The sequence below is a fragment of the Rhodoferax ferrireducens genome (assembly GCF_003347515.1).
Taxonomy (GTDB): Bacteria; Pseudomonadota; Gammaproteobacteria; order Burkholderiales; family Burkholderiaceae_C; genus Rhodoferax.
This window is the reverse complement of record NZ_QEII01000304.1, coordinates 56,480-113,526: the sequence shown is the minus strand read 5'-3', so window position 1 is coordinate 113,526 and position 57,047 is coordinate 56,480. Positions and strand designations below refer to the sequence as shown.

Sequence of the window (57,047 nt, the reverse complement as noted above, 5' to 3'; positions counted from 1 at the left end):
GTGACCTGGGAGCAGGTGGTCGAGCACACCGCCGTGGTGCTGGCGTTTGGCGGTATGGCGCTGAAGAACTCGCGAGTCGCCAGCGGCGGCATCAGCCGGCACGTCGAGCGTGAATCGATGCGGCTGGCGGCGGCACGCGGCTGCCGCTTCATCTCGGTAAGCCCGCTGCGCACCGATCTACCGTCTGAAGCCGAGGCCGAATGGCTCGCAGCCATTCCGGGGAGCGACACGGCGCTGATGCTCGGCCTGCTGCACGTGCTGGTCACGCATGGCCTGCACGACCGCGATTTCCTCGCCCACTACTGCGAGGGCTGGCCGGAGTTCGAAGACTACCTGATGGGCCGCAGTGACGGCATGCCCAAGACGGCGGACTGGGCTGCGGGCATCACCGGACTGCCAGAGCGCGTTATCTCGGAACTCGCCCGCGCGCTACCCGGCAAACGCGTGCTGGTGGTGGTGGCCCACTCGCTGCAACGCGCCGAGCACGGCGAGCAGCCGGTGTGGATGGCCGCGGTGCTCGCGGCAGCCTTGGGTCAGCTCGGCCTGCCCGGCGGCGGCTATAACTATGCTTTGGGCACGCTGGCGCACTACGGCAAGCGCGTCAATGCCGTTCCGTCCGCCGCGTTACCGCAGGGCGTCAACGGGGTGAAAGCGTTCATCCCGGTCGCGCGCATCGCCGACATGCTGCTGCACCCCGGCGAGCCCTTTGACTACAACGGCCAACGCCAGGCCTATCCGCACATCCGGCTGGCTTATTGGGCCGGTGGCAACCCCTTTCACCACCACCAGGACCTGAGCCGCCTGACCGAAGCCATTTGCCGGCTGGACACCTTTGTCGTGCACGAGAGCGCCTGGACCGCCACCGCGCGCCATGCCGACATCGTGCTGCCCTGCACGATGACGCTGGAGCGCGAGGACATTGGTGCCGCGCCGACCGACCCGCTGATGGTGGCCATGCACCGCATCGTCGAGCCGCATGGTCTGGCGCGCGACGATTACGACATCTTTGCCGAACTGGCCGGCCGGATGGGTACGCGCAAGGCCTTCACGGAGGGGCGCAGTAGCGGCGAATGGCTGCGCCATCTGTATGAGAAGACGCGAGCCGGCCTTGAAGCCAAAGGGCTGGAAGCGCCGGACTTCGAGACCTTCTGGGCCCGGGGCGAGATCGTGCTGCCACAGCAGACGGACGACGGTGGCATCCTGCGGGCCTTCCGCGACGACCCCGTCGGGTACCCGCTGCCCACGCCCAGCGGCAAGGTGCAAATCACGTCAACGGCGATTGCCGGCTTCGGCTACGCCGACTGTCCCGGCCACCCGGCCTGGTTGGAACCTACCGATGGCCCCACCGCTGCCCATCCGCTGTTCCTGGTTGCCAACCAGCCGGCAACCCGCTTGCACAGTCAGCTGGACTTCGGCGGTCACAGCGCCAGCCAGAAACGCCGGGGCCGCGAAGTGTGCCGCCTGCATCCCGCCGATGCCGCGGCGCGCGGCATCATCGAGGGCGACATCGTGCGTGTATACAACGCCCGCGGCGCCTGCCTGGCCAGCGTCGCGCTGACGCAAGACGTGATGCCGGGCGTGGTGCAACTGCCGACCGGTGCCTGGTACGACCCTGGCACGGACGCGCGAGGACGTCCGCTTTGCGTACATGGCAATCCCAACGTGCTGACGCGGGATCAGGGTACCTCGATGCTGTCACAGGGTTGCGCCGGTCAACTGACCGCAGTCGAGGTGGAGCGCTTTGATGAAGCATTGCCGCCCATTCGTGCTTTTGAACCACCCCTGGTCAACGTTGAATGCGATGACCACGCCTGATCCGAGACCTGTCGCAGGTGCCCCGCACGCACATGGAAGAACTTGTGGAATTGGACTAAGCGGCCCGTGGCTATCACTTGCGTTGGTAATATGATAGTCGTCGCCTGTAACCTACAAAATCACACCATGCAAAAACTGCAATCATTCAAAGCCCGTACCGGTGAACCGCTGGGCGCGCCCCTGATGGCCTGTACACCTGAACAAGTCGACGCCGCCGCTGAAGCCGCCGCGCAAGCTTTTGTCAGCTGGTCCGCCAGCAATGGCGCCACGCGCGCGGCCCTGCTGCGCGGCCTGGCTGCTGCGCTCGAATCAGACCGGGAAGACCTGGTCGCCCTCGCCGATGAAGAAACCGCCCTCGGCCCGGTGCGCCTGAATGGAGAACTCGACCGCACCGCCTTCCAGTTGCGCCGCTTCGCCGACATTGCCGAGCGCGGTGTACCTTTCGCCTTCACCGACGACCCGGCCGTGCCCGGCGCGCCGCCGGTGGGCCACCCGGCCATGGTGCGCCAACGCGTGCCGCTGGGTCCGGTCGCCATGTTCTCGGCCAGCAACTTTCCGTTTGCCTTCTCGGTGCTGGGCGGTGACACCGCCTCGGCGCTGGCTGCCGGCTGTCCGGTAGTCGTCAAGGCCCATTCAGGGCATTTGGTGCTGTCCAACCGCGTGGCAGGTCTGATTCCTCGGGTGCTCAAAAGCCAGGGCCTGCCGGCCGGTCTGATCAGCATGATTCAGGGCAGCGGCACCGATGTCGGCGTACGCCTGATCCGCCACCCGGCCATTGCGGCCGGCGCCTTCACCGGATCCACACGCGGTGGCGCGGCGCTGCAGGCCGAGGCCAATGGCCGACCACGTCCGATCCCGTTCTATGGCGAACTCGGCTCGACCAACCCGGTCGTGGCCCTGCCCGCCATTCTTGCGACCAAAGGCGCTGAGCTCGCCGCCACGCTGGCCGGCTCGATCGCGCAGGGCTGTGGCCAGTTCTGCACCAGCCCCGGCGTGATTGTGCTGATCGACAGCCCGCAAGACAAGGCCACCAACGACGCCTTCGTGCAGCAACTGACCACAGCACTGAGCGCGCAAAACCCGCACGCCATGCTGACCCCCGGCATGCGCCAGGCGTTTGACGCCGGTGTGGTTCATATGACGGCGGCGGGTGCCCACCCGCTGGTGAAAGAAGCCGGCAACGCCGAAGCACCCCGCCCCTTCCTGGCGCAGGTGAACGCGGTGAGCTTCATCGCCAAGAGCGCACTGCGCGAAGAGCTGTTCGGCCCGTCCAGCCTGATCGTGCGTGCCGAGTCGGTGGCGGAGGCGCTTGACGTGCTCCAGGCCGTCGGCGGCAGCCTGACCGTGACGCTATGGGGCGCAGAGACTGAAAGCAATGACACCCGCGCGTTGGCGCGCGGTGCCATGAACATTGCCGGGCGTGTGCTGTTTGCCGGCGTGCCCACCGGCGTCGCCGTCACGGCGGCGCAGCAGCACGGCGGACCGTGGCCATCGTCCACCCAGCCCATGACCACCTCGGTGGGCGACGCCGCGCTGGACCGCTTCTTGCGCCCGGTTTGCCTGCAGGACGCACCGGCCTGGCTGCTGGCACGTCAAGGACAACCGTGCTGACCCTGGCCTTGGCCCCGTAGAGGGGCCTGCTCTCAGATCGATAAATCCAGACTGCGGCGGACCGGTTAGCACGACGTAACTTGCGAAAGCGCAACTTCATGAACTGAGTGACTTGGCCTAATGCCAAGCTCTAGCAGCTAACACCGCGCAGTCTCCCAAAGTGCAAGTGATCAGAGGTGATCACCGACGCCAAAGTCGGCGCGGACCAGCCAGGCTGAAACCTCGTTCTTGCGCTTGACGGAGGATTTATTGATGGGTACAGGGCTAAATTCGGCAGCCGCGGTCACCGCGCCCAAGAGCATTCCGATCGCGGCGCCAATGAGCCTGCCAGATGCCGGCCGGCTGTTGTGGTTGTGTCTTCAACTGGGACTGGTATTGCTGGTAATCTACCAGTTTCAGCTTGAAAGCCGCACATTTTTCAACGTCATGGCGCTGGGATTCGCCGGCTTTGTTGTTCACGCGCTGCTGCCGCTACCCCATCGCCTGCCTTTTTTTGCCGGCCTGTCGCTGGCTGCGATCGTGCTGGCTTTCGGACCGCTCGACGGGGGCTGGCTGATATTGCTGGGCCTGGTGCTGATTGGCATCTGCCACCTGCCTTGGCGGCTGAGCCTGCGCATAGGGCTGCTAGCGCTGACTGCGGGCCTGTTTGCGCTGTGGCGGCTGCAGATATTGCCGGGACCCTGGTCGGTGGCCATCTGGCCCATCCTCGGCTCGATGTTCATGTTTCGGCTGGCGGTGTATCTGTACGCACTGAAGCACGACGAGACACGGCCGACACCGGCACGCACGCTGGCTTATTTTTTCATGCTGCCCAACGTCTGCTTTCCTCTGTTTCCGGTGGTCGATTACTCGACAATGCGCCGCACTTATTACGATCGCGAAGCGCAAGCCATTTACGAAACGGGTCTGAAGTGGATCGTGCGCGGCCTGGTGCAATTGATCCTGTACCGCATCGTCTATGTCCACCTGGCTGGCGACGCCATGGAACTAAACAGCCTGGGCGACCTGGTGCAGTTTCTGTTGGCGACCTTTCTGCTCTACCTGCGCGTGTCGGGACAGTTCCATCTGATCACAGGCGTGTTGCATCTGTTCGGTTTTCGCCTGCCTGAAACGCATCACCTGTATTTTCTGGCGGCGAGTTTCACCGACTTCTGGCGCCGCATCAATATCTATTGGAAAGACTTCATGATGAAGCTCGTGTATTACCCGAGCTTCTTTAGATTGAAGCGCTACGGCCCGAATGTGGCGCTGATCGGCGCCACCGTGATCGTCTTCCTGGGCACCTGGTTGCTGCACTCCTACCAGTGGTTCTGGTTGCGCGGCGGCTTTCCGCTGGCGCCGCAGGACGGCTTGTTCTGGGGGGTGCTCGGCGCGCTTGTCGTGATGGGCGCCCTGGGCGAAATGAAACGCGCGCGGCCGCGCAAGCTTGCCCGCGACACGCGCTGGAGCGCTTCGCTCGCGCTGCGCACCGCCGGCACCTTCACGGCGATCTGTGTGCTGTGGTCGCTCTGGAGCGCCGAGTCGATCAGCGCCTGGTTATTGATGTGGAGCGCCGCGGCCCACACCTCGGTGCATGAACTGGCCGTACTCGGCGCCCTGTTGCTGATCGGTCTGGGCATTGCCGGCAAGCCGTGGCCGGCGGCCGAGAACCAGGCCGCCGCAGCACCCCAACGTATCGTGAACCTGGCGCCAACGCTGCTCCTGGTCGTCATCCTCGCCCTCGGCTGGAAGGCCTGGTATGCACCACAAGCACCGGCTCTGGCCTCGGCGGTTGCGTCAGTCCAGCGCAGCACCCTCAATGCGCGCGACGCCGCACTGCAACACAAGGGCTACTACGAAAATCTCGACAACAGCAGCCGCCTGAGCGCGCAGTTGTGGGATCTCAGCACGCAGAAGCCCGCGCACTGGCTGCACCTGGGCGGCACCCCGGCCTTCCATGTGCGCAGCGATTTCCTGGGTGGCGAGCTGCAGCCGAACACCAGCATCGTTTTCATGGACCAGCCCTTCAGCACCAACGCCCTGGGCATGCGCGACCGGCCGCGCTCGCTGGCCAAGCCGGCCGGCGTCTACCGCATCGCCGTGCTCGGCCCCTCGCATGTGATGGGTTCGGGCGTGGCCGACGCCGACACCTTCACGCGCCTGCTTGAAGAGCGGCTGAACCGGGCCGCCGACCGCAGTCGCGATGGCGCACGGCGCTACGAGGTGTTGAACTTCGGCGTTGCCGCGTACGCGCTGACGCAGCAGCTCGCACAACTCGAAGACCGTGTCCTGAAGTTCGCCCCCGACGCGGTTTTTTTCGTCGACAGCCCCCGGCTGGCAGCCCCTACGGTGCAGCACCTGCTGCAAAGCGTCGCCCACAGGCGTGAAATCCCTTCGCCACGACTGCAGCGTCTGATGCAGGACACGGGTGTAGCGGCGCTCGGACGCGACGGCATACCCGTCTTGTTCGATACCGGCCGGGTCGTGATGGAAGAGCTGGGACTGAAGACCCGCATGCCGTGGACCGAGGCCGATTGGCGGCTGCGTCGTTCGGCCAATCGCGCGGTCCGGGCCAGCTTCGAGCAGATGGCCGATCGGGTTCGCAGCCAGGGTGCGGTACCGGTCTTCGTTGGTCTGGACAACGTGGCCGAGCCGCCACCGCAGCCGGTGGTGGCGCTCGGTGACGCGGCCGCGGCCGGACTGCTGGTGTTCGACCTGTTCGACCTCTGGCAGGGGCGCGACGCCACAGCGCTGCGCATCGCCTCGTGGGACAACCACCCGAACCGAGCCGGCAACCAGTTGGTGGCGGAGCGACTTCAGCAGCTGATCGAGCAGCACGCCAGTGCGTTGCGGCTCACGCCCGCAGCTACCCCGTCAAACCCGGCGGTGCCGGCCGCGCAGCGCTGAGGCCGAAGCGCGTACGGGAATCCGAATCACCCACTTTCATCACAACCAAAGGCCCATGCATGAGCGCAGACATCAAAGCCACCATCAAAGAATTCATCCTGAAGGAGTTCCTGCCCGGTGAAGACCCGAACGAACTGAGGGACGACACGCCGCTAATCACCGGCGGCGTGCTCGACTCGATCGCCACCTTGCGGCTCGTGTTGTTCCTCGAAGAACGGTTCGGCGTCACCTTGCAGGCGCACGAGACCGACCCGGAATATCTCGACACCCTCAGCGCCATCGCCGCCTTGGTGGCGTCGAAGCAGGCATGAAAGGCGCCATCACCATGGAGACGCAACAAGCTTTGCACCAGGGCTTTGTAGCAGCGGCCCAGCGCTACCCCGGGCACACCGCGGTGATCGAGCCGGGGTTCGGCCAGCTCAGCTATGCCGAGCTGGCAGAGCTGTCCGACCGCGTGCGCGACCGACTGCATGCCAGCGGCGTACGCTCCGGTGACCGCGTCGGCCTGTACATGCGCAAGTCCATCGACGCGGTGGCCACGCTGTACGGCATTCTCAAGGCCGGTGCGGCCTATGTGCCGGTGGATCCGGCGGCACCGGTGGCGCGCTGTGCCTACATCCTGCACAACTGCGGCGTCAAGCTGGCGCTGGTAGAGCAGCGTTTCGAGACCCGTTTGACGGCCGAGAGCGAGGCTTTGGGCGGCGTGCCCGCGTTGCTGCTGCTGGAGTCGGTCGGCGGTGGCGTCGGCCTGCGCCAGGCGCTGGACCAGGCCGATGCACGCCAGCCAGCCCCGGTGGTCGCCAGCGTTGAGAGTGCCGCGCAGGACCTGGCCTACATCCTCTACACCTCGGGCTCCACCGGCAAGCCCAAGGGTGTGATGCTGACGCACGAAAACGCCGTCAGCTTCGTCGACTGGTGCGCGGAGGTGTTCGAGCCCCTGACGAGCGATCGATTCTCGTCGCACGCACCGCTGCACTTCGACCTGTCCATCCTCGATATTCACCTGCCGCTCAAGCACGGCGCCGCGCTGGTGCTGATCGCCGAGGAGGCGGGCAAAGACCCGCTGCGACTGGCGCCGCTGATCGCCGAGCAGCGCATCACCTGCTGGTATTCGGCGCCGTCGATCCTGAGCCTGTTGGCGCAATACGGCAACCTGGCCCAGCAAGACCTGTCAGCCTTGCGCATGGTGCTGTTCGCCGGCGAGGTGTTCCCGGTGCGCCATCTGCGCACCCTGACCGAGTTGCTGCCGATGCCACGCTACTTCAACCTGTACGGCCCAACCGAGACCAATGTCTGCACCTGGTACGAGTTGGCGCTACCGGTGCCACCGGAGCGCAGCGTGCCGTTCCCGATCGGCAAGGTCTGCTCGCACCTGCGTGCCAAGGTCGTCGACGAGCATGGCCACGAGGTGGCGCCCGGCGGCGAGGGTGAACTCTGCATCAGCGGGTCCGGCGTGATGCAGGGCTACTGGGCGCTGCCGGAACAAAGCAAATCCGCCTTTTTGACGCGCGACTACAACGGTGACCAGGGTGTGCGCTGGTACCGCACCGGCGACATCGTGGTTGAGGCCGAGGACGGCAACTACACCTATCTCGGCCGGCGCGACCGCATGGTCAAGCGCCGCGGTTACCGCGTCGAACTGGGCGAGATCGAGGCCGGCCTATACCGCCATGGCGCGATCAAGGAAGCTGCGGTGGTGGCACTGGCCGACGAAGAAGGCGTGCGTATCAAGGCCGTGCTCAGCTGCCGCGAGGCCAAGCGGCCGTCGATGATCGAGATGAAGCGCTTCTGCGCCGAGAACTTGCCTTTGTACATGGTGCCGGACCAGTTCATCTGGTGCGATTCGCTGCCCAAGACCTCGACCGACAAGGTCGACTACCAGCGGCTGAAGGAGATGAACTGATGGACTTCGCCTACACCGACGAGCAGAAGATGCTGCGCGACAGCATCGTCAAGTTTGCCCAGCGCGAGTTGAACGAGGGCGTGGACAACCGCGACCGCGACCAGGTGTTCTCGCGCGAGCTGTGGCGAAAATGCGCCGCCATCGGCATCCAGGGGCTGCCGGTGCCCGAGGCCTATGGCGGCAGCGGCGTCGACCCGCTGTCATGCGCGATTGCGCTGGAAGCCCTGGGCTACGGCTGCCGCGACGGCGGGCTGGTGTTCTCGCTGTCGGCGCATCTGCTGGCCTGCGTCGTGCCGGTCTGGCTGCACGCCAACGAAGCGCAGAAACAGCGCTACCTGCCGGGGCTGGTCGACGGCAGCCTGGTCGGCATGCACGCGATCACCGAACCGGGCTCGGGCTCTGACAGCTTTTCACTGCGCACCCGCGCCGAGCGCGACGGCGACGGCTGGTGCCTCAACGGCACCAAGACCTTCATCTCCAATGGCCCGGTCGGCGACGTGGCGATCGTGTTTGCGCTCACCGACGCCAAAAAGGGCTTCCACGGCGGCGTGACCGCTTTCCTGGTCGACAAGGCCACGCCGGGTTTTTCGGCCGGGCGCAAGTTCGAGAAGATGGGTCTGCGCACCTCGCCGGTCGGTGAACTGGTGTTTGACAACATGCGCGTGCCGGACGACGCGGTGCTCGGCAGTGTCGGCGGCGGCTCGGCCGTGTTCGCCACGGCGATGGACTGGGAGCGCATCCTGCTCGTCGCCGGCCATGTCGGCGCGATCGAGCGGCTGTTGGAAACCTCGATCACCTATGCGCGCACGCGCAGCCAGTTCGGCCAGCTGATCGGCAAGTTCCAGGCGGTGGCGCACAAGATCGCCGACATGAAGGTGCAATTGGAAGCGGCGCGCCTGCTCACCTACCGCTCGGCCTGGCGCCTGGGCCACCTCAGAAACGCATCGCTCGATGCCTCGATCACCAAGCTGTTTGTCAGCGAATCGCTGGTCAAGGTGGCGCTCGACACCGTGCAAATCCACGGCGGCTACGGCTATATGGTCGAATACGAAGTGGAACGGGCGCTGCGCGACGCCGTCGGCAGCACCATCTATTCGGGCACCTCGGAGATGCAGCGCAGCATCATCGCGCGCTGGCTTGGGCTGTAGGCCACACCAAGCCCGCCAGCCGGTCTGTGGATACCCGGCAAAAGCATTTGGATACGTTAAATCTCGTTTAGCAAGGCATCCAGTATCTTCTTTGTGATACCTTTTCGGCATGACTGAATCCATCCATCTGCGACACATTCACCATTTCCTGACGGTTAGCGAAGAACTCACATGATCATGCAGTCCAGGCGCTTGCCCAGCACCAGAACCTTGCAGTGCTTTCTCGCCGTTGCCCAGGAACTGAACTTCCGCAGCGCAGCAGAACTTCTGAACATGTCGCAGCCGCCCTTGTCACGCCAGATCCAGGGCCTTGAGGACTTGTTGAGGGTGCAGCTCTTCCAACGCGACACCAGCCAAGTGAGCTTGACGCCGGCGGGTGAAGCGTTCAAGAACGAGACGCACAAGTTCCTGATGGCGCTCGATGTTGCAGTCATGGGCGTTAAAGAGAACTTCCACGACAAGCACGAAAGCGCGAACATCGTGCGCATGGGTTTAACGAGCGTTATCGACTATTCATTGATCCCCAAACTCAATGACCTCATCAACGACCCTGACTTCGCCGGGGGACGCCCCGTGGTACGGGACTTGTCCAAAAACCTGGTCGAGCGCGTTCGCCGAGGCGAGTTGGATATCGCCATCGTGGGCGACATTGTCACGACGTCGGATGACATGGCGGTCGAGTCGGTCGGATGTGAGCCGATGATTGCCATCTTGCCTGAAAGCCACCCAGCCGCACGCAAGAAGGTGGTGGCATTCAGCGAACTTGGCGATTTGCCGCTGTTCTGGTTCGCGCGCATCGATAACCCCGCTTTCTACGACAAATGTGAGCGCACCTTCAAGGCCTATGGCTATGCGGCACCTCGGCGTCTGGAACCCAAAGATTTCACCACGCTGTTGGCTTGCGTCGCGGCAGGCGAAGGGGTGGCTCTCTGCCCGCAGTCGATGCAGGCCACCTCTCGCATTGGCGTTGCCTACCGGGCCCTTCCGGCGCAGCTGGCGAAGTTGTTGGCCATCGACGTGCAAATTATCTCGCGCGTCCAGGAAACGCGGCGCGCGGTCCTGGACAAGGTGGACACCATCCGCGCGGCGCTCGCAAGCGCAGGCGTGTAGCGGCGCCGACTTTCCACGGTCCGCTTCAGGCATTGATACCTTTCATGCCCTCGGCGGCGTAACGTGCGCCACGCACTTGCTCGGGAGCCATGGCTTGATCGAGCAGTTTCAAGTCCGCAGCCGTTAGCGCCAAGTCAAGCGCCCCCAGATTCTCCTGCAAGTAGGCCGATCGACGCGTGCCTGGGATCGGCACGATGTGTTGGCCCTGGGCCAGCAACCAGGCAAGCGCAACCTGCCCCGGTGTTGCCGCATGGGTTGCGGCAACAGCGCGCACCGTCTCCAACAAACCAAGATTGTGTGCCATGTTCTCCTCCTGAAACCTTGGGTTGGTGCGCCTGAAATCTCCCTCGGCCAAACTGGCTGTATCCGTCAGGCGGCCACTGAGAAAACCGCGCCCCAACGGCGAGTAGGCGACAAAACCGATGCCGAGCGCTTTGGTTGCCGGCAAGATATCTCGCTCAACGTCTCGGCTCCACAGCGAATACTCAGTCTGCAAGGCTGCCACCGGGTGTACCCGGTGCGCCCGCTCCAGCGTATTTGCGGACACTTCGCACAAACCTACATGCTCGATCTTGCCTTCCTTCACCAACTCGGCCAGGCATCCCATGGTGTCTTCGATGTCGACCGTCGGATCGACCCGGTGGATGTAATAAAGATCGATACGATCGACCCCGAGTCGCGTCAACGAAGCTTCGCAGCAGCGGCGGATGTATTCCGGCGTGTTGTTGATGCGCCGAAGCGAGGGCGTTTCGGCGGACCGTTCGATACCGCATTTGGTGGCGATCTTCAATTGCCCTGCCATGCGCGCGGCGCGCCGTGAGCGCACCAAGTCGCCGATCAGTAACTCGTTATGACCCTGGCCGTAGATATCGGCCGTATCGATGAAGGTAACCCCACGATCGGTAACTTCCTGCAGCAATGCCTTCGAGGCGGCGTCATCCGAGGGTCCATAAAACTCGCTCATTCCCATGGCCCCATACCCCATGGCGGACACGGCCAGGTTGTCGCCCAGCAGACGTACGGGCAAAGCTGGTCGAGTCGGTGCCTGTGTGTTGGTTTCAGTTTTCATGCTATTTCTCTCTTTTAAGGAAGCCGTGCTCTGGGCTGGGCACGCGCTTGAATCAAGGATGCGGAAAGATGGACATCAATCGCGCTTCGTAAATTGCGGGCCATTGACAGCGGTGATCGCCGCGCGATACGCCGTCAGTCCGTTCATGCAGGCTGGCACGCCGGCATAGACCGCCATTTGAATGACAATTTCCAGCAACTCCTGCCGGCTCACTCCGACATTCATGGCGCCACGCATGTGGAACTCCAGTTGCGATGGCGCGTTCCCCATGGCCGTAAGCGCGGCCACGGTCAACATCTCACGCGTTTTGAGGTCCAGCCCAGGGCGGCCAATCACGTCGGCGAAAGCATAGTCAGTGATCAGGCGTGGCAGGTCCGGGTCAAGTTCGGACAGTTTGGCCGTGACGCGCTCGGCCGTGTTGGGTTCAAGTGCGTCCATCAAGCTGCGACCCAGGCGGGTCTTATCGCTCATGAGCGAATCTTGCGTTTTCATTGCGACAGCCCTGGCTGCAAGGCCCGCACTGGCCGGCCGATACTCGCCACCACCAAAATCGACACGACACCACCCAGGCCAGCGACGACCATCACTGTGGAGAAGCCGCTGCTGCTCAATATCCATGCACCGACCATGGCGCCGGTGCCGATTGCGGCGTTGAAAATGGCGGCGTGGATAGCCGATGCCGGCATCGCAGCCGTGCCGGCCGTACGCAGGATCCACGTTTGAAAGCCGACAAAGATCGCCGAGATGGCAGCGCCCCACATCACCAACATGGCGGCAATCCCTGCCACGCCGAGGGTATCGCGCCAATACCCCAAGACAATCAGCGCAAGGCTCAGCATGCACAGCGCCAGCATCAGGAAGGAGCGCAGATAGCGATCAATAAAAACACCCGTGACGAAGTTGGCGGCCAGGCCGGCAGCGCCGAAACCAAACAGCAGGGCGATCACCAGCGACGACTGAACGCCGGGCGCTTCACGCAGGAAGGGCTCGATGAAAGTGAATGCCGCAAAATGGCTGGTGACAGCAAACGCCGTGGCCAAGTAAATGCCCCACAGTTCAGCCCTGCGCAACACCCCGGCGAGCGCTGCGCGACCGCCCCGCGCTTCTTCTTGTTTGAGACCGGGCAGGACTGGCACCATCACGAGCGCGACGACCAAGCTCAGCACACCGATTGCGCCAAAGGCCACACGCCAGCTGCTCTCTTGTCCGATGAACGTGGCCAGTGGAACGCCAAGCACGCTGGCCGCTGAGACCCCACCAAAGACAATCGATGTCGCCAGCCCGACATGACGCGGCGGCGCAATCTGTGCCGCCGAGGCGGCAATGACGGCCCAGAACAAACCGTGCGCGATGGCGCCGCATGCGCGCGCAGACAACAGCAAGCCGAAGCTGTCTGCCAGCATGGCAGCGCCGTTGGACAAGGCCAGGCACAACATCAATCCGATCAGCAGCGGCTTGCGCGGCAGCCGGCTCAGCGCGAACGCCGACAGCAGCGCGCTGAAGGCACCGATCCACGCATACAGGGTGACGGTGAGGCCGACAGTCGCTTCGCTACGCCCCATGTCTCGCGCGATGGACGACAACAGCCCGATCGGCGCCAACTCAGTGGTGACAATCGTGAAGGCGCCGATGCCCAGAAATACGATGGCCAGCCAGCCCCGCCAAAGGGGAAGGTCTGGTGCAGTGGCTGAAAGTGATGTGTGTTGAGTCATGTATATCTCTGCATTTATTCGTAAGTGAGTAGCGTTGTCACACGCGCAAATGGCCCCAGCCACGAGCCCCAGCCAGCATCGTCAGAAGTGCATCCAAAGACGAGCTGAGTTTGGAAGCAAAGCCGATTTTTTTGAATTGCTATTAGCGCAATACCTTTTAGGTATGAGTCGATCCGCTGTTGCGATCTATGTCGCATTAGCAAGGTCGTCAAGGCGTTGGGGTAGACGACCACTTTTGAGAAGCAGGGCAAGACTGCTGCCAAGCATCCCAATATCACGCCAAGTGCTTGTCAAAAAAGACAAACTAGTTAGTTGGCCAGGGGACCTTCAGATTGAACGTATCTGCGGCTACACATGCACGGTGTGGTAGCGATACATAGGATTACGGCAAAAATGGATTCAGAACAGCAGGGGGAACTGCAGTCCTTCCCCCTCGGCAAGCAGCCGAAGCGCATCCACTGTCCCCTGCGCCAACGGAACACCGGCTTCCATCGCCTCGCGCTGGCGCACCAGCGCCTGCTCACCCGGCAAACGCACGCGCGGCCCGCCCGGCAGTGGCGGGTTGGCGTGGCAGGCGTCCGCCAGCCAGCCGGTCTGGCGCGTGAAGGCGTCCAGCCCGGCAAAGGCATTGGGGTCGATCACCTGCAAAAAGATGCCGATGGTGGTGCCCACCGGCGCATCGGCGCGGCCATGGCCGGGCAAGCCCTGCGTGAGGGCTTCGGCCAGCAGCGCCATGCCGTAGCCCTTGTGGCCGTGGTCGAAACCACCGACCGGCAGCAAGGTGCCGCCGCCGCTGATGACCACCGCCGGGTCGTCGCTGGGTCGACCTTGCGCGTCCATCGCCCAGTTAGCCGGAAAGCGTTCTCCCCGCGCGGCCAGCTGGCGTGCACTGTTGAGCGTGGTGATGGAGGAACTGATGTCGAGCAGGATCGGCGCGCCAGTTGTGGGGATGCCGGCAGCGATCGGGTTCGGCGTGAACAGCGCCTGGGTGCCACCAAATGGTGCCACGCCGGCGGCGGCCGGGCCGGAATTGACCAATTGCACCAGCAAACCACGTTCGGTCAGGCGCGGCAGATAGGTGGCCAGGGCGCCGGTGTGGTGGCTGTTGGCGATGACCACCATCACCACGCCGTATTGCTCGATGCGTTCCAGCGCGGCGTCGATGGCCTGGTGAATCAGCCAGGCGCCGGGCAGGCGGTTGCCGTTCCAGGTGACGCAGGCACCGCGGTCATTCACCACAATTTTGTCGCCGGTGACGCTCATGACGCCGCTGCGCGCCGCTTCCAGGTACCAGGGTGCGAGCGCCAGGCCGTGGGTGCTGTGGCCCATGCTGTCGGCGGTGAGCAAGGCGTCGGTGACGCAGCGCGCTTTCTCCAGATCCATGCCGACGGCGACAAACAGCGCCTGCGTGACGCGCGCCAGTTCGGCCAGGGAAAAGCGCTGTGGCGAGGGCGATTGGGAGCTTGTCATGGGATTTAATTTACTATTAATTCAGTAGCTGCTTGCGCTTATTGGACGGGGTCTAGAGGCCAAAAAAGCTTAAACTTTTTATAAAAATCAGACCGGCAGCAATTTGCCTGGATTCATCAGCCCCTGCGGGTCCAGCGCCTGCTTGACGCGGCGCATCACCTCAATCTCCAGCGGCGTCTTGTACAGCGCCATTTCGTGCTTCTTGAGCTGGCCCAGGCCATGCTCGGCGCTGAACGAGCCCTGCAAACGGGCCACCACATCGAGCACGATGGCGTTCACGCGGTCCGACTCCCCCTGCCAGTCCGGTGTGCTCCAGCCTGGCGGGCGCGACACGTTGAAGTGCAGATTGCCGTCGCCCAGATGGCCGTAAACAACCGGGCGCACGCCCGTGTAGGCGGCGTGCAGCAAGGGCTGCACCTCCTCGATGAAGGCCGCCACGCTGGACACCGGCACGGCGATATCGTGCTTAATGTTGTGGCCGTCATGCTGCTGGGCTTCGCTGATGTTCTCGCGCACAGCCCAAAGTTCCTCGGCCTGCGCCACCGAGGTCGCCACCACCACGTCGTCGATCACGCCGGTTTCCAGCGCCTGCTCCAGCGCGGCCTGAAAGCTGGTATCCAGTGCCACCTGCGCACCGTCATCGGCGCCGGGGTCGGTGGCCTGCATCAGCACATGCCAGGGATGGGTCTCGGCAAACAAGGCGGGCGTGGCCGGAAAATACTGGCGCACCAGGCCTAAGCTGGCGTCGCTCATGAGTTCGAACGCGGTGAAGCGGTCGCCCAAGGCGCCGCGCATCAGCCCCAGCAACTGCAGCGCCTGCTGCGGTGTCTGGAACGCCGCAAACGCCACGGCGCTGGCGTGCGGTGCCGGAAACAGCTTGAGCACCGCCGCCGTGACGATGCCCAGCGTGCCTTCCGAGCCGATGAACAGGTGTTTGAGGTCGTAACCGGTGTTGTCCTTGCGCAGCGCGCGCAGCAAGTTCAGCACCTGGCCATCGGCCAGCACCACTTCCAGCCCCAGCACCAGGTCGCGCGTGTTGCCGTAGCGCAGCACCTGCACGCCACCGGCATTGGTAGCGATGTTGCCGCCGATCTGGCACGAGCCTTCGGCGCCTAGTGACAGGGGGAACAGACGGTCGTGTTCGGTCGCCAGTTCCTGCAGGGTCTGCAGCACGCAGCCGGCCTCCACCGTCATGGTGTTGTTCAGCGGGTCGATGTTGCGCACGCGGTTCAGCCGGCTCAGGCTCAGCACCACCTGCTGGCCGCTGCCGTCGGGCGTGGCGCCGCCGCACATGCCGGTGTTACCGCCTTGCGGCACGATGGCCACGCCGTGGATGGCGCAGAGTTTGACGGTCGCCGCCACCTGCGCCGTGTCGGCGGGTCGCAGCACCGCCAGCGGCACGCCGGTGAACTTGCCGCGCCAGTCGGTGGCGTAGGCGGCAAGGTCAACGGTCAGGACATTCGCCTCACCGAGCAGTGCGCGGGCCTCGGGGAGGAAGTCACTCATCACCCCGACGGCCTATTCGACCTTGATGCCAGCGGTCTTGATGACCTTGGTCCAGCGATCCAGTTCGCTCTTGACGAAGGCGGTGTAGTGCTTGGCGCCCGGTGTCGGGACCACAAAGCCCTGCGACTCCAGGCGTTGTTTGACGGCGGGCGATTTCAGCACCTGGACCATGGCTGCGTCGAGCTTGTCGATGATGGGCTGGGGCGTGCCCTTGAGCGCCGAGATGCCAGACCAGGACAAGGCCTCAAATCCCGGGTAGCCGGATTCAGCCACGGTCGGCACATCGGGATACAGGGAATTTCGCTGGGCGCTGGAGACCGCCAGGGCGCGCAGCTTGCCGGCCTTGACGTGCTGCAAGGCCACGTCCTGGTTGATGAACATCATGGGGATGGTGCCGCCCAGAATGTCTGTCATCATCGGGCCGCCGCCGCGGTAGGGGATGCCCAGCATGAAGATGCCGGCGGTCTGCTTGAACTGCTCCATCGCCATGTGGCCCGAGGCTGCGGGGGTGAAGCCGTAGTTGAGTTTGCCGGGGTTGACCTTGGCGTAGGCCACCAGATCCTTGAGCGTTTTGAACGGCGCATCCGGATGCACCACCAGCACATTCGGGCCGGAGTGGACCTGCGATATGTGGATGAAGTCCGTGATGGAGTTGTACTTGAGGTTGGGGTCCAGCCCGTGCGCCACGGCGTTCTGGCCGACACCGGTCTGGATCAAGGTATAGCCATCGGGCGCGGCCTTGGTGGCCCGTTCCGTGCCAATCACGCCACCCGCGCCGCCGATGTTTTCGACGATGAAAGGTTGCTTGAGGATCTTGCCCAGTTCCTCGGCCAACAAGCGACCCATCACGTCGCTGGTGCCGCCGGCCGGAAACGGCACGATGATCTTGACCGGTTTGTTGGGGTAATCGGCCTGGGCCGTAGCCACCAAAGGCAGCGCGGTGCCCAGGGCCGCGATGGCCGCCAAGGTGATGAGGTTTCTGCGAAGTTTCATGGTTTGTCTCCTGTTAAATAATTTGAATGAAAGGGGAAGTCAAAACGAAAGACAGGTCCCATCCCCTGCAACCCTCAGGTCACCGGTGCCGGATTGAACAGCACCAGCGCGTTGTGCAGTTTCCAGTGCTCGGCCCAGGTTTTTTTGCCACTGGCCACATCCAGCATCAGCTTGAAAAGTTCCCAGCCCACGTCTTCAATGCTGGCCTCGCCACTGGCGATGCGCCCGGCATTCACGTCCATCAGGTCGTGCCAGCGGCGCGCCAGATCGTTGCGCGTCGCGACCTTGATCACAGGGCATTCGGCCAGCCCATAAGGCGTGCCGCGGCCGGTGGTGAAGATGTGCAGATTCATGCCGGCCGCCAGCTGCAGCGTGCCGCAAATGAAATCGCTGGCCGGGGTGGCGGCGTAAACCAGGCCCGTCAGACCTTTTTGCTGGACCTTCTCGCCCGGCGACAGCACGCCGGAAATGGGCGCCGTGCCGGACTTGACGATGGAGCCCATCGCCTTCTCGACGATGTTCGACAAGCCACCCTTCTTGTTGCCCGGTGTGGTGTTGGCACTGCGGTCCACCATGCCTTTTTGCAGGTAGTTGTCGTACCAGGCCATCTCGCGGATCATGGCCGCGGCCACTTCGGGGGTGCTGGCGCGGGCCGTCAGCTGGTCGATGCCGTCGCGCACCTCGGTCACCTCGGAGAACATCACGGTAGCGCCGGCACGCACCAGCAAATCGGTGGCAAAGCCGACCGCCGGATTGGCCGTGACACCGGAGAAGGCATCGCTGCCGCCGCACTGCACGCCCACCACCAGCTCGGACGCGGGACAGGTCTCGCGCCGGCGCTGGTTCAGGCGTTCGAGGTGTGGTTGGGCCTGGCGCATGACCGAGTCGATCATGGACATGAAGCCGACATGGGCGTCGTCCTGCAGGCACACCACGTCCAGCTTTTCCTCCACGCCGCGCTGGTCGCTGATCGGAATCACGCCGGGCGGCAGCAGGCGCTCGGGTTGCAGTTTCTCGCAGCCCAGACTGACCACCATCACCTCGCCGCCAAAATTCGGGTTCAGGCTGATGTTGCGCAAGGTGCGAATCGGGATGATGGCGTCGGGCGCGTCAATCGCTACGCCGCAGCCGTAGGTGTGCTCCAGGCTCACCACATCATCGACATTCGGGTAGCGCGGCAGCAGTTCGGCCTTGATGCGTTGCACTGCAAAGTCCACCACCCCTGCCACGCACTGCACGGTGGTGGTGATGGCCAGAATGTTGCGACTGCCGACCGAGCCATCGGCATTGCGGTAGCCCTCAAAGGTGTAACCCTCCAACGGCGCCATGGCGGGCGGCTTCACGGTGGCCATCGGCAAACCGGTGAGCTCGCGCGCGTCCGGCATTTGCAGCAGGCGCTCATGCACCCAGGCCCCTGCCGGGATGGCGCGCAAGGTATGGCCTATCACCACGTTGTAGCGCCGCACAGGTGCACCGGCGGCCAGATCAAGCAGCGCGACTTTGTGGCCTTGCGGCACGGGCTCGACCAGCCTCAGGCCCGAGGCAAACATCGCCCCGGCGGGCAGGCCGCCGTCATTGACGACGATGGCCACGTTGTCCGCCTCGTGCATGCGGATGAAAAGAGGCTCAAGCACCGCGGCTTCTGACATGGTTTTTTCTCCTGGCAGTCAATGGCGATTTCAGGACAGCGTGTAGGCCGTTTTCACAATCGTGAAGAACTCCTGCGCATAGCGGCCCTGCTCGCGCGAACCATAGCTGGAACCTTTGCGCCCGCCAAAAGGCACGTGGTAGTCCACACCGGCGGTAGGCAGATTCACCATCACCATGCCCGCCTGGCTGTGGCGCTTGAAGTGGGTGGCGTACTTCAGCGAGGTGGTGGCGATACCGCTTGAGAGGCCAAACGGCGTGTTGTTGGACTCAGCCAGCGCCTCTTCATAGCCCTTGACGCGGATGATGCTGGCCACCGGGCCGAACACTTCTTCACGGTTGATGCGCATGCCCGCCGTGGTGTCGGTCAGCAGCGCCGGCGCCATGTAAAAGCCCTCGGTGCCACACGTCACGCGTTGACCGCCGGCGACCAGCACCGCACCTTCGGCCTGTCCGATGTCCACATAACTCAAGTCCTGCTCCAGCTGCGACAACGAGGACACCGGGCCGATGTCGATGCCGGCCTGCAGCGCATCACCGACCTTGAGGCCGGCCATGCGCGCCTTGACGGCTTCGACAAATTTGGTGTAGATGCCATCGGTCACGATCAGACGGCTCGATGCCGTGCAGCGCTGGCCGGTGGAGAAAAAGGCGCTTTGCACGCAGAGTTCAACTGCTTGCGCCAGGTCCGCATCGTCCAGAATGACTTGCGGGTTCTTGCCGCCCATCTCCAGCTGAACCTTCTTCAAATTGGCCGCACATTGCTGGGCAATGCGCCCACCCACGCCTTGCGAGCCGGTGAAGCTGATGCCATCCACGCCCGGGTGATTCACCAGCGGATCGCCAATCACGCTGCCGCGTCCCATGACCAGGTTGAACACGCCGGCGGGAATGCCCGAGCGGCTGATGATCTCGGCCAGCGCCCAGGCGCAACCCGGCACCAGGTCGGCCGGCTTGAACACCACACAGTTGCCGTAGGCCAGGGCCGGGGCAATCTTCCAGGCCGGAATGGCAATCGGGAAATTCCACGGCGTGATCAGGCCGATCACACCCAGCGGTTCACGCGTCACTTCCACACTAATGCCGGGGCGCACCGAGGGCACGATTTCACCGGCCAGGCGCAGGCATTCACCGGCGAAGAACTTGAAGATATTGCCGGCTCGCGTGGCCTCGCCAATGCCTTCGGGCTTGGTCTTGCCTTCTTCGCGCGCCAACAAGATACCCAGCTCTTCACGGCGGGCCAGGATCTCGCTGCCGATCTTGTCGAGCGCATCGGCCCGGGCCTGAATGCCGGAAGTGGACCAGGCCGGGAAAGCGGCGCGTGCGGCTTGCACGGCTTGGTCCAGCTGGGCAGCGCTGGCTTGCGTGTAGTCGCCAATCACGTCAGCCAGGTTGGACGGGTTGATGTTGGGCGTATAGGCGCCGCCGGCGACCCATTCGCCACCGATCAGGTTGTCGTACTTTTGTGTCATGTGCTGTCCTTGCGAGTGCGTTGGTTTATTGCGGACCGAGCGACTTGATCAGCGCGGCCAGTGCTTCCATCTCGGCGGGTTTCAGATCGGTCAGCGGCGCGCGCACCGGACCGGCATCGTGGCCAACCAGCTTGGCACCGGCCTTGATGATGCTGACGCCATAGCCCGGCACGCGGTTGCGGATGTCGAGGTAGGGCATGAAGAAGTCCTTGAGCAGGCGGTGCTGTGTCGCCATGTCGTCGGTGCGCACGGCTTCGTAGAACTCGATGGCCGTCTTGGGGATGAAGTTGAACACCGCCGAGGAATACACCGGTGTGCCCAGCGCCTTGTAGGCCGCGGCATAGACCTCGGCCGTGGGCAGGCCACCCAGGTAGGAGAAGCGCTCGCCCATCTTCATGTAGATGGAGGACATGGTCTCAATATCGCCCACGCCGTCCTTGAAGCCAATCAGATTGGGGCAACGGTCCGCCAGGATGGCGAGCGAGTCCGCCGTGAGCCGGCACACATTGCGGTTGTAGACAATCACGCCGAATTTCACGCTCTTGCACACCTGCTCGACATGGGCAATCAAGCCTTCCTGGCCGGCTTCGGTCAGGTAATGCGGCAGTAGCAAAATGCCGTGCGCGCCCTGGCGTTCGGCCTCTTGCGCGCAGGCAATGGCAAAACGCGTGGGGCCGCCGGCGCCGGCGATGATCGGCACCTTGCCGCGGCAGGTTTCCACCGCAGTCTTGATGATGGACGGGTATTCGTCGCCGGTGAGCGAGAAGAACTCGCCAGTGCCGCCGGCCGCAAACAAGGCGCTGGCGCCATACGGGGCCAGCCACTCCAGGCGCGCGGCATAGCTCTTGGCGTTGAAGTCGCCTTGCGCATCGAAGTCGGTCACGGGGAAGGACAGGAGGCCAGAGCTGACGATGGTTTTGAGGTCTTGGGGATTCATGATGAGGTCCTTATGGAGAGGGATTAATTCAAAAGGGTTCGATAGGAAAAAAAGTTCAGTCCAGACGGACGTCGGCCTGCTTGACCACAACGGCCCAGCGGCTGCGTTCGCGTTCAAAAAACTGGTTCTGCTCGGTCGGGCTCATGGTCACCACTTCGGCGCCCTGCCCCGTCAAACGGCTGCGAATCGCCGGGCTGCGAATGACCTTGATCAACTCGGCATTGAGTCGAGCCAGTATGGCGGGCGGCGTGCCGGCGGGCACCAGCACGCCCTGCCAGGTGCCGGACTCGAAGCCCGGCAGACCCTGCTCGGCGATAGTCGGCATCTGCCCGACCAACGGCATGCGCGCGCCCTTGGAGATGCCCAGCACCTTGAGCTTGCCGCTTTGCACATGCGGCAGCGTGGCCAGCATGCCATTCATGACCACCTGGGTCTGTCCGGCCATGGTGTCGGTCACGGCCTGCACGCCGCCTTTGTAGGGGATGTAGGTCCAGCGCGCGCCACTGGCCAGTGCAACGGCCACACCGGCCAGATGCGGGGCGCTGCCCATGGCGGTGACGGCAAAGTTCAGCTCGGTTTTTTTGGACAAGGCCACCAGTTCCTGCAGGTTGTTGGCCGGCACCGAGGGGTGCACCACCAGCATGTGCGGCGAGTAGGCCAGCATGGTGACGCCACTCAAATCCTTCGACGGATTGAACGGCAGCTTGGTGTAGACCGAGGGGCTGATGGCCAGCGCGCCGGTATCGCACAGCAACAGGGTGTGGCCGTCTGGCGCGGACTTGGCCACCGCGTCGGCACCCAGGTTGCCATTGGCACCGGGCCGGTTCTCGATGATCACCGGCTGCTTCAAGGCGTCGGACAAGGGCTGGCTGATGGCACGGGCGATGATGTCCGACGAGCCGCCGGGTGGGTACGGCACGACGATGCGCACAGGCTTGGTCGGCCAGGCTGGGGCCTGGGCCAGCACGGGTGTGCTGATGGCCGCTGCGGTAAGCAGACCGAGGGTGGAAAGCACCAGTTGGCGACGTTGTGTGGATGGCATGAATACTCCTGAATTAATAGCTGCCTGCGCTTTATGGACGCTGGCTAGAGGCTGTTTTCGTATAAATTTGAGTGGTAAGCACTCAAAAGCGGGGTTTGACCTGCGTCCAGTCCGGGCGGAAGCAGCGCATCTGCGCCACGTCGTTGCGGGTGCGGATGCGGCAGTGTTGGTAGGCCTCGTGCAACTCGGCCAGCTTGTCGCGGTCCAGCTCCACGCCGAGGCCGGGCTTGTCGGTCAGGTGCACGCAACCGCCGGTGATCGGCACCTTGCCGCCCAGCAGGATTTCATCGCTCTGCCACGGGTAATGCGTGTCGCAGGCGTAGCTCAGGTGCTGCACCGACGCAGCCAGGTGCGTCATCGCCATCAGGCTGATGCCCAGATGCGAGTTGGAATGCATGGACAGGCCCAGGCCGAACGCCTGGCAGGTACGCGCCAGCGCCTGTGTGGCGCGTAGGCCGCCCCAGTAGTGGTGGTCGGAGAGCAGTATCTGCACCGAGTTGAGCTCAATGCTGCGCTTGAGCTCAGCCCAGTTCGTCACCACCATATTGGTCGCCAGCGGCAGGCCGGTGGCCTTGTGCAGCTCGGCCATGCCTTCGAGCGTGGGCGTCGGGTCTTCGTAATATTCCAGGCAGCCGGCCAGCTTCTCGGCCACGCGCAGACTGGTCGCCATGGTCCAGTTGCTGTTCGGATCGATGCGCAGCTGGTGCTTGGGAAAAGCGGCCTTGAGCGCGAGAATCGCATCCGCCTCTTCTTCGGGATCAAACACGCCGGCCTTGAGCTTGATGCTCTCGAAGCCGTACTGGTCGATCATCTGTTTAGCCTGGGCCACGATTTGCTGCGGATTCACCGCCTCGCCATAGGGATCAGGCGCATATTCGGGGTCCACCGAGGCATCCCACTTGTAGAACAGGTAGGCCGAATAAGCCACCTTGTCGCGCACGGCGCCGCCGAGCAATTCCACCAGTGGAATGCCCAGCGTACGCGCCTGCAGGTCCAGAAACGCGACCTCGAATGCCGAGAAGGCGCTGTTGACGAGGTTGCTGCCGAGTGAGCCGGGTGCCAGTTCCATTTCGACGTGGCCGGTGTTGGTTTGCGGCGCAGCGCTAAGCACCCGCGCCCACAGGCCGTTGAGGTCGAAGGCGGAGAGGCCGACCAGGCTGTCGCGGGTGCGGTTCAGCAGGTCCAGCACCGGCGCATCGCCGTAGGTTTCGCCCAGGCCAACCTGGCCATTGGCGCCCACGACTTCGATGATGGAGCGCAGGCCAAAGGGCTCGTGCACACCGGCGGCATTGAGCAAGGCCGGGTCCTTGATGGCAATGGGTGTCACGCGGACAGCAACAATTTTCATGCGATATTTCCGTTTATTTCACGAGCGAAGGCAGCCACAGCGAGAACGCGGGTACGTAAGTCACGAGCAGCAGGCAGATGCCGAGCGCACCGTAAAACGGGGCAATCGAACGCATGACCTGGCCGACCGATATCCCCCCAATCGCACAGCCGACGAACTGCACCGAGCCGACCGGCGGCGTGTTCAGGCCGAGCGCGCAGTTGATCAGCATCACGATGCCGAACTGAATCGGGTCCATACCGAACTGCATCGCGATCGGCATGAAGATCGGCGTACAGATCAGGATCGTGGCCGCCATGTCGAGGAAGGTGCCGAGGATGAACAGCAGCACATTGATCATCAGGAAGATGACCCAGGGCTGGCTGCTCACCGACTTCATCAGCTCGCCGGTCAGTTGCGGCACCTCATACAGCGCCATGAAGTAGCCGAAGGCGTTCGAGATACCGATCAGCAGCAGCACCACGCCGGTGGTCTTGCAAGCCTTGGCGCAAGCCGTCATGAAGTTTTTCCAGGACATCGTGCGGTAAACAAACACCGTGATAGCCAGCGCCCAAGCCACGGCGATGGACGCCGACTCGGTGGCCGTGAAGGCGCCCGACAGAATGCCGACCAGGATGATCACCACCACCAGCAGGCCCGGCAACGCTGCGCCAAAAGCACGCGTCACCTCGCCCCAACCGGGGAAGGCGCCGCGTGTCGGGTAGCCGCGTTTGACGGCGACGTAGTAGGCTGCGCCCAGGTTGCACAAGGTCAGGATGATCGCGGGCACCAGGCCCGCGAGGATCAGGCTCAGCACGCTAACCGAGGCGATGCCCGAGGTGGCCAGTGTGAAGATGATCATGTTGTGCGAGGTTGGCATGATGGCGCCAACCAGCGCGGCGTGGGTGGTGACGTTGACGGCGTAGTCGGCGTCGTAGCCTTCCTTCTTCATCAGCGGAATCATCACCGAGCCCATGGCCGAGACGTCGGCCAGCGGCGAACCCGCGACACCGCCAAACAGCGTGCACCCAATCACGTTGCTCATGCCCAGGCCGCCGCGTACGTGGCCGACCAGGCTGTTGGCGAAGCGCACGATGCGCTCGGCGATGCCGCCATAGAGCATCAGTTCGCCAGCGAAAACAAAGAACGGAATGGCCAGGAAGGAGAACACCTGCATGCCGCCAACCATCTTCTGGAACACCACCGCGATCGGCAGACCGGCGGCAATGATGGTGGCCACCGACGACAGGCCAATCGCAAACGCGACTGGTACGCCAATGACCAGAAAGAGCGTGAAGCTCAGGGCGAGTACGGTCAGTTCCATGCGGGCACCACTTCCTCACCGCGCAGCAGCGCGATGACATGTTCAATCGAGAACAGCACAATCAGCACGCCGGCAATCACCATCGGCAAATAGTCGATTCCGTCGGGGACGGGCAGCATGGGTTTTTTCTCGCTCCATTTGGCGCTCATCCACAGCCAGCCGCCATGCACCATCAGCGCACCGAAGAGGCCGACAAGAAAATGGATCAGGATTTCAATGCGGTGCTGCCATTTTTCGGGCAACAACACAACCAGGGACTCCAGGCCGATGTGGCCGGCGTCGCGCACGCCGACCGCCAGGCCGAATGCGGTGACGAACAGCACCAGCAGCAGGGCCAGCGCTTCGGCCCAGGTCGGTGTGTCGTTAAATACGTAACGCCCGATCACCTGCCATTGCACGCATAGGACGACCGCAATCAGCCCCGTCACGGCCAGGATCAGGCAGAGCTTGGACAGCGCCGCACAGAATTTTGTATACATAGTGTTCTCGTCAGCTCCGCCCCTTGTCGCGCCCTTCCCGATTAAGAAAAGGAGCGCCCGCCCTCCCCCATGCGGGAGAGGGTTGGAGGGTCAAGAAATTTCAGGGTGGTGTTGCTTACTTGGTGTCCTGAATGGTCTTGACCAAACGCTTCAGATCAGGGGTGACCATGAACTTTTCATAGACCGGACCCATCACGCCCTGGAACGAGGCCTTGTCCACTTCGACGATCTGGGCACCGCCGGCTTTGACCGCGGCCAGTGAGATGCCTTCCTGCTCGTCCCATTTCTTGCGCTCCACGGCCACGGATTCCTTGGCAGCACTGCGGATCATGTCCTGGTCGGCCTTGGGCAGCTTGTCCCACACCAGCTTGGACATCAGCAGTATTTCGGGCGCCATGGAGTGCTCGGTCTTGGAATAAAACTTCACCGCTTCGTAGTGTTTGGCGGTGTCGAACGAGGGGATGTTGTTCTCGGCGGCATCGATCAGACCCGTCTTCAAGCCGGTGTAGACCTCGCCGTAGGGCATGGGTGTGGCGTTGCCGCCCATCGCGCCCACCAGCGCGACCCACAGGTCGGACTGCTGGACGCGAATCTTCATGCCCTTCACGTCGGCCACGGTCTTGATGGGTTTTTTGGCGTAGATCGAGCGCGCGCCGCTGTCATAAAAAGCCAGGCCGATGAAGCCCGCCGCTTCGCAGTCCTTGAGAATCTCCTCGCCGGCCGGGCCGTCGAGCGACTTGCGCATGTGCTCGACCGAGTGGAACAGGAAGGGCATCGTCGGCACTTGGGTCTTTTGGCAGATCGCATTCATCGGGCTGATGTTCACGCGCGTGAAATCTAGCGCGCCGATCTTGACCTGGTCGATCGTTTCCTTCTCGGTGCCGAGTGCGCCCTTGTTGAAGACCTTGATCTTGTACTTGCCGCCGCTCTTCTTCTCCATCACTTCGCTCATGTATTTCACGGCGACCACGGTCGGATAGGTATCGGAATTGTGGATATCGGCCGAGCGGAACTCGACAGCGAAACCGGCCAATGGCGCCATGGCCAATGTGGCGGCGACTGCCAACAGTGTTTTTTGAATCTTCATGTCATCCTCTATGTAGTTAATGGTGGCGAAAACTTTTTTATTGATGCAGACACGCAGCTTCGGGCAGTCCGCGCACGCCGGGGCGCAACGCAAACAAACCGCCGGCCAGTGGCTGGTCAGATAGATCGACTCCGTCAGGGCGAATCGATGTCACGAACAGGGTGTCCAGCCCGGCGCCGCCAAAGGCGCACATGGCCGGTTTTTTGACCGGTACCGCCAGCGAGCGATCCAGCTTGCCATCCGGTGTAAATCGGTGAATGAGGCCCGCATCGTTACCGCAGATCCAGTAGCAACCGTCTTCATCCACCGCCGCGCCGTCGGGCCGGCCGGGCAGCGTCTTCATGTCCACAAAAACCCGGCGCTTCGAGGGCGTGCCGGTCGCGGTGTCGTAATCAAACGCCCAGATCACTTGCATCGAAGGATGCGAGTCGGACAGGTACATGGTGCGGCCATCGGGGCTGAAGCCGAGTCCGTTGGGCGTGATGAAACCCTCCAGCATTTTTTGCAGCCCGCTTATCTGCTCATAGCGGTACAGGGCGCCGGAGGTTGAAGCCAGACCCATGTTCATCACCATGGTGCCGGCCCAGAAGCGGCCCTGCCGGTCACAACGGCCATCGTTGAAACGCATGCCCGCGCTAGCATGTGTCACTTTTTCCAGCAACTGGCTGCGCAACTGGCCACCGGCCTGGGTCTGGGTCTGCAATTCAAAGACACCGCTTTCCATGCCGGCAACCCAAGTGCCTGCGCTTGCACCTTGCGCGATACAAGCCAGCATTTCGGATGCCAGCCAAGTCGTGACCTGCGCGCTAGCGGCCTGCCAGCGACAGAGCTTGCGCGCCGGAATATCGACCCAGTAGAGGGCCTGCTCGGCAACGTGCCAGACCGGGCTCTCGCCAGTCGCATTGCGGCAGTCCAGCAGGAGTTCAGCGTTAGCAGTCATAGCATCAATCGGCAAACGGGCCAGCTTTGACAAAGCCACCACCCTGAAACTGCACGGCCGGGTCGCTCAGATCAGGCGCCGGCGTGCGGGCATAGACGGCATCCCGAAACACGTCCGAGCTGTCCTGCGGCACATAGCCGACATGGCGGGCGCCGCTGTTGTCCCACCAGGTGACGGCATTATCCGACATGCCAAAAATGATGGTGTGACCCAACACCGGCGTGATCAGGCAGGCGGTGATCAAGCGGTGCAGATCATCAAAACTCAACCAGGTCGCCAGCATGCGGCGGTCGCGCGGCTCGGGAAACGAGGAGCCAATGCGCACGCAGGCGGTCTCGATGCCGTAGCGGTCAAAGTAGAAACGCGACAGGTCTTCGCCAAAGGCCTTGCTCACGCCGTAGAGGCCGTCCGGTCGCGCGGGCTCTTTCGCCGTGATGGTCTCGCTCTGGCGGTAGAAGCCGGTGACGTGGTTGGAGCTGGCAAACACCACACGCTTGACGCCGTGCTGGCGTGCCGCTTCGTACAGGTTGTACACGCCCAGAATATTGGCCTGCAGGATGGGCTGAAACGGGCCTTCGACCGAAACGCCACCCAAATGAACGATGGCGTTCACGCCTTGCACCATCGCACTCACCGCATCGGCATCGGCCAAATCGGCCAGCACGACCTCCTCCTGCGCACCAGCCTCGCCCAAGCCCGCCCGGTCGGACAGGCGCAAGACATCACAATTCGCCTTGAGCCGTTCGCGCAGAGCCTGGCCCAAACCACCAGCAGCGCCGGTCAACAGAAGTTTTTGATGAACTTTGGAGGTCATTTTCTTTAACTCATTTCAAGTTTTCGGTGCAGGCACTGGACTTTTCCTGTCTGCAGCCTTACATTCAATTAACCGGACAACTTATCAGTCGTATGTTGTCTGATGAGTGGAAATTATGGATAATCAATTCAAACGAGTCAAGAGCTTTTTAAATGGAATCATGGAAAACCCCTAGTCCCCCTGTCGTCCGCCCCCGCCGTCCGCGCGGACTGGTCCAGGAAATTGTGGAAGGTCTGGCCGGCAACATCCGCGACGGGCAGATCAAGCCCGGCGACAAGCTGCCCACCGAATCCGAAATCATGGCCCGCTTTGACGTCAGCCGCACCGTGGTGCGCGAGGCGCTCTCCAAATTGCAGGCCTCCAAACTGGTGGAAACCCGGCACGGCATTGGCACGTTTGCCCTATCGCCCCAGGACACGGGCAACTTCAAGATTGCAAAAGAAGACTTCTCCACCGTGGCGGATGTGATCGCCGTGCTGGAGTTGCGCATCAGCCTGGAAACCGAGGCGGCCAGCCTGGCCGCCCAGAGGAGAACGGACGCCAACCTGGTGTCTATGGAAGCCGCCTTGAAAGCATTTCAGGACTCCATCAACCAGGACTCGGATGCCGTTCCTCCCGACTTCCAGTTTCACATGGAGGTGGCTCGCGCTACCAACAACCAGCACTTTGCCGACTTGATGACTTACCTGGGCGCCATGATCATTCCACGCACCCGCGTCAACACGCCCAGCAGTGCACCAGAAGGTCGATTGAAGTACCTGCAGCGAGTCCATGGCGAGCACGAAAGCATCTTTAACGCGATTCGCAACCAGGACTTGGAAGCGGCCCGCGCCGCTATGCGCACCCACCTGGCCAACAGTCTCGAGCGTTTGCGCAAGGGCCAGATCGGTCAAGCCTGATCGCCCCCGGACGGTTGCCTTCTCAGGGTTAACCCTATAAAAGAAATTCACCGTTAAGTTGTAGGATGTCTGCTAACTAAATTTACTTGGTCCATTTCATGCCTGTGCCTTCCAACACCCCCACTGTCGTTCGCATGCAAGTCATCCCCGTGGCCGGCCACGACAGCATGTTGCTCAATCTGAGCGGCGCCCATGGCGCGTTCTTCACCCGCAATCTGGTCGTTCTGACCGACAGTTCCGGCAACACCGGCGTGGGCGAGGTGCCGGGTGGTGAAAAAATCCGCTCGACGCTCGAAAGCGCTCAAAACCTGGTGGTGGGCCAGTCCCTGGGCAACTGGAACAAAGTGCTGAACACGCTGCGCACCCAGTTTGCGGATCGGGACAGCGCCGGCCGTGGGCTACAGACTTTCGATTTGCGCGTGACCATTCACGCCGTCACGGCGGTTGAAAGCGCGATGCTCGACCTCCTGGGACAATTTCTGAATGTGCCGGTGGCTGCCTTGTTGGGCGAAGGCCAGCAACGCGACACGGTGGCCGTGCTGGGCTACCTGTTCTATGTCGGCGACCGCACGCTGACCGACCTGCCCTACCCATCCGAGCCGGATGCAGCCGATGACTGGCAACGCCTGCGACACGAAAAGGCGCTGGATGCCGCCGCCGTGGTGCGGCTGGCGGAGGCCGCCTACGCACGTTATGGCTTCAAGGATTTCAAGCTCAAGGGCGGCGTGTTGCGGGGCGAGGAAGAGATGGAAGCGGTTGTCGCCCTGCACGAGCGTTTTCCTGACGCGCGCATCACACTCGACCCCAACGGCGGCTGGCTGCTGAAAGACGCGGTGCGGCTGTGCCGTGATCACCGCAAGGAACTGGCTTATGCCGAAGACCCGTGTGGCGCCGAGGGCGTGTTCTCGGGTCGCGAGGTGATGGCCGAGTTTCGTCGTGCCACCGGCCTGCCGACGGCCACCAATATGGTGGCCACGGACTGGCGCGAGATGGCGCACACCATCCAGCTGCAGTCCGTGGATATCCCCCTGGCTGATCCGCACTTCTGGACAATGCAAGGCTCGGTGCGCGTCGCCCAGTTATGCCAAATGTACGGCCTGACTTGGGGTTCGCATTCCAACAATCACTTTGACGTGTCGCTGGCGATGTTCACCCACGTCGCCGCCGCGGCGCCCGGCAAAGTCACGGCCATTGATACCCACTGGATCTGGCAAGACGGCCAGCGCCTGACCAAGGAGCCGCTGCAAATTGTGGACGGCAGCATCACCGTGCCGGCAAAGCCCGGTTTGGGCATCGAGCTGGACATGGTTGAAGTGGAAAAAGCCCATCAGCTGTACCTGACCCACGGCCTGGGTGCCCGCGACGATGCCACCGCCATGCAGTTCCTGGTGCCCAACTGGAAGTTCAATCCCAAGCGGCCTTGCCTGGTGCGCTGATCAGGCGCGGACCCGTCGCGCAAACGCCTCGAACTCGGCAATGGGCAGGGGGCGGCTGAACAAATAGCCCTGGTACGCATGGCAACCCTGGCACGTCAGGAAATCCCGCTGGCCTTGAAGTTCCACGCCTTCGGCAATCACGGTCAGACCCAGGCTGGCCGCCAGAACAATGATCATCTTCGCAATGGCCGCATCGTTGGGGTCGATCAGCACGTCCCTGACAAAACCCTGGTCGATTTTCAGCTGGTCCAGCGGCAGGCGCTTGAGGTAAGTGAGTGAGGAATAACCGGTGCCAAAGTCATCCAGCGAGAAGCCCACGCCCGTCAATTTGAGCGCCGTCATTTTGGCGATGGTATTTTCGACATCGGACACCAGCAGGCTCTCGGTAAGTTCCAGTTTGAGAAGATGCGGGTTGGCGCCTGTCTGGCGCAGAATGGTCACGACCCCGTCGACAAAGTCGGCCTGATGAATTTGCTTGGCGGAGACATTGACCGCAATCGACAGATGCGCGGTGGTCGGCTCTGTGGCCCATGCCACCAACTGCAGGCAGGCGGTCTTGAGGACCCATTGACCCAGAGGAAGAATCAGGCCCGTCTCCTCCGTCAAGGGGATGAATTCCGCCGGCGACACCATGCCACGTTGCGGATGCTGCCAACGCAGCAGCGCCTCGGCCCCGGTCAGCCGTCCCTCGCCAATCACCTGCGGCTGGTAGTACAAAACGAACTGTTGCAGGCGCAGGGCCTCGCGCAGATCGGCTTCCAGCGCGGCACGTTCACTGACGATGGATTGCATCGCGGCATCGAAAAACCGCACGGTGTTGCGCCCGGCGGCCTTGGACTGGTACATGGCCAGGTCCGCCTGTTTCAGCAGCTCATCGATCGAGTTCAGCTGGCCGTCAAACAGCGTCGTCCCGATACTCGGCGTGCTGTGGACTTCATGCCCCGCGATCAGATAGGGCCGGTTGAGCGTGGCCAGAATCTTTTCTCCGACCGCCTCGCTATAGGTCGCCACGTCGTCCGCGTTTTCGCTCAGCCCCTCGATCATCACCACGAATTCGTCGCCCCCCAGGCGCGCCACGGTATCGCCCCCGCGCACGCAGGTCATCAGGCGCCGGGCAACCTCCTGGAGCAGTAAATCGCCCTTGTCATGGCCCAGTGTGTCATTAAGGGTCTTGAAATGGTCCAGGTCAATGTAGAGCAAGGCGCCCACCCGGGCGTTACGGTGGTTCAACACCAGCGCATGTTTCAGACGATCCAGCAGAAGCCGCCGATTGGGCAACAGCGTCAAGGGGTCGTAAAAGGCCAGTTTATTGATCTCATCTTCGGCCGCCTTGCGTTCGGAAATATCTTCAATGACCCAAATGCTGCCGGCCTCGGGGTGCGCGGGATCGAGATCGCAGCCGCGCAACTGCGCCCAGAAAACGCTGTCGTTCGCCCGTTTGAGAAACAGTTCTTCCTCGTATTGGCCCTCGAGTCCTGCGAAGGTCACGTAGGCGCGCTCGTTGACCGCGGTAAATTGTTCACCCGACTGAAACAGGGTTCGCGAGAGTTGCCCTGCCAGCGTGCCCTGGGCGTATCCGAATATTTTTTCGGCGTGCCGGTTCGCCAGCTGAATCGTCGGCCCGCGAACAAAAATCACCCCCACCTGCACATTGCTCAGAATCACCCGCTGCTCGGCAAACGAAGTTTTCAGGTCCCCGCGCATCTGGTCCATTTGCTGTGCCAGGCGGCCAATCTCGTCGGCGCGATACACGCCTACCGGCTGATCAAAGTCGCCGCTGGCCAACTGGTTGGAAAACTGCGTGAGTCCGGCCAGTGGTTTCAATACGCGCAAATGCAGCAGCAGCAAAATAAAGCCGAGCGACAGCACGAACTGGGCCAGGAAAATAGCCAGGTAGGCACGCCGGTCTTTTTCGAACTCCTGCTGCTTCAACCCATCATCGACTTCCACCTCCACATAGCCCGCCAACTCCGCGGCGCCCGAGACCTCGCCACTGAGCACCAGCGGTTGCGAGGCCACTCTCGACTTGCCAATTCTGCGCTCGGGCCGCTCCACGTTCAGAATGGGCACGCGCGCAGGGTCACTCACAGTGACGCGAACCACATGGGGATCGATCAGCGACGCCTCCACCAGCTTGGCAATACCCTCGGTGTTGAAGTTCCACACCGGCGCCACCAGGCTATGCGACAGGAGCGCCACCTTTTCGGCCAGGTTGGTTTCCAGTTCCCGGTTGATTTGCGCCTCGCGCAGATGCGTCAAAGTCATCACGCCGACCAGCACCGGTGCCAGCAGGCCCACCGCCATGGCAATCGCCATGCCGACGCTCAGACTGTCAAGACGGCCCTGTGGTGACAATGAAGTACGGGCCACGAGGGTTTCAGCAACGGCTGCAGATGAGTTTTTGAATGGCCGGCTGTTTGACATTCTCGCGGGTTACCACGATCGCCTCGGTGAAGATGGTGCGGTCCTTGATGGGCGCTTGGTGGATGGCCGCCACAGCGGCCTTGATGCCCTGGTATCCCATCTGGTAAGGATTCTGGACCACCAGCCCATGGATCTCCCCGCTTTCCAGTCCCTGAATCAACAAGTCGGTCGAATCGAATCCCACAAATTTTATTTTGCCAGCCAGACCCTGCTCGCGCAATGCCCGCAGCATGCCATCGGTGGAAGATTCGTTGACGGCAAACACGCCATCAACCGCAGGATGTTTCTTCAGCATCGCGGCGGCGCTACGACGCAACTTGCCGGTTGAGCCGCCGCCATACACGTCGTCCACCAGCGTGATATGGGGTGCATATTCCTTCAGGTAGGTGATGAAGCCCTGAGCCCGGTCATCCGTGGACGCGCTGCCGGCCAAGGTTCTGAGCATCATGACACGACCACGTTTGCCCAACAGATCGGCCATGCGCTTCGCGGCCAATTTGCCGCCATTGATGTTGTCGGTCGCGACCTGGTTGGTGTGGTAGTTTCCGTCCAGCGCGGAGTCCACCACAATCACCTTGATGCCCAGCGCCACGGCCTTGCGGACAGGCTCAAGCAGGCGCGCCCGGTCCGTTGGCGCGATGAGGATCGCGTCCACGCCAGGCTGGGTATAGACCTGCAGAATCCGGATTTGCGAGTCGGTGTCGGCGTTGTGCACGGGGCCTCGCCAGGTCAGCTTGATGTTGCCGTCTTCAGTGACGGCTTTTTCCACGCCGTTGCGCATCAGATCCCAAAACACCTGGTCGCTGGATTTGGGAATGAACACGATGTTGAGAACCTTGTCGGCCGCATGCGCCAGCACCGGCAGCAGCAAAAGCCAAGCAATCAAAACGAAGAAGATTTTTTTCATTCAATGAGCACTTTGGCATTGAGGCAGTCCAGCCGACGATAACCTGATCACACCATAACAAGCCAAGGGAAAACCCGGTACTCCGAGCCTGAGAGCCCGAGACAGCTCAGAACGTTTCGGTATCGACTTCGCTGTTGCCCTGTGCGTTGTAGCGCGAGCCAACCACGGTGTTCTGGTTGATGAGGCTGTCGAGCCTGGCCAGGATGGCCGGGCTCAAGGGCACGTCCGCCGCGTCCAGGTCTTCCGCCAGATGGGCTGTACTCGTGGTGCCAGGGATGGGAATGATGTGCTCGCCCTGGTGCAGCAGCCAGGCCAGCGCCAACTGGGCCGGCGTGCAACCCACCTCCTTGGCCACGGCCTTGTAGGCTGGCATCAGCTTGAGGTTGGCGGCGTAGTTGTCGGGCGCAAAGCGCGGCATGCTGCGGCGGATGTCTTTGGCATCCAGCGTGTTCACATCCTGCAAGGTGCCGCACAGAAAACCGCGCGCCACCGGGCTGAAGGCGACAAAGGCGACACCCAGCTCCTTGCAGGCCTGCAGCACGGCAATTTCCGGGTTGCGCGTCCACAGTGAATACTCGGTCTGCACTGCCGCGATGGGGTGCACCGCGTGGGCCTTGCGCAAGGTGGCGGCCGAGACTTCGCTCAGGCCAATACTGCGGATGTAGCCTTTGCGCACCAGGTCGCTCAGGGCGCCCACGCTGTCTTCGATCGGCACCTTTTTGTCCCAGCGGTGCAAGTAGTAGAGATCGATCACGTCGGTCTGCAAGCGACGCAGACTGTCCTCGCAAGTCTTTCTGAGGGTCTCGGGGCGGCCGTCAATCACGCGCACCAGTTTGCCGTCGCCATTCAAGTCCACGCCCTGCATGCCGCACTTGCTGGCCAGGGTAAATTTTTGCCGGTGCGGGCTCAATACCTTGCCGACCAGGGTTTCATTCGCGCCGAAACCGTAGAGCGTGGCGGTGTCAAACAGCGTGACACCGGCGTCCAGCGCGGACAGCAGCACGCGCTCGCCCTGCTCGGCCGAAACCGGTGCGCCGTAGGCATGGCTCAGGTTCATACAGCCCAGGCCAATGACGGAGACGGTGAATGGGCCAAGTTTGCGTTGTTGCATGTGTAGTTTCCTCATGAGACGTGAAATGGATCGCCACGGCCTTTGGCCTCGCGATGACGAAGATGCGCCGTCATTGCGAGCGTAGCGCGGCAATCCATGGTTTGCCAGCGGCTCAAGCCCGATGCGTCTGCCTCACCCATTCGGGCAGCGGCGGCGACCGGTGCAAAACGTCTTCACTGAGCCACAGCGTGCTGCGCCGGGCGCGTTGCGCCACGACGTTCAAAGGCAGTTGCTGGTAGTCGTCGTTGAAGACTTCATAACTGTAGTCGCCCTGGTAGCCAATTTTATCCAGCCGCAGCACCAGGTCCGCCAACTGCTCGCTGTGCACGCCCTCGCCCGGAAATACCCGAAAGGTGCGCGCCGTGGTCATGCGTTCTTCAAAGCTGGGCGTGTCATGCCACATGAAGTCAGAAAGTTGAACCAGATAGATGCGCGCCGGGTCCAGGTCCTCAATGCTGTCCAGCGAGGTCTTGGCCGCAAAGATGTGAAACGAGTCCAAGCCAATGCCGAGATTGGGACAGTCGGCGCGGCAGACCACATCCCAAGAGGTGGTGAACTCGTTGACGGTGTGGCCCCAGGACAAGCCTTCATAAGCCACTTTGATGCCCAGCGGCACGGCCAGCATGGCCAGCTTGCGCAAATCGCTGGCAATCGCGTCCAGGTCCTGGCTGGCGTGTCTTGACGTAGACGAACAGGCCAACAACACCTTGCTGCCCAGCGCGGCGCACATCTCCAGCATCGACCGGGCGATGTCAACCTTGTAGCCGTGCAGGTGGCCGGACAGTCCTTCGAAATCACGCAGCACCTGAAAGCCGGTGGGCCGCAGCCCGCTGGCGCGCACCGCCGCCACCGCCGCCGGCACGCCACCGGGGTGACCCACGATGTCACGCGCGCTGAGCATCACCTGGGAAAAACCAGCGTCGGCCATGGCGGCCAGCTTGGCCTCCAGCGGCCCGGCCAGGGTGATGGTGTCCATGCCAAATCCATCCAGCAAATTCATGGTGTCACCTCAAACAACTTGATGAACCAGCTCGAACGAGACCGCGCCCAGCACGGTGCGGGTCAAGGCGCCCCGGTCTTCCGGGTGCAACTGGGCCGACTCCACAAACTCAACGCCGCGCGATTTGAGCAGGCTCACGGCCGCGTTCACGTCGGGCACGCCAATGCCCAGGCGTTGCAGGCATTCGGGTGCCTCATCGTCGTCCATCATGGGATCGGGTTCGATCAGTTGCCACAAGAACCGCCCGCAGGGACTTCGCATGAGCGTGCCCTTGGGCAGGATGCCGAAGCGCTGCTCATCGGGGATCAAGCTGAAGTCGAACATGCGCTCGTAATAGGCGATCCAGTCGGCGCTGCGAGCGGCGCCGATGTATTGCACCAGACCAAAATAGCTCATGCCGGCCAGCGCCGGCGGTTTCAAGTCCACCGTAGGTATGGGCACGAAGTCAATGTCATAAATCGAAAACTCCTGCCAGCGGTCCACAAAGTAGAAGCGGCTGCCGCCGGGGCCGCGGATGCCCGGAATATGCAGCTCCATGGCCTGTACGTGGCTGGGTACATCCCAGGCGCCCAGGGCCATGCAGCGGGTGTGGGCCTTGAGCGCGTCCTGCACCCGAAAAGCCACCGCCGAGATCATGGGATGACCGCCCACGGTCGCACTCACGCGCGCGTCGTCCGGATGGGCGTTGACCACCAGGTTCATGCCGCCCTGGCGGTACAGAATAATCTCGCGCGAACGGTGGCGTGCCACGGGCCTGAAACCCATGCTCTCCAGCACCTGCCCCAGCGCTTGCGGGCGGCTGGTGGCGTATTCGATGAACTCGATGCCGTCAATGCCAAGCCGGTTGGCCATCTCGGGCACCGCTTCGCGGTCGGGGGTTTGCTGGCTCATGGATCTGCTCCTCAATAACTGATTTGGGCCACGGCGCGCAAGGCGTCGGGGGTGGTGCTGGGAAATCCAAAAAACTCCAGGTAGACCGGGATTTGCTCGAACAGCATGTCCGAACCGACCTGTATCCGGCAGCCACGCGCCTGGGCGGCGGCAAGAAAAGCGGTCATCTCGGTTTTCATCACCACCTCGCCGACAAAGGTGCTGGCGGCTATGCGTGACACATCCATGGGCATCGCATCGCCCGCGTTCATGCCCATGGGCGTGGCGTTGACCACCAGGTCAAACCCGGCTGGATCATTGTTGCCGGTGCTGACCTGCAGCGCCGGGTAATGTTGGCGCAGGCGTTCGCCCAAACCCGTCGCGGAGGCGGCATGGACATCAAACACGCTGATGGCGCCGACACCCGCCGCCGCCAGCGAGGCCGCGATGGCACGACCGACTCCGCCGCTGCCCACCACCAGTGCGCGTGCGCCCTTGAGGACCAAGCCCTTGCGCAACACACCGCGCACAAAGCCCTCGCCATCAAACATGTCGCCTTGCAGGCGGCCATCCGGCAAACGACGAACCGCATTGCACGCGCCGGCAATCGCGGCCGTAGGCAACACCTCATCCAGCAGTCCGACCGTCGCGACCTTGTGCGGCATGGTGATGAGCGCGCCACGGATGTTGGCGAGTTTGAATATCGCGCGCAGAAAGTCCGGGTAGTCCTGCACCTGGCAGCCCATGGGCACCACGATGGCATTGACGCCCGCCTGCTCGAACCACGGGTTGTAGATCATCGGCGCCTTGAAGGCGTGCGTCGGAAAGCCGATGTGGGCAATGAGTTCCGTATTGCCGTTGATCATTTTCAACCTGCCTTTGCAGCCGAGATGCTGGACACGGCGGCGCGCAGTGCCAGCAGGTAGCTGTCCACGCCAAAACCGCAAATCTGGCCTTTGACGATCTCGGCAAACACCGACACATGGCGGAAGGCCTCGCGGGCGTGGATGTTGGACATGTGCAGCTCGACGATCGGACAGGTCAGGATGGCCAGTGCATCACGGATGCCGTAGGAGTAGTGGGTCCAGGCACCGGCGTTGATCAGGACGGCGTCCACGCCGTCGGCGTAACCCTGGTGAATGCGCTCGCACATGACGCTTTCGCTGTTGGTCTGGAAATACTCAAGGTCCGCACCCAGCTCTGTGCCCAAAGCGCCCAGGCTGGCGTTGATCTCATCGAGCGTGATGGTGCCGTATTGCTTGGGGTCACGTTTGCCGAACATATTGTGGTTGATGCCGTGAAGCATGAGAATTTTCATGATGAGTCCTTGCTTGGGGGATGAGATCAGGGGTTTGATAAATGGACGACCTGGCCGGTCCTGGCCGCTTCGGCAATGGCTTCGGTGATGCGCAGGTTCTGCAGGCCGTCGCGCGCGCTGACCAGCGGCTGGGCCTCGCCGCGAACCACGGCGCCGAAGTGTTCGATCTGGTGTTTCAGCGGGTCGTCGCGCACCATGCCGACCACGCCGACTTCGAATTCTTTCCACCAGGAACGGTCTTCGGGACGTGGATAAGTCTTCAGGCGCATCGTCGGCACCGACAGGCTGCCATTCGTGCCGGTGATGACATAGCAGTCCTCGTCTTCATAGCTCGGGTAAGCCTTGTTTTCCTGCGAGGTCTGCTCCCAGCTGCGCGGGCAGGCCGCAGTGTCAGACAGCATGAAGCTGCCCAAAGCGCCACTGGCAAAACGCAGGTTGATGGCGACCGTGTCTTCCACCGGGAAGCCGCGCGTGGCATGGCTGGCGAACGCCTGCACCGCGACGATGTCGCCGCACAGCATGCGCAGGTTGTGGACCTCGTGAATCATGTTCAAGAGGATCGGGCCGGCGCCGATTTCGCGCCGCCAGGGCGCCGCGGCATAGTAGGGGTCGGGTTTGAAGAAGGTGGCACTGCCCATGACGGCCACCAGTTTGCCGAGCTTGCCGGAATCCACCACTTCTTTGGCTTTGGCCATGATCGGGCTGTGCGCCCGGTGGTGGCCAATCAGCACTTTGGCGCCCGTTTCATCCACGACTTTAAGCAGCTGTTCGCCCTCGGCCACGGTGGTGGCGATCGGTTTTTCCAGCAGGATGGGCAGACCGGCGGCGATGCACTGCAAGGCCTGCGGCACATGCAGCTGGTTGGGGGTGGCCAGGACCAGGCCGTCGGGCCGATCCTTGGCCAGCAGTTCGTCGAGCGAGGCGTACAGCGGCACGCCCGCTCTGGCGGCCAGCTCTATTGCAGCAGGCGACGGATCGACGATGGCGGACAGTGCACAGCGCGGGCTGTTCTGCGTCACGCCCATATGGGCCTGGCCGATGTAGCCGGCGCCGGCAACAGCGATACGTGTTTTGTTCATGTCAGGAGGGGGCTAGCCCCGCGTGCATTGCGAGTGCTTGGGTGTTGATGAGCGGGTCACCCGCACGGTTCAGCCGCAGCAGGTGACCCGTAGCCGGTTTTTTTACTTGCGGACTTTGGCCAACTCGCCTTGCATGGCCTTCACGGTGTCCTGGCCCACGGCCACAGCGTACTTGGCGATCACGGGGCGCATCTTGTCGCGCAGCTTGTCCATCTCAGCCGCAGGCAACTCGGTCACTTGCATGCCGGCTTTCTTGAGCTGGTCCAGTGTGCCGCCAGCGGCATCACGCGCCGCCTGGCGCTGGTACTTGGCGGCTTCCAGCGCCGCATCAGAGAACAGTTTTTTCTCAGCCGGCGACAAGGTATCCCACAGCTTCTTGCTGAAAATGACGGACTGCGGGTTGTAAACGTGATTCGTTAGCGCGAGGTGCTTTTGCACTTCGGGAAATTTGTTGGCCAGAATCACGTTGAGTGGGTTCTCCTGACCGTCCAGCGCCTTGGATTCCAGCGCGGCATAGACCTCGGGAAAAGCCATGGGCGTGGGGTTGGCGTCCAGCGCCTTGACCCAGTCCAGGTTGATCGGATTGGGGATCACGCGGATCTTCAGGCCGGCAATATCCGCCACCGTGTTGATCGGGCGTTTGCTGTTGGTCATGTTGCGAAAGCCCAGTTCCCAATAGGCCAGGCCAACCATGCCTTTGTCCTGCAGCTTGTCGTGCATCATCTTGCCAAAGGGACCGTCCACCACAAAGTCGGCTTCCTTGGCATTGGCAAACTGGAAGGGGAAGTCATAAATGGCGAATTCCTTGACCTGGCTGGCCAGGATGCCGGAGTTCATCACCACCATTTCCAGCGTGCCGCCTTGGAGGGCCGACACATTGGGTGCATCGCCACCAAGCACGCCGCCGGGGAACATGTTGACCTTGATCTTGCCGCCCGACTTGGTCTTGACGATCTCGGCAAATTTTTCCATGCCCATCACGATCGGGTGGCCCTTGGGATTTTGCGTGGCGAACTTGATCGTGCGCTCTTTGATGTCCTGCGCGCTGGCCATGCCCACAACAGCCAGAGCAGCAGCGGCCACCAAAGTTTTAATCAACATGCGTTTCATGGTTGTCTCCTGAATAAATTAGCCAGTACGCGAATCTTTAAGGTGCAAGACATGGCGTACCAGACACGCCTTGCACCGAGGAAATCAAAAAACGATCAGCCGTAGAACCAGCGCGCAGGCACCATGACCAATTGTGGAAACAGCACCATCAGGAACATGATGGTGAACTGCGCAATCATGAAAGGCCACACGCCCTTGGTCACCTCGTCCATGCTGACCTTGCCAACGCCGGCCACGGTATTGAGCACCGTGCCGACCGGTGGCGTGATCAGGCCAATCGCGTTGTTGATGATGAAGAGCACGCCAAAGTAAACCGGGTCAATGCCGGCCGCCTTGACGATGGGCATGAGCACCGGTGTCAGGATCAGGATGGTCGGCGTCATGTCCATGGCCGCACCCACCAGCATCACCAGCACCATGATGGCCATCATCAGCAATTTCGGGCTGTCCAGCAGCGGCTGCAGCAGGGTGACAACCTCGTCCGGCAGCTGCGCCACGGTGATCAGCCAGGCCGAGACCATGGCCGCCGCCACCAGGAACATGATCACCGCCGTGGTCTTGGACGCCGCCAAAAGCAAACCGTACATCTGTTTGAGCTTGAGCTCTTTGTAGACCAGGGTGGAGATCAACATGGCGTAGACCGCCGCCACCACAGCGGCTTCCGTCGGCGTGAACACGCCGAACTTCAAGCCCACCACGACGATCACCGGCAGCACCAGCGCAAAGGTCGCGTCCTTGAAGGCAGCGAATACGTCGGCCTTGGACTTGCGCGGCGGCACCGCCACGGTTTCCTTGCGCGCCACATACCACCAGGTCACCACCAACGACAGGGCCAGCATGATGCCGGGGAAGATGCCGGCCATGAATAGCTTGGAAATCGACACGTTGGCCGCCACCCCGAAGATCACAAAACCGATGCTGGGCGGGATGATGGGGGCAATGATGCTGGCCGAAGCCAGCAAGCCAGCGGAGCGCGCCTTGTCATGACCCGCCGCCACCATCATGGGCAGCAGCAAGGCCGACAGCGCAGCGGCATCCGCCACGGCCGAGCCGGACAAGGCCGCCAGCATCACGGCCGCCACGATGGCCACATAACCCAGGCCACCCTTGATGTGACCCACCAGCGTCATGGCAAAGTTGACGATGCGGCGCGACAGACCGCCCGCGTTCATCACCTCACCGGCCAGCATGAAGAAAGGCACTGCCAGCAGCGGAAAACTGTCCGCCCCGTTGATCACGTTTTGCGCCAGGATTTGGGCGTCAAACATGTCCATGTGCCACATCAAGGCAGCGCCGCACAGCAACAAAGAGAAAGAAATCGGGATACCAAGTGCCATGGCACCCAACAGCGACCCCAGGAAAATTGCGATAGTCATGTGAAGTTCTCCGGGTTCAAGGGTGGGGGTCGCCGTGCGGCATGTCGTCGGATTCGCGGATGCCGACCAGCTCTTCATCAGCGAGTTGTCCGCTCAGCAAGCGCCAGAAGTCGTTCAGCAGGATCACGGCGCCGGAGACGGCGAACACCAGACCACAACCGTAAAAAATGGCCATGGATACTTCCATCGCCGCGCTGGTGGAATCCCAATTGATCTTGACCTGGTCCAGCGTGCCCTTGAAGAGCAACCAGCAGATGAACAGCATCAGCACATGGCCCAGCCCGAGGCAGACTTTTTTCCCCCTGGCGTTCAGGCGCGACACCAGCATGTCGGTGCCCAGATGCGCGCGCTCATTGAGCGCGACGATGGCACCCAGGAAGGTGAGCCAGACGAACAGCCAGCGCGACAGTTCCTCGCTCACCGTAATGCCGGAGTTGAGCGCGTAGCGCAACACGACATTGGTGAACACCAGCACCACCATCAGCGCCAGGCTGGCGACCATCAGCCAGGACAGTACCTGGCAGTACTTGTTTATCACTTTTTGGATCACGTTTTGTCTCCTGTACGAATCATGCTCATTAATGTACGAACTAGTTAGTTTTCACAAATCAGTAGTTACCCTAGGCCGAAGAGCAGCTTCGGCCATAGCTGATATAGCAAAAGTTGCTAGATGCGCACGAAACGCACAATCATCTCGGTGATGCTGTTGCGGCGGGCGGTCACCGCTTGCTGCGACTGCGCATCGTTTTTGAAGATCAGGCTGAAGGTGTACTGGTTCGAGACGTTGAAGAACGTCAGCGCGGAGATGGAAGCGTGAATGTCGATCGGCTCCAGGCCGGGCCGGAAAACGCCCTGCGCCACGCCCCGCTCGTACAGCATGCGAATGGACTGGATGGCCGGCACATTGAGTTCCTGGATGCTCTGGCTCTGCGCCAGGTAGGCGCCACGTTCCATGTTTTCGGTCATCACCAGCCGGATGTAGTCCGGGTTGCTGCTGTGGTGGTCGAAGGTGAATTCCACCAAGCGCCGCAGGGCCGCTTCGGGCGCCAGGTCTTCCAGGTGCAATTCGGCCTCGATTTGCCGCATGCGGCGGTAGGAGTCTTCCAGCACCGCCACATACAGGCCTTCCTTGCTGCCGAAGTAGTAATAAATCATGCGCTTGCTGGTCTTGGTGGCGGCCGCGATCTCGTCGATGCGCGCGCCGCTCAAGCCCTTGGCGGCGAATTCGGCGGTCGCCACTTCGAGAATGCCGGCCATGGTGCGGGCCGGGTCGTTGGTGCGGGAGACCGGGGCCAAGCGGGTCGTCGCCCGGGGTGCGGCCTTGGCCTTGGTTTTGACTGCGCGCGTGGAATGTACTAACTCGTTCATTCCTGAAGTATAAAAGGCGCCGGCGGGACATGGGAGTAGCCATTTCCAGGGTTAACACCTAGTAACGCGAGCCAAAAACAAGGCGTGACGGACTGCTTTTACACCAGCGGAACCGTCAGCTTGTTGATCACCGTACGGGTATCGGGTCGAACGCCGCGCCACCAGACAAAAGCTTCAGCGGCCTGCTCTGCCAGCATGCCCACGCCGTCAGCCAGCTGTTTGACGCCGGCGTTTTGCGCCAGGCGCAAGAAAGGTGTCAGGCCCTTGCCGTAGGCCAATTCATAGGCCAGGCCACAGTTGGCAAACACGCTGGCCGGCACCGGCGGCAGCTCGGCGCGCAGGCTGGCCGAGGTGGCGTTGAACACCACGTCAAAGGTCTGCCCGACCAGCTCGGTGTAGGCGCAGCCACGCACGTTCCCTTTGGCTGCGCCGATTTTCGCCAGCTCAAGTGCCTTGTCCACGCTGCGGTTGGCAATCACCAGCTCGGCCGGGGCCTGCTCCAGAAATGGCAGCAGCGCGCCACGGGCGGCACCGCCGGCGCCCAGCAGCAAGATGCGTTTGCCCTTCAAGGAGCAGCCCAGGTTGTGGGTCACGTCGCGCACCAGACCGACGCCGTCAAAGTTCTCGGCCAACACGCGTGCGCCATCAAACTTCATGGCATTGGCCGCGCCGGCGAGTTGCGCCCGCTCGGAGCGTTCGGTGGCGTAGGCAAAGGCGTCGAGCTTGAACGGCGCGGTGATATTCAGGCCCAAACCACCCAAGGCGCGGAAGGCATCGACCGCACCGGCAAACCCACCGAGCGGCCCTTCAATCGTGGTGTATTGCATGTTCTGGCCCGTGGCTTGGGCGAACATGCCGTGGATCAGCGGCGATTTGCTTTGCTGGATGGGGTTGCCGATAACGGCATAAATAGATGTAGCCCCCGCGCTTGCCACTGCGTGTGCGGCGGTCATGATGCGCTCCGGTTTTCGAGTTGGCTGACGGCGTCTTCGGCGTACAGCACACCGTCTTTGACGAAGGTGTCGATCTCCTGCGCCGAATAACCCACGCTGGCCGCGATGTCGCGGTTGTGCTGGCCGAGCAGCGGCGCGGGACCGCTGGGCGATGTATCACATTCGGAAAAGCGAAACGGCAGATTCGGCAGCTCAATCTTGCCCAGCAGCGGGTGATCCTGTTCCACCACCATGCCGCGTGCCAGGGTTTGCGGGTCGCTCAGCACTTTATCAATCGTCTGCACCGGTGCCGCGGGAACGCCGGCGGCGTCGAGTTGTGCGCAGCAGTCCGCCACGCTGGCCTGGACCAAAGCCCAGGCTTGCACCTTGGCCAAGATGGCCTCGCGGTGCATATTGCGCCCGGCCTGGTCGTGAAAACGGGTGTCTGCCGCATAGGCCTCGCCGCCAATCAGTTGGGCCAGACTCTTCCAGGTGTCCGTCATCTGGGCGGCGATGACCAAGTAGCCATCTTTGGCGGCAAACGAGCCATACACCGTGCTTTGCGGCAGGTCATGGCCGGTCTGCACCGGCAACTCCGTGCCGCCACTCATCAAATAGCTTTGTGCCGCGAAGTCGTGCATGGAGATCATGCAGTCGTACAGGGCAATGTCGATGTGCTGCCCGCGACCGCTGCTCACCCGGCCAAACAGCGCAGCGCAAATCGCCGACACACCGTGCATGCCGGCGTACATGTCGGCGATCGGCATGCGAAACAGCGGCGGCGGTTCACCCGGCACGCCAATCAGCGACATGGCACCGCTTTTGGCTTCGGCAATCAGGCCGAAGCCTGGACGATGGGAGTCTGGCCCGGTGTGACCGTAGGCCGAGACCGAGCAATAGACGAGTTTGGAGTTGCGACCGGCAAGCTCGTCATAACCCAGCCCCAGTTTGTTCAGGGCACCGGGGCGGTAGTTCTCGACAAACACGTCGGCGCTGTCGGTGAGCTTGTGCATCATGCCCAGGCCACGCGGATCACGCAGATTGATGCACAAGCCCTGTTTGCCCATGTTCTGCTGCATGAAGTAGCCGCTCTGGCCTTTGACGATAGTCGGGCTGGCACGCCCGGCATCCCCCGCAACCGGCCGCTCGACCTTGATGACCTCAGCCCCCATGGCGCTCAAACAACGCGAGATGTGCGGGCCGGCCAAAAAGTGGCTGTAGTCGATGACACGGATGCCGGCCAGCGGCAAAGCCTGTGTGGGCTTGGTTTGTGATAGTTTAGTCATTAAATATGCCTCTAGCCCTCGTGAATAGGGTGCAAATAGCTATTAATTTAGTAGCGCTATTGAACTTCTCGCAATGACGAGACGTGGGACGGGACGTGGCCTCAAACTGGCCTTCTGGGCACCATCAGGCGATGCTCGCCCTTGTGCACCACCTGCCCGTGCTGGTTGATCAGCTCGGCGGGCAGCACCACAATGCCCCAGCCCGGCTTGCTTTTCGACGGCCGCATGCTGCCCACCGAGAACTTGATGTGCAGCACGTCGTTGATCTTGATCGGCAGCAAAAAGTCCCAGGTCCAGCCCAGCGACATGCCGGGCAAAAAGCGGTATTCGCACTGCGTTTTCAGGCCGTCGGCCACCGACAGGCCCATCAGGCCGTGCGCCACACGGCAGCCAAAGTGCGAGGCCTTGGCGTATTCCTCGTCCACATGCACGGGCGTGAAATCGCCGGTGAGTTCGGCGTAGGCATCAATGCGTTCGGCGGTGACGGTATAGGTCGGACTGCTGCATTCGTCGCCGACCTGGGCGTCGTCCCAGTATTTCTCGGGGGTAGTGAACTGGATATTGGGCTTGGGCATGGTCTTGTCTCTTGATAGAAGGGTGTTGATGGCAGCGCGTCAGTTTCAAGCTCTGGGATTGATGGCCAATACCCGGGCCACGGCATCGCCGCTGGCCTGGATCAGTTCCACCGCCAGACCGTCGGGCAATTGCAACCAGTTGCGGCCCTGGGGCAAGGGCTTCACGCACCAGCGCTGGGCGGCGGCCAGGGCGCCGTCGAGGTCTTCGACCATGATGCCCAGATGCGCCAGCCAGCCGGCGTCGTTGCTGGGCGCTGCCTCGAAGTCGGGCGTGCTGATGAGCTGCATGCCGCCGAGGGTCCAGTACTGGCGCGGTGCGTCAGTCGGGCCTTCGATCTCGCGCACGTCCATGCCCAGCACCTCGTAGAAGAAGTTGATGTGCCACTGGATGTCTTTCACGCGCACGGCGACGTGTTCGACATAGGATTTTTTTGCTTGTGTCATTTAAGTACCTTCAAAATTTCAGCGGGCCGGGCTCTGAATGAGGCCACACTCCAGGCCTTTGATACAGGCCACCAGGGTCTGGTTGACCGGCGTCGGTACACCGCATTTGGCACCCCAGCGCACCACCGAGCCGTTCACAAAATCGATCTCGGTGACCGAGCCTTTTTCCAGGCTTTGCAGCATCGAGGTCTTGAATTCATAAGGCAGACCGGCACCGGCTTTGAGCCAGGCCTCGCGCGGGTCGGTGTTGCTGAGGCGGATACCACTGGCCTTCGCTACCGCGATGGCCTCGGCCACCGCCGCCACGCCGCAGGTTTCCAGTTCGGGTTGCTGGTACAGCTCGCCATAGCTCAGGCGCGTGATGCCGGTCAGGGCTCCGGTCGCCACGTTGATGAGCAACTTGTCCCACATGGTTCCCATGATGTTGTCGCTGACGAAAGTCTCCAGCCCGGCGGCGTTAAAGACCTGGGCAATGCGCTGCACGCGCTCGCTCACAACACCGTCCAGTTCGCCAATGTGGGTGTCCTTGCCGCGCGTGCCGATGAGCACATGGCCCGGCGCCAATTGCGAACCGCCGGCGTAGGTCTTGCCGGCCAGCACGCGATCGCGGCCGACAATCTCGGCCAGGATGTCCTCGTGGCCCAGACCGTTCTGCAGCGACAACACGGCCGTGCCCTCCCCGATAAGCGAAGTGGCGGCTGACATGGCGGCGCGCGTGTGAAAGGACTTGACCAGCACGATCACCAGCTCGACCACACCGACCGGCGCGGCCGTGGTCGCCGCATGCACGGCCACCGTGCGGTCGACCCCGCCGTCGCGCAGGATCAGGCCACGGCGGTTCATGGCCTCGACCGGGTCGGCGTTGCGGTTGATCAGCCAGACCTCGTTGCCCGCTTCGGTCAGCACGCCACCGAGTGCGCAACCCAGTGCGCCAGCGCCCAAAATACAAATCCTCAAATCAATCTCCTGCAAGGTTCGGGGTGGATTTTGGGCGCCCTCCTCCATACTGTCCATGCAATGGAGACAATAGACGTCATTGCCCTACACAATAGAAGTCAACACTGCCATGGACGCCGACCCCTCACTGCTCGACATCAAGCTGCTGCGCCTCTTGGACCAGCTCTACACCACGCGCAGCGTGACGCGCTCGGCCGAGGCGCTGGGCCAGAGCCAGCCCACGGTCAGCATCTGGCTCGCCAAGCTGCGCCAGCAGCTCGGGGACCCACTGTTTGTGCGCACCGCTGAAGGTATGCTGCCGACGCCGCGCACCGATGCGCTGATCAGCACCGTGCGCGAGGTGCTGGCCGGGCTGCAACGGCTGACGCAGGCCGGCGCGCCCTTTGACCCCTCGACGGCGCAGCTGCGCTTCACGATCTGCATGACCGACGCCAGCCACATCACCCTGCTGCCGCAGCTCCTGGCACATGTGCGGGCCGTCGCCCCCGGCGTGGTGCTCGCGGCGAGTCGCATCGACGCTCATCTGGCCCAGGCCTTGCAGACAGGTGAAGCCGACCTGGCCTTGGGTTTTTTGCCCTGGCTGGACGCCGGTTTCTACCAGCAGACGCTGTACGCGCAAGACTGGATTTGTCTGGCCAACGCCCACCATCCGCGGGTGATCGACGACGACGTGGCGCACTGGAACCTAGCGCGCTACCAGGCCGAGGCGCACATCAGCATCAGTTCCGGCACGGGCTACCAGCTGCTCGACGACACCGTGGCCTCACAACACATTACGCGTAACCTGCGGCTAGAGATGCCGGGTTTTCTGGGCCTGTCGGCCATTCTTTCCAGCAGCGACCTGATCGCCACCCTGCCCCGCCACATTGGCGAAACCCTGGCCCGCGCCGCCGGGCTGCGCGTGCTGCCCTGCCCATTTGAGATACCCGGCTTCACCGTCAAACAGTACTGGCACGCCCGTTACCACCACGATGCCGGCAACCGATGGCTGCGCGGCCTGTGCGCCGAATTATTCATGAAAAGTGGTTCTAGCCCTTGATGGATATGCGCAGGTAGCTATTAATTTAGCAGCGTACACCCGCACAGCTTGTCACCGTGTATTTTGAGAATTCCCCGTTGCTGATCGTTCTCAACGACCGGGCCTCAGTTCGTGTATCAAATCATCCGCCACTGAATACGCTTTCGCCGACACGAGCCGAGGAGACAACGTGAAGCGACTTGTCCGAGTTTCTGGCACCGCCGTCTTGGTTCTCCTACTTCTTGCCAGCATCGCGATCTGGGACGCAGCCTTTCGCACGCCATCCACGAACCTCCTTCCGCTTGCAGACGGACTCATTGCCGTTACGTCTTCCTCCGGCCAAGCGCTACTTGCTGAACGGCGTTTCGTCGCCGACTACGAGAAACTGACACAAAACTTCGAGTCCCAATCCCGACCGGCCTTTTGTGGCGTCGCCAGTTCTGTTGTTGTGCTGAATGCGCTACGAAGCGCGGTGCCCCGAGTGACGCAATCGACATTCTTCACCGACGCCGCCAGCAAAGTTCGAGGATCGCTCCAAGTCACCTTTGCAGGAATGTCGCTGGCACAGCTGGGCGACCTCTTGAGCGCCCACGGTCTGGAGGTCACGCTTTTCTACGCTTCCGACACCCCTGTTGACGCCTTCCGCTCCATCGCCAGTGAAAACCTCAGGACGAGCGGTGACTTCTTGTTGGTCAACTACCAACGTGCCGCGCTGGGTCAAGGCGAGATCGGCCACATATCCCCGCTTGCGGCCTATGACGCAGCCACTGATCGTTTTCTGATCCTGGACGTGGCGGCGTACAAATACCCGCCGGTCTGGGTCTCCACCGCAGCGCTGTGGAATGCGATGAACACGACCGACAGCTCATCTGACCGCACGCGGGGTTTCATCGTCGTGCGGAACGGGGATTCATCCAAAGCGGATTCCCCGCCCGGACAAGCGCATGGGAGCCCATCAAGATAGCGCCATGCAATGGCAGCGATGCCATGGTTTGAGACCTTGCGCAGCCCAGCTTGTCACCGCGTTCATTTGAGAAAATCCCGTATTTGATTGTTCTCAATTCACAAGCTTCAGTTTGTGAATCAAATCGTCAATCTGCACAAACTGGCAGAAACCTCGAAGGAGGCCATATGAAAGCCGAGCACACAACACCCGCGACCATCGACGACTACATCGCAGCGTTCTCGCCAGAGGTCCGATCGATTCTGGAGCGAATAAGGGTGACGAAAAAATGATACCCAATCGTGGAGATGGCAATGAACAACGCAGTGCAGCCAAAACACTTTCTTCCTGGCGACGGCAAAGTCTACAAGATCGGGCGGATGACCATGACGTTCAAAACTACCGCCGAACACAACCGGGATGCCTATACCCTTTGTGAAGCGATCGAACCTCCTGCGTCTGGAGCAGGGCTTCACCGGCATCCGACATACGATGAGACATTCATCATTTGCGAAGGGCACTATGAATTTCAACTTGACGAAAAAATGCTCAACCTGGATCCGGGGGACGTGGTGTTTGTGCCGAGAGGCACTCCTCACAGCTTTATGAGCATTGGCCCAGAAACCGGTCGCCAGCTGATTATCAGTTCTCCCGGCGGCATCTTCGATGCCTTCATCGCTGAAGTTGCAACATCGATGGTTGATAGTGGATCCCCGTCAAGGCCCGGTGCCGCAACGGACTTCAGAGCTATTGCGGCGAAGTATGGGATGGAGTTCCTGAGCTGAGCGCCTGTACCAATTTTCATATTCACGCGGGGCGGGTGAACGTAGTAGCGGCCGCAACTCATATGTTGATCGTTCTCAATTCGCAAGCGTCAGTCTGTGACTCAAATCGTTAGTTCGTGAGTACGCTTGTCACCGGCACGACCACCTTCAGGCAGGCGAGTAGATTGCAGAGCAGGGCTACCGGGTTTCATGGCAAATTTATGACGAATAGCGATAGGCGTGTGCGGCACCGCCTTCAACTGCCGCGATTGCAGGAGTCATCCTATGAAAATGCTACTTACGGTCGAAATCCCACATGAGCCGTTCAACTCCCTCGTCAGAAGCGGACAGGCGGGCGAGATCATTGGACGTATCCTCGAAACCATCAAGCCGGAGGCGGCCTACTTCACTGAGCAGGATGGAAAACGCGGCGCAGTCCTCGTGATCGACGTACAAAATTCGTCGGATGTTCCCAGCTTTGCAGAACCCTTTTTTCTCAGCTTCGAGGCCAATTGCAAATTCCGGATTCTGATGAGCCCCGAGGACTTGCAAAAGGCGGGCTTGGGAGAGCTCGGCAAGACATGGGCGAGATAAGCGATTCGTGGAACAAGGGCGATGCCTACGAGCGGTATGTGGGACGCTGGAGCCGTCTCGTTGCCCATGAATTTCTCGACTGGCTGAACCCTCCTCCGTCATTGCGCTGGCTTGACGTGGGCTGCGGAACAGGTGCCTTGACCGCCGCCATTTGGGAGAAATGCCAGCCCGGCGAGCTTATCGGAATTGATCCTTCGGAGGGATTTCTGACGAACGCGCGAACGCGCCTTGACGGCCATGCGACGTTTCACGTTGCCAACGCGTTAGATATCCCGCTGCCTGGCTCTGCGGTTGATGTTGTGGTCTCTGGGCTGGTGCTCAACTTTGTTCCCGATACCACTCGGGGTCTCGCCGAAATGCGGCGTACGTCGGTGGCTGGCGGAACGATCGCGGCCTACGTTTGGGACTACGCGGACAAGATGGAACTCATGCGCTATTTCTGGGATGCCGCTGTTGAACTGGACAGCGCAGTTCGCGAGTTGGATGAAGACGTTCGATTTCCGCTGTGCCATCCGGATGCGCTGGAACTCGCGTTCCGCGATGCCAAGCTGTCAGCGATCCGGGTCAGGCCGATTGACATTGCCACGCGATTTTTGGACTTCGACGATTACTGGGCTCCATTCCTCGGTGGGCAAGGTTCTGCACCGACCTACGCCATGTCCCTGGATGAGGCGTCACGTAACAAGCTGCGAGATCGAATTCGCCAACGTTTGCCCACGGAATCCGACGGCTCAATTGCGCTGATCGCCCGCGCATGGGCCATCCAGGGCCGGGTGGGTGGCCCCAATTAACCAGGAGATTCAGACATGTCCAAACTGCGCTTCAAAATCTCCATGTCACTCGACGGTTTTGTGGCGGGCCCTAACCAGAGCGTGCAGAACCCGCTTGGCATCGGCGGCGGGCGCCTGCACGAGTGGGCTTTCCAGTTGGAGGTGTTTCGTGCCCTCCTTGGCCTGGAAGGTGGAGAGGTCAACGAAAGCACCACGGTCGTCGAGGAATCCCTCGCCAACATCGGCGCCAGGGTAATGGGGCGCAACATGTTTGGTGGCCACCCCGGCCCATGGGATGCCCAACATCCATGGAATGGCTGGTGGGGCGTTGATCCGCCCTTCCATCACCCGGTGTTCGTGCTCACCCACCACGCCCGCGCGCCACTCGAACTTGAAGGAGGAACGAGCTTCACCTTTGTCATCGACGGCATGGAGGCGGCGCTCGAACAGGCCCGGCAAGCCGCCGGAGGCAAGGATGTGTCGCTCGCTGGCGGTGCCAAAGCCGCCCAGCAGTACCTCTCTGCCGGCCTGGTGGATGAGATGGAGATCAATCTCGCGCCGACGCTCCTGGGCAGCGGTGAGCGCTTGTTCGCGGGTGTTGGCGACGACCTGCACGGCCTTGAACTCGTTCGGACAGTCGCCGCGCCCAAGGTGACGCACCTCAAGTTCGCGAGACGCTAAGCCTTGTTGATGTCAGCGAGATTTGCCGGACAAGCGGTTGCAGCAGCACTGCACTTGTAAACACCAACACAGGCGGCCACCGCGTTTTTTTGGGGCTTGCTCACTGTTGATTTTTCTCAATTTGCAAGCTTCTGTTTGTGAATCTAATCGCTAGCGAGTGAGTATGCTTTCGCCGACACGAGCACCTTCGGAGAGGCGGATAGATGGCGCCATGAGGCGCGTGCGGGCAGCACCAACGAGGAGAAAGCATTGAGAAGGAATACTGTCATCCCGCTCGAGACCGCCCCAAGTCGTCCATCGTCGGCCAGCGCGTCACGAGGCAACCGGCTGGAACCGATTTTGATGCGACCGCGTCCTGGGCGATGAGGACAGCGTCTTTGGGAGAGGTCAAACCACTAAGGAGATCTCGAAAATGAATACTGCAACAGGACTAACAGGGCGCGTCGACACAACCGTGCTTGAGCAGAAGGTCAAGGCGATGTATCGCGATGTAGCTCTCGATCCGCACGGCGAGTTCCACTTCGAGATGGGACGTGCGCTCGCGGAGCGGCTCGGCTATGCGCCCGCCGACCTCGATGCCATCCCGAGCGAAGCCATCGACTCGTTTGCGGGCGTGGGCTACTACTTCGATCTCGCTCACCTGAAGCCGGGCGAGACGGTGGTCGATCTCGGCAGCGGGTCGGGCACGGACAGCTTCATCGCCGCCGGCAAGGTCGGCAAGACCGGCACCGTGATCGGCGTCGACATGACCGACGAGCAGCTCGCCAAAGCGGAGCGCCTGCGCGCCGCGGCGGGATTCGGCAACGTCACCTACCGCAAGGGCTACATCGAGGCGACCGGACTTGCTGACGCGTCGTGCGACGCGGTCATCAGCAACGGCGTGATTAACCTCGCGCCGGACAAAAGCAAGGTCTTCCGCGAGGCCGCGCGCCTGCTCAAGCCGGGAGGGCGGCTTGCCCTCGCCGACATCGTCACAGAAATGCAGCTGCCCGAGGGCATCACCTGTGACGCCACGCTCTGGGCCGCTTGCATCGGGGGCGCGATGCAGGTCGGCGATTACACCTCGGTGATCGAGGCAGTGGGGTTGCGCGTGACGCAGGTAAGGGACAACCCGCAATACCAGTTCATTTCGACGAACGCCCAAGGTGCGTCGCGCAAGTATGGCGTGAAGAGCGTCTCGCTCGTCGCGACGAGGAATTGAAGGCGCGGCCGTCGGGACTGCGGCTGTGCCGCGCTTCCACCGATATGGCAACAGTCCTCCTCCGCGGTCGAGCGAGTTTACTCTTCGTCCCGATGACGCCGAATCGGGTAGGCAACTGCTTCTAACCGTGGCCCCACACACCACCCACCGTGCGGGTCCGCAATGGACGGTTCAACAAGTCGGCACGCTCGACGAAGCCTTTTCTTTCTTTGCCGTGTAACCCTGTGCCTTGCCCCACAGGTCCTTCACACTGAGCAAACCCTGCTCCTTTAGCCACGCGTTGGAAACTGCTTGGTTTATGACTGGAGTTCTGGACATCTGCCAGTAGCTGTTGCTACTGACACCGTGCTGGATTGCCGACTTCAGGCTCACGCCCAAAGCCAGCAAGTTCTTGATCTTCGTGCACGACCAGCGCCACTGTTTCCAGTAGCACATGCGCACGCGCCGCCTGATCCACTCGTCCAGCTCCGGGACCGGCCGATAGTACTGGCTGATGCCGTAATACGCCGTCCAGCCCCGAAGATATTGCCCCAGTTTATGCAATCGGTATTCCATGGATACCCCCAGCTTCTTCCCGTGAGTTCCTTGACCCGGTGCTTGAAGTTAGCCAGTGCCTTATCGGTCCAGCGTATCTTCTTGCCCTTGATCGTGAAGCCCAGAAAGGGGCATTCGCTCATCGGTGTCACCCGGCTGTCGGCGGAATTTGCGCGGAATTATTCATGAAAAGTGGCTCCAGCCCTTGATATACATGCGCAAATAGCTATTCTTTTTATAGCATATTAACCAATGACCTAGCTCTCGCTGGGGTCGTCGGCCTGTCGATTCACCAGCGCCCGGCCATACAGGGGATGGCGCATGCTGCGGACCTCGTGCTCCAGGGTGGCGAGCACGGCGCCAGTGTCGAGGTCGGTGATGTCCTGAAAGCGATACTGGCTCTCGTTGCTCTCCTCGGTGATCAGGCCACGCTCCAGCAGACGCCGGTGCACACCGGAGAAATCAGCGACGGTGATCTGGACATGGTGACCGTCGAATGGCGGCAGCGCGCGTCCCGTTTCGCGGAACACCAGGCTCTCGCTCAAACCCATGGGAATGCGCGCGAAGACAGCACCGGCAGCCTCAACGCCGCTATAGGCCGGTGCACCGAGAACCTCGGTGTAAAAGCGGGCAATGCCCGGGGCCGTGCCGGGGGTGGTGTCAATCTCGACATAGGGCATGCCCAGGCGCATCCGGCCAAAGCGAGCGGGGTCCGGTGCGTGCACGCGGATGCGGTTGCCCCAGGGACAGGTGACATCCACCGACGCGTCAGTGCGAACAAAACTGAAGTGGGTATTTTTCAATAGCGACTGAACACTGGCCAGCCGCGCCATCAAGGCGTCCAGGTCGGGCATGACCAAGCCCACCACGCCGCGCAGCACCTGCGCTGGCCCGACCGGCAAGTGAAACTGGCAGCTGCCGACATTGATCCAGGCGTTGTCGATACCCGTCCTCAAGTAGGGGTCGCGCGTCAGACCCAGCCCCATGAGGTAGAAGACGATGGCGCGCTGCTGGTCCGGCACGCGGACGTTGACGTGACCGAACTCGACAATGTTGCCCACGTCTTCGGTGCTGCGGTTGAAGACGGTTCTTTTCATCGTTCCGTGACGTTCATTGACTGAGCTGCTGCTCCAGATCGTGCAGCACCTGGTAACACGGCAGAACCTGGGCCACGCTGCTGTTAGGCGCACGGCCCTCGCGGATGGCGGCGAAGAATTCGCGGTCTTGCAACTCGATGCCGTTCATGGACACATCGACCTGGCTGACGTCGATCTTTTCTTCCTTGCCGTTGAACAGATCGTCGTAACGGGCCAGGTAGGTGGCGCTGTCGCCGATGTAGCGGAAGAAAGTGCCGAGCGGGCCGTCGTTGTTGAAGCTTAAGGACAGCGTGCAGATGGCGCCGTTGGCGGCCTTGAGCTGGATGGACATATCCATCGCAATGCCCAGCACCGGATGAATCGGACCTTGTACCGCATTGGCTTTGACGATGGGGCTGCCGCACTGGTAGGCGAACAAATCCACTGTGTGGGCTGCGTGGTGCCACAGCAGGTGGTCAGTCCAGGATCTGGCCTGACCGAGCGCGTTCATGTTGGTGCGGCGGAAGAAGTAGGTTTGCACATCCATTTGCTGGATGTTGAATCGGCCGGCCGTGATTTCCTTGTGCACATACTGGTGGCTGGGGTTGAAACGACGGGTGTGGCCGCACATCGCCACCAGGCCGGTCTGCTCCTGCATGGCCGCCACTTCCAGCGCGCCATGCAGGGTGTCAGCCAAAGGAATTTCGACCTGCACATGCTTGCCGGCTTTCAAGCAGGCAACGCTTTGCGCGGCGTGCATTTGCGTCGGCGTGCAAAGAATGACAGCGTCCACTTCTTTCAGGGCCAGACTTTCGCTCAGCTCGGTCGTGACGTGGCCGATGCCGTATTGGGCGGCCACTTCTTTGGTCTTGTCCAGGTCGCGGCTGATCAGCGAGACCACTTCAACGCCGTCAATGTTCTTGATGCCGTCGAGATGTTTGATGCCGAAGGCACCGGCGCCCGCGAGGGCGACTTTGATGGTTTTGCTCATTTAAGTATTCTCCAGAATCAGGTGACCCACGGCCGTGTTGCTCGCAGGGACATGATAAAAACGGTGTTTTACGCTGACTGGGTGTGCGCTGGCAGCTATATTTTCAGTAGCATCCCCTGGCACATCATCCATCGCGCCACGGGCGATCAGCCACATCACGAGTTCAATCCCTTCAGACCCGGCTTCGCGCACGTAGTCGATATGGGGAATCGCGGCGGCGGCAGCGGGGTCGGCAATCAGTTTGTCGAGAAAAGCGTTGTCAAACTCCTTGTTGATGAGCCCCGCGCGCGGACCCTGCAGCTGGTGGCTCATGCCGCCCGTGCCCCAGATCTGCACGTTCAGGTCTTTGTCAAAACTGTCCACCGCGCGGCGGATAGCCTTGCCCAGGTTAAAGCAGCGCTGGCCACTGGGCACGGGGTATTGCACCACGTTGACGGCAAACGGAATCACCGGGCAAGGCCAGGCGTCAGGCTGACCGCACATCAAACTCAGCGGCACGGTCAGGCCGTGGTCCACGTCCATCTTGTTGACGATGGTCAGGTCAAAGTCCTGCTGAATGACCGACTGCGCAATGTGCGCGGCCAGTTCGGGATGACCTTGCACGACAGGTACAGGGCGCGGGCCCCAGCCTTCATCCGCCGGCTGGTAGGACTCCGCCGTGCCGATGGCAAAGGTGGGAATCATGTCCAGGCTGAAAGCGGTGGCGTGGTCATTGAAGACGAGGATGATGACATCGGGCTTGCTGTCCTTCATCCACTGCTTGGAAAACTCGTAGCCCTTGAACAAAGGCTGCCAGTAAGCCTCGGTGGTCTTGCCCAGGTCGATGGCCGCGCCGATGGCGGGCACATGAGAGGTGTAAACGCTGGCGGTAATTTTGGCCATGGTCAGGCGCTCGCTTTCTGTTGAGATGCACCTTTGGCACTGCCTTGGGGTTGGCGGTGCGCTTGGGCGTCGCCGTCTTCACCGACGACCCGGTTGCCCTCGACCGAGCGGCCGCCGGCGATCATCATGTTGCGGTATTCCTCTTCGGTCATGCCGGTCATGCTGCCCGCCATTTGCTGGAAGCTCTTGCCATCGGTGGCGCCAATTTT

The 57,047-nt window shown here is 61.9% G+C and carries 54 protein-coding genes (2 of these 54 running past the window's edge); 16 read left to right on the top strand and 38 right to left on the bottom strand.

Annotated elements, in window-relative coordinates; genetic code table 11:
• From C5P05_RS24570 to C5P05_RS24540, 7 genes are all read left to right on the top strand, one after another.
• Nucleotides 1–1,815, top strand: the 3' portion of a protein-coding gene (locus tag C5P05_RS24570) for a molybdopterin-dependent oxidoreductase (protein WP_114972507.1). It extends 528 nt beyond the left edge of the window; 1,815 of the gene's 2,343 nt are visible here — the last part of the coding sequence; the start codon falls outside the window, past its left edge; the stop codon is at nt 1,813–1,815.
• Between the two features lie 126 nt (nt 1,816–1,941).
• Complete coding sequence (locus C5P05_RS24565) at nt 1,942–3,426, top strand: aldehyde dehydrogenase (NADP(+)) (protein ID WP_114972490.1); 1,485 nt, start codon at nt 1,942–1,944, stop codon at nt 3,424–3,426.
• A gap of 252 nt (nt 3,427–3,678) precedes the next feature.
• Complete coding sequence (locus tag C5P05_RS24560; RefSeq protein ID WP_157979448.1) at nt 3,679–6,312, top strand: hypothetical protein; 2,634 nt, start codon at nt 3,679–3,681, stop codon at nt 6,310–6,312.
• Nucleotides 6,313–6,371: 59 nt separating this feature from the next.
• Complete coding sequence (locus C5P05_RS24555) at nt 6,372–6,623, top strand: acyl carrier protein (protein WP_114972488.1); 252 nt, start codon at nt 6,372–6,374, stop codon at nt 6,621–6,623.
• The gene (locus C5P05_RS24550; RefSeq protein WP_114972487.1) at nt 6,620–8,215 is read left to right on the top strand and encodes an amino acid adenylation domain-containing protein; all 1,596 of its coding nucleotides are present in this window, start codon (nt 6,620–6,622) and stop codon (nt 8,213–8,215) included. Before C5P05_RS24555 ends, C5P05_RS24550 begins: the two co-directional genes overlap by 4 nt.
• The gene (locus tag C5P05_RS24545) at nt 8,215–9,363 is read left to right on the top strand and encodes an acyl-CoA dehydrogenase family protein (RefSeq protein WP_114972486.1); all 1,149 of its coding nucleotides are present in this window, start codon (nt 8,215–8,217) and stop codon (nt 9,361–9,363) included. The genes C5P05_RS24550 and C5P05_RS24545 overlap by 1 nt, the downstream gene beginning before the upstream one ends.
• 171 nt (nt 9,364–9,534) lie before the next feature.
• A complete protein-coding gene (locus tag C5P05_RS24540; RefSeq protein ID WP_114972485.1) occupies nt 9,535–10,473 on the top strand; it encodes a LysR family transcriptional regulator in 939 nt (312 codons plus the stop codon).
• A 25-nt stretch (nt 10,474–10,498) separates the two neighbouring features.
• Here C5P05_RS24540 and C5P05_RS24535 read toward each other — a convergent pair whose 3' ends face one another.
• From C5P05_RS24535 to C5P05_RS24460, 16 genes are all read right to left on the bottom strand, one after another.
• Complete coding sequence (locus C5P05_RS24535; RefSeq protein ID WP_114972484.1) at nt 10,499–11,542, bottom strand: aldo/keto reductase; 1,044 nt, start codon at nt 11,540–11,542, stop codon at nt 10,499–10,501.
• Between the two features lie 75 nt (nt 11,543–11,617).
• Nucleotides 11,618–12,013, bottom strand: coding sequence for a carboxymuconolactone decarboxylase family protein (locus C5P05_RS24530; RefSeq protein ID WP_198674851.1), 396 nt, complete (start codon nt 12,011–12,013; stop codon nt 11,618–11,620).
• Between the two features lie 17 nt (nt 12,014–12,030).
• On the bottom strand, nt 12,031–13,254 hold the full coding sequence (locus tag C5P05_RS24525) for an MFS transporter (RefSeq protein WP_114972482.1): 1,224 nt from the start codon (nt 13,252–13,254) through the stop codon (nt 12,031–12,033).
• 399 nt (nt 13,255–13,653) lie between these two features.
• A complete protein-coding gene (locus C5P05_RS24520) occupies nt 13,654–14,724 on the bottom strand; it encodes an Ldh family oxidoreductase (RefSeq protein ID WP_114972481.1) in 1,071 nt (356 codons plus the stop codon).
• A gap of 87 nt (nt 14,725–14,811) precedes the next feature.
• Nucleotides 14,812–16,230 (bottom strand): FAD-binding oxidoreductase, encoded by a 1,419-nt coding sequence (locus tag C5P05_RS24515; RefSeq protein WP_114972480.1) that lies wholly within the window; start codon nt 16,228–16,230, stop codon nt 14,812–14,814.
• Between the two features lie 12 nt (nt 16,231–16,242).
• Nucleotides 16,243–17,223 (bottom strand): Bug family tripartite tricarboxylate transporter substrate binding protein, encoded by a 981-nt coding sequence (locus C5P05_RS24510; protein ID WP_114972479.1) that lies wholly within the window; start codon nt 17,221–17,223, stop codon nt 16,243–16,245.
• Between the two features lie 74 nt (nt 17,224–17,297).
• A complete protein-coding gene (gene garD / locus C5P05_RS24505; RefSeq protein ID WP_114972478.1) occupies nt 17,298–18,872 on the bottom strand; it encodes a galactarate dehydratase in 1,575 nt (524 codons plus the stop codon).
• A 30-nt stretch (nt 18,873–18,902) separates the two neighbouring features.
• The gene (locus tag C5P05_RS24500; protein ID WP_114972477.1) at nt 18,903–20,342 is read right to left on the bottom strand and encodes an aldehyde dehydrogenase family protein; all 1,440 of its coding nucleotides are present in this window, start codon (nt 20,340–20,342) and stop codon (nt 18,903–18,905) included.
• A gap of 25 nt (nt 20,343–20,367) precedes the next feature.
• Nucleotides 20,368–21,279 carry a 5-dehydro-4-deoxyglucarate dehydratase gene (gene kdgD / locus C5P05_RS24495; protein ID WP_114972476.1) on the bottom strand — a complete coding sequence of 304 codons (912 nt, stop codon included), beginning with the start codon at nt 21,277–21,279 and terminating at the stop codon, nt 20,368–20,370.
• Between the two features lie 55 nt (nt 21,280–21,334).
• Nucleotides 21,335–22,321, bottom strand: coding sequence for a Bug family tripartite tricarboxylate transporter substrate binding protein (locus tag C5P05_RS24490; protein WP_114972475.1), 987 nt, complete (start codon nt 22,319–22,321; stop codon nt 21,335–21,337).
• An 82-nt stretch (nt 22,322–22,403) separates the two neighbouring features.
• The gene (locus C5P05_RS24485; protein WP_114972474.1) at nt 22,404–23,669 is read right to left on the bottom strand and encodes a glucarate dehydratase family protein; all 1,266 of its coding nucleotides are present in this window, start codon (nt 23,667–23,669) and stop codon (nt 22,404–22,406) included.
• Nucleotides 23,670–23,682: 13 nt separating this feature from the next.
• On the bottom strand, nt 23,683–24,972 hold the full coding sequence (locus C5P05_RS24480) for a TRAP transporter large permease (protein ID WP_114972473.1): 1,290 nt from the start codon (nt 24,970–24,972) through the stop codon (nt 23,683–23,685).
• Nucleotides 24,963–25,451, bottom strand: a complete 489-nt coding sequence (locus C5P05_RS24475; protein ID WP_114972472.1) for a TRAP transporter small permease — start codon at nt 25,449–25,451, stop codon at nt 24,963–24,965. Before C5P05_RS24475 ends, C5P05_RS24480 begins: the two co-directional genes overlap by 10 nt.
• Before the next feature lie 115 nt (nt 25,452–25,566).
• Nucleotides 25,567–26,538 carry a TRAP transporter substrate-binding protein gene (locus tag C5P05_RS24470; protein WP_114972471.1) on the bottom strand — a complete coding sequence of 324 codons (972 nt, stop codon included), beginning with the start codon at nt 26,536–26,538 and terminating at the stop codon, nt 25,567–25,569.
• A gap of 37 nt (nt 26,539–26,575) precedes the next feature.
• Entirely contained in the window at nt 26,576–27,478 is a 903-nt protein-coding gene (locus C5P05_RS24465; RefSeq protein WP_114972506.1) for an SMP-30/gluconolactonase/LRE family protein, read from the bottom strand.
• Between the two features lie 4 nt (nt 27,479–27,482).
• Nucleotides 27,483–28,292 (bottom strand): NAD-dependent epimerase/dehydratase family protein, encoded by an 810-nt coding sequence (locus C5P05_RS24460; RefSeq protein ID WP_114972470.1) that lies wholly within the window; start codon nt 28,290–28,292, stop codon nt 27,483–27,485.
• 152 nt (nt 28,293–28,444) lie between these two features.
• Between C5P05_RS24460 and C5P05_RS24455 the strand changes: the two genes are divergently transcribed.
• Both C5P05_RS24455 and gudD read left to right on the top strand, forming a co-directional pair.
• On the top strand, nt 28,445–29,191 hold the full coding sequence (locus tag C5P05_RS24455; protein WP_114972469.1) for a FadR/GntR family transcriptional regulator: 747 nt from the start codon (nt 28,445–28,447) through the stop codon (nt 29,189–29,191).
• 98 nt (nt 29,192–29,289) lie between these two features.
• Nucleotides 29,290–30,627, top strand: coding sequence for a glucarate dehydratase (gudD, locus tag C5P05_RS24450; protein WP_114972505.1), 1,338 nt, complete (start codon nt 29,290–29,292; stop codon nt 30,625–30,627).
• On the opposite strand, the gene C5P05_RS24445 is transcribed toward gudD, so the two are convergent.
• The 17 genes from C5P05_RS24445 to C5P05_RS24365 all read right to left on the bottom strand — a co-directional run bounded on the left by C5P05_RS24445 (nt 30,628) and on the right by C5P05_RS24365 (nt 47,384).
• Entirely contained in the window at nt 30,628–32,997 is a 2,370-nt protein-coding gene (locus C5P05_RS24445) for an EAL domain-containing protein (protein WP_198674850.1), read from the bottom strand.
• Nucleotides 32,998–33,004: 7 nt separating this feature from the next.
• Nucleotides 33,005–33,958, bottom strand: a complete 954-nt coding sequence (locus C5P05_RS24440; RefSeq protein ID WP_114972467.1) for a substrate-binding domain-containing protein — start codon at nt 33,956–33,958, stop codon at nt 33,005–33,007.
• 106 nt (nt 33,959–34,064) lie between these two features.
• Complete coding sequence (locus C5P05_RS24435; RefSeq protein WP_114972466.1) at nt 34,065–35,069, bottom strand: aldo/keto reductase; 1,005 nt, start codon at nt 35,067–35,069, stop codon at nt 34,065–34,067.
• A gap of 112 nt (nt 35,070–35,181) precedes the next feature.
• Nucleotides 35,182–36,069, bottom strand: a complete 888-nt coding sequence (locus tag C5P05_RS24430) for a sugar phosphate isomerase/epimerase family protein (protein ID WP_114972465.1) — start codon at nt 36,067–36,069, stop codon at nt 35,182–35,184.
• Between the two features lie 9 nt (nt 36,070–36,078).
• Nucleotides 36,079–36,960: a 4-hydroxyphenylpyruvate dioxygenase gene (locus tag C5P05_RS24425; protein ID WP_114972464.1), complete on the bottom strand. Its 882-nt coding sequence runs from the start codon at nt 36,958–36,960 to the stop codon at nt 36,079–36,081.
• A gap of 11 nt (nt 36,961–36,971) precedes the next feature.
• Nucleotides 36,972–37,805 (bottom strand): shikimate dehydrogenase family protein, encoded by an 834-nt coding sequence (locus C5P05_RS24420; RefSeq protein WP_114972463.1) that lies wholly within the window; start codon nt 37,803–37,805, stop codon nt 36,972–36,974.
• A gap of 2 nt (nt 37,806–37,807) precedes the next feature.
• Nucleotides 37,808–38,257 carry a type II 3-dehydroquinate dehydratase gene (locus C5P05_RS24415; protein ID WP_114972462.1) on the bottom strand — a complete coding sequence of 150 codons (450 nt, stop codon included), beginning with the start codon at nt 38,255–38,257 and terminating at the stop codon, nt 37,808–37,810.
• A 26-nt stretch (nt 38,258–38,283) separates the two neighbouring features.
• Nucleotides 38,284–39,336 carry a Gfo/Idh/MocA family protein gene (locus tag C5P05_RS24410; protein WP_114972461.1) on the bottom strand — a complete coding sequence of 351 codons (1,053 nt, stop codon included), beginning with the start codon at nt 39,334–39,336 and terminating at the stop codon, nt 38,284–38,286.
• A 102-nt stretch (nt 39,337–39,438) separates the two neighbouring features.
• Nucleotides 39,439–40,446 carry a TRAP transporter substrate-binding protein gene (locus C5P05_RS24405; protein WP_114972460.1) on the bottom strand — a complete coding sequence of 336 codons (1,008 nt, stop codon included), beginning with the start codon at nt 40,444–40,446 and terminating at the stop codon, nt 39,439–39,441.
• Between the two features lie 95 nt (nt 40,447–40,541).
• Nucleotides 40,542–41,822: a TRAP transporter large permease subunit gene (locus tag C5P05_RS24400; RefSeq protein WP_114972459.1), complete on the bottom strand. Its 1,281-nt coding sequence runs from the start codon at nt 41,820–41,822 to the stop codon at nt 40,542–40,544.
• A gap of 16 nt (nt 41,823–41,838) precedes the next feature.
• Entirely contained in the window at nt 41,839–42,372 is a 534-nt protein-coding gene (locus tag C5P05_RS24395; RefSeq protein WP_198674849.1) for a TRAP transporter small permease, read from the bottom strand.
• A gap of 116 nt (nt 42,373–42,488) precedes the next feature.
• The gene (locus C5P05_RS24390; protein ID WP_114972458.1) at nt 42,489–43,190 is read right to left on the bottom strand and encodes a TetR/AcrR family transcriptional regulator; all 702 of its coding nucleotides are present in this window, start codon (nt 43,188–43,190) and stop codon (nt 42,489–42,491) included.
• 98 nt (nt 43,191–43,288) lie between these two features.
• Entirely contained in the window at nt 43,289–44,143 is an 855-nt protein-coding gene (gene aroE, locus C5P05_RS24385; RefSeq protein WP_114972457.1) for a shikimate dehydrogenase, read from the bottom strand.
• Entirely contained in the window at nt 44,140–45,408 is a 1,269-nt protein-coding gene (locus C5P05_RS24380) for a CaiB/BaiF CoA transferase family protein (RefSeq protein WP_114972456.1), read from the bottom strand. Before C5P05_RS24380 ends, aroE begins: the two co-directional genes overlap by 4 nt.
• A gap of 101 nt (nt 45,409–45,509) precedes the next feature.
• Complete coding sequence (locus C5P05_RS24375; RefSeq protein WP_114972455.1) at nt 45,510–45,983, bottom strand: MaoC family dehydratase; 474 nt, start codon at nt 45,981–45,983, stop codon at nt 45,510–45,512.
• 45 nt (nt 45,984–46,028) lie between these two features.
• A complete protein-coding gene (locus C5P05_RS24370) occupies nt 46,029–46,427 on the bottom strand; it encodes a VOC family protein (protein ID WP_114972454.1) in 399 nt (132 codons plus the stop codon).
• A gap of 18 nt (nt 46,428–46,445) precedes the next feature.
• On the bottom strand, nt 46,446–47,384 hold the full coding sequence (locus tag C5P05_RS24365) for a ketopantoate reductase family protein (RefSeq protein WP_198674848.1): 939 nt from the start codon (nt 47,382–47,384) through the stop codon (nt 46,446–46,448).
• Nucleotides 47,385–47,493: 109 nt separating this feature from the next.
• On the opposite strand from C5P05_RS24365, the gene C5P05_RS24360 reads away from it, so the two are divergent.
• From C5P05_RS24360 to C5P05_RS24330, 7 genes are all read left to right on the top strand, one after another.
• Nucleotides 47,494–48,423 (top strand): LysR family transcriptional regulator, encoded by a 930-nt coding sequence (locus tag C5P05_RS24360; protein WP_114972503.1) that lies wholly within the window; start codon nt 47,494–47,496, stop codon nt 48,421–48,423.
• Nucleotides 48,424–48,592: 169 nt separating this feature from the next.
• Complete coding sequence (locus C5P05_RS24355; protein ID WP_232834651.1) at nt 48,593–49,366, top strand: phytochelatin synthase family protein; 774 nt, start codon at nt 48,593–48,595, stop codon at nt 49,364–49,366.
• A gap of 293 nt (nt 49,367–49,659) precedes the next feature.
• Nucleotides 49,660–50,130: a cupin domain-containing protein gene (locus tag C5P05_RS24350; RefSeq protein WP_157979447.1), complete on the top strand. Its 471-nt coding sequence runs from the start codon at nt 49,660–49,662 to the stop codon at nt 50,128–50,130.
• Nucleotides 50,131–50,394: 264 nt separating this feature from the next.
• Nucleotides 50,395–50,703, top strand: coding sequence for a panthothenate synthetase (locus C5P05_RS24345; RefSeq protein WP_114972451.1), 309 nt, complete (start codon nt 50,395–50,397; stop codon nt 50,701–50,703).
• A complete protein-coding gene (locus C5P05_RS24340; RefSeq protein ID WP_114972450.1) occupies nt 50,691–51,494 on the top strand; it encodes a class I SAM-dependent methyltransferase in 804 nt (267 codons plus the stop codon). Before C5P05_RS24345 ends, C5P05_RS24340 begins: the two co-directional genes overlap by 13 nt.
• 15 nt (nt 51,495–51,509) lie before the next feature.
• On the top strand, nt 51,510–52,154 hold the full coding sequence (locus C5P05_RS24335; RefSeq protein ID WP_114972449.1) for a dihydrofolate reductase family protein: 645 nt from the start codon (nt 51,510–51,512) through the stop codon (nt 52,152–52,154).
• Nucleotides 52,155–52,566: 412 nt separating this feature from the next.
• Nucleotides 52,567–53,355, top strand: a complete 789-nt coding sequence (locus C5P05_RS24330; protein WP_114972448.1) for a methyltransferase domain-containing protein — start codon at nt 52,567–52,569, stop codon at nt 53,353–53,355.
• 171 nt (nt 53,356–53,526) lie between these two features.
• Here the strand turns inward: C5P05_RS24330 and C5P05_RS24325 are convergent, their stop codons facing one another.
• The 5 genes from C5P05_RS24325 to ligA all read right to left on the bottom strand — a co-directional run.
• Nucleotides 53,527–53,922 (bottom strand): group II intron maturase-specific domain-containing protein, encoded by a 396-nt coding sequence (locus tag C5P05_RS24325; protein WP_269813965.1) that lies wholly within the window; start codon nt 53,920–53,922, stop codon nt 53,527–53,529.
• 224 nt (nt 53,923–54,146) lie between these two features.
• Nucleotides 54,147–54,986 carry a VOC family protein gene (locus tag C5P05_RS24320; RefSeq protein ID WP_114972447.1) on the bottom strand — a complete coding sequence of 280 codons (840 nt, stop codon included), beginning with the start codon at nt 54,984–54,986 and terminating at the stop codon, nt 54,147–54,149.
• A 13-nt stretch (nt 54,987–54,999) separates the two neighbouring features.
• Nucleotides 55,000–55,956 (bottom strand): Gfo/Idh/MocA family oxidoreductase, encoded by a 957-nt coding sequence (locus C5P05_RS24315; protein ID WP_114972446.1) that lies wholly within the window; start codon nt 55,954–55,956, stop codon nt 55,000–55,002.
• Nucleotides 55,957–56,838: a class III extradiol dioxygenase subunit beta gene (locus tag C5P05_RS24310; RefSeq protein ID WP_114972445.1), complete on the bottom strand. Its 882-nt coding sequence runs from the start codon at nt 56,836–56,838 to the stop codon at nt 55,957–55,959.
• A 2-nt stretch (nt 56,839–56,840) separates the two neighbouring features.
• Nucleotides 56,841–57,047 carry the 3' end of a protocatechuate 4,5-dioxygenase subunit alpha gene (gene ligA, locus C5P05_RS24305; protein WP_114972444.1) on the bottom strand. 249 nt of this gene lie beyond the right edge of the window, so the window shows 207 of its 456 coding nt (coding positions 250–456); its start codon lies beyond the right edge, outside the window; it ends in the stop codon at nt 56,841–56,843.

What these genes read in the sequence shown, in the direction of transcription:
- C5P05_RS24565 (WP_114972490.1), top strand. Translation starts at nt 1,942, where the DNA reads ATGCAAAAACTGCAATCATTCAAAGCCCGTACCGGTGAACCGCTGGGC.
- C5P05_RS24560 (WP_157979448.1), top strand. Translation starts at nt 3,679, where the DNA reads ATGGGTACAGGGCTAAATTCGGCAGCCGCGGTCACCGCGCCCAAGAGC.
- C5P05_RS24555 (WP_114972488.1), top strand. Translation starts at nt 6,372, where the DNA reads ATGAGCGCAGACATCAAAGCCACCATCAAAGAATTCATCCTGAAGGAG.
- C5P05_RS24550 (WP_114972487.1), top strand. Translation starts at nt 6,620, where the DNA reads ATGAAAGGCGCCATCACCATGGAGACGCAACAAGCTTTGCACCAGGGC.
- C5P05_RS24545 (WP_114972486.1), top strand. Translation starts at nt 8,215, where the DNA reads ATGGACTTCGCCTACACCGACGAGCAGAAGATGCTGCGCGACAGCATC.
- C5P05_RS24540 (WP_114972485.1), top strand. Translation starts at nt 9,535, where the DNA reads ATGATCATGCAGTCCAGGCGCTTGCCCAGCACCAGAACCTTGCAGTGC.
- C5P05_RS24535 (WP_114972484.1), bottom strand. Translation starts at nt 11,542, where the DNA reads ATGAAAACTGAAACCAACACACAGGCACCGACTCGACCAGCTTTGCCC.
- C5P05_RS24530 (WP_198674851.1), bottom strand. Translation starts at nt 12,013, where the DNA reads ATGAGCGATAAGACCCGCCTGGGTCGCAGCTTGATGGACGCACTTGAA.
- C5P05_RS24525 (WP_114972482.1), bottom strand. Translation starts at nt 13,254, where the DNA reads ATGACTCAACACACATCACTTTCAGCCACTGCACCAGACCTTCCCCTT.
- C5P05_RS24520 (WP_114972481.1), bottom strand. Translation starts at nt 14,724, where the DNA reads ATGACAAGCTCCCAATCGCCCTCGCCACAGCGCTTTTCCCTGGCCGAA.
- C5P05_RS24515 (WP_114972480.1), bottom strand. Translation starts at nt 16,230, where the DNA reads ATGAGTGACTTCCTCCCCGAGGCCCGCGCACTGCTCGGTGAGGCGAAT.
- C5P05_RS24510 (WP_114972479.1), bottom strand. Translation starts at nt 17,223, where the DNA reads ATGAAACTTCGCAGAAACCTCATCACCTTGGCGGCCATCGCGGCCCTG.
- garD (WP_114972478.1), bottom strand. Translation starts at nt 18,872, where the DNA reads ATGTCAGAAGCCGCGGTGCTTGAGCCTCTTTTCATCCGCATGCACGAG.
- C5P05_RS24500 (WP_114972477.1), bottom strand. Translation starts at nt 20,342, where the DNA reads ATGACACAAAAGTACGACAACCTGATCGGTGGCGAATGGGTCGCCGGC.
- kdgD (WP_114972476.1), bottom strand. Translation starts at nt 21,279, where the DNA reads ATGAATCCCCAAGACCTCAAAACCATCGTCAGCTCTGGCCTCCTGTCC.
- C5P05_RS24490 (WP_114972475.1), bottom strand. Translation starts at nt 22,321, where the DNA reads ATGCCATCCACACAACGTCGCCAACTGGTGCTTTCCACCCTCGGTCTG.
- C5P05_RS24485 (WP_114972474.1), bottom strand. Translation starts at nt 23,669, where the DNA reads ATGAAAATTGTTGCTGTCCGCGTGACACCCATTGCCATCAAGGACCCG.
- C5P05_RS24480 (WP_114972473.1), bottom strand. Translation starts at nt 24,972, where the DNA reads ATGGAACTGACCGTACTCGCCCTGAGCTTCACGCTCTTTCTGGTCATT.
- C5P05_RS24475 (WP_114972472.1), bottom strand. Translation starts at nt 25,451, where the DNA reads ATGTATACAAAATTCTGTGCGGCGCTGTCCAAGCTCTGCCTGATCCTG.
- C5P05_RS24470 (WP_114972471.1), bottom strand. Translation starts at nt 26,538, where the DNA reads ATGAAGATTCAAAAAACACTGTTGGCAGTCGCCGCCACATTGGCCATG.
- C5P05_RS24465 (WP_114972506.1), bottom strand. Translation starts at nt 27,478, where the DNA reads ATGACTGCTAACGCTGAACTCCTGCTGGACTGCCGCAATGCGACTGGC.
- C5P05_RS24460 (WP_114972470.1), bottom strand. Translation starts at nt 28,292, where the DNA reads ATGACCTCCAAAGTTCATCAAAAACTTCTGTTGACCGGCGCTGCTGGT.
- C5P05_RS24455 (WP_114972469.1), top strand. Translation starts at nt 28,445, where the DNA reads ATGGAATCATGGAAAACCCCTAGTCCCCCTGTCGTCCGCCCCCGCCGT.
- gudD (WP_114972505.1), top strand. Translation starts at nt 29,290, where the DNA reads ATGCCTGTGCCTTCCAACACCCCCACTGTCGTTCGCATGCAAGTCATC.
- C5P05_RS24440 (WP_114972467.1), bottom strand. Translation starts at nt 33,958, where the DNA reads ATGAAAAAAATCTTCTTCGTTTTGATTGCTTGGCTTTTGCTGCTGCCG.
- C5P05_RS24435 (WP_114972466.1), bottom strand. Translation starts at nt 35,069, where the DNA reads ATGCAACAACGCAAACTTGGCCCATTCACCGTCTCCGTCATTGGCCTG.
- C5P05_RS24430 (WP_114972465.1), bottom strand. Translation starts at nt 36,069, where the DNA reads ATGAATTTGCTGGATGGATTTGGCATGGACACCATCACCCTGGCCGGG.
- C5P05_RS24425 (WP_114972464.1), bottom strand. Translation starts at nt 36,960, where the DNA reads ATGAGCCAGCAAACCCCCGACCGCGAAGCGGTGCCCGAGATGGCCAAC.
- C5P05_RS24420 (WP_114972463.1), bottom strand. Translation starts at nt 37,805, where the DNA reads ATGATCAACGGCAATACGGAACTCATTGCCCACATCGGCTTTCCGACG.
- C5P05_RS24415 (WP_114972462.1), bottom strand. Translation starts at nt 38,257, where the DNA reads ATGAAAATTCTCATGCTTCACGGCATCAACCACAATATGTTCGGCAAA.
- C5P05_RS24410 (WP_114972461.1), bottom strand. Translation starts at nt 39,336, where the DNA reads ATGAACAAAACACGTATCGCTGTTGCCGGCGCCGGCTACATCGGCCAG.
- C5P05_RS24405 (WP_114972460.1), bottom strand. Translation starts at nt 40,446, where the DNA reads ATGAAACGCATGTTGATTAAAACTTTGGTGGCCGCTGCTGCTCTGGCT.
- C5P05_RS24400 (WP_114972459.1), bottom strand. Translation starts at nt 41,822, where the DNA reads ATGACTATCGCAATTTTCCTGGGGTCGCTGTTGGGTGCCATGGCACTT.
- C5P05_RS24390 (WP_114972458.1), bottom strand. Translation starts at nt 43,190, where the DNA reads ATGAACGAGTTAGTACATTCCACGCGCGCAGTCAAAACCAAGGCCAAG.
- aroE (WP_114972457.1), bottom strand. Translation starts at nt 44,143, where the DNA reads ATGACCGCCGCACACGCAGTGGCAAGCGCGGGGGCTACATCTATTTAT.
- C5P05_RS24380 (WP_114972456.1), bottom strand. Translation starts at nt 45,408, where the DNA reads ATGACTAAACTATCACAAACCAAGCCCACACAGGCTTTGCCGCTGGCC.
- C5P05_RS24375 (WP_114972455.1), bottom strand. Translation starts at nt 45,983, where the DNA reads ATGCCCAAGCCCAATATCCAGTTCACTACCCCCGAGAAATACTGGGAC.
- C5P05_RS24370 (WP_114972454.1), bottom strand. Translation starts at nt 46,427, where the DNA reads ATGACACAAGCAAAAAAATCCTATGTCGAACACGTCGCCGTGCGCGTG.
- C5P05_RS24360 (WP_114972503.1), top strand. Translation starts at nt 47,494, where the DNA reads ATGGACGCCGACCCCTCACTGCTCGACATCAAGCTGCTGCGCCTCTTG.
- C5P05_RS24350 (WP_157979447.1), top strand. Translation starts at nt 49,660, where the DNA reads ATGAACAACGCAGTGCAGCCAAAACACTTTCTTCCTGGCGACGGCAAA.
- C5P05_RS24345 (WP_114972451.1), top strand. Translation starts at nt 50,395, where the DNA reads ATGAAAATGCTACTTACGGTCGAAATCCCACATGAGCCGTTCAACTCC.
- C5P05_RS24340 (WP_114972450.1), top strand. Translation starts at nt 50,691, where the DNA reads ATGGGCGAGATAAGCGATTCGTGGAACAAGGGCGATGCCTACGAGCGG.
- C5P05_RS24335 (WP_114972449.1), top strand. Translation starts at nt 51,510, where the DNA reads ATGTCCAAACTGCGCTTCAAAATCTCCATGTCACTCGACGGTTTTGTG.
- C5P05_RS24330 (WP_114972448.1), top strand. Translation starts at nt 52,567, where the DNA reads ATGAATACTGCAACAGGACTAACAGGGCGCGTCGACACAACCGTGCTT.
- C5P05_RS24320 (WP_114972447.1), bottom strand. Translation starts at nt 54,986, where the DNA reads ATGAAAAGAACCGTCTTCAACCGCAGCACCGAAGACGTGGGCAACATT.
- C5P05_RS24315 (WP_114972446.1), bottom strand. Translation starts at nt 55,956, where the DNA reads ATGAGCAAAACCATCAAAGTCGCCCTCGCGGGCGCCGGTGCCTTCGGC.
- C5P05_RS24310 (WP_114972445.1), bottom strand. Translation starts at nt 56,838, where the DNA reads ATGGCCAAAATTACCGCCAGCGTTTACACCTCTCATGTGCCCGCCATC.